The sequence below is a fragment of the Capnocytophaga sp. oral taxon 338 str. F0234 genome (assembly GCF_000192225.1).
In the GTDB taxonomy this organism is placed as follows: Bacteria; Bacteroidota; Bacteroidia; order Flavobacteriales; family Flavobacteriaceae; genus Capnocytophaga.
This window is the reverse complement of record NZ_GL872413.1, coordinates 834,385-890,358: the sequence shown is the minus strand read 5'-3', so window position 1 is coordinate 890,358 and position 55,974 is coordinate 834,385. Positions and strand designations below refer to the sequence as shown.

Here is a 55,974-nt window from a genome sequence, read left to right as displayed (position 1 = left end):
TCAAAAAAGTGAGTCGGATTTTTTGTATATGGAAAAAGTTGTTTTAACCTCCAAAATCGTCGAAGCGAATGTTTTCATCAGGCATACCAAAGTCTTGTCCCATTTTCTGAACAGCTTTGTTCATCATTGGAGGACCACAGAAATACAATTCAATATCTTCTGGAGCTTCGTGTTTGCTCAAATATTGTTCAATGACAGCATTGTGAACAAATCCTAAGAATCCATCCCCTTCAGGATCATTGATATCTTTCTTCACTTTCCAATTGTCTTCGGGTAATGGTTCAGAAAGCACAATAAAGAATCTAAAATTAGGAAATTCTCGTTCAAGCTCACGGAAATGTTCTACATAGAATAATTCTCGTTTGGAACGACCTCCATACCAATAAGTAACCTTCCTTTTAGTTTTTAAGGTTTTAAAAAGATGGTATAAGTGAGAACGCATAGGCGCCATCCCTGCTCCCCCACCTACATATAACATCTCAGCATTAGAATCATTAATAAAGAACTCACCATAAGGCCCTGAAATGGTTACCTTATCTCCTGGTTTGCGAGAGAAGATATAAGAGGAAGCTACCCCTGGATTTACATCCATCCAACCTCCTTTAGCTCTATCAAATGGAGGAGTGGCAATACGCACGTTCAACATTATACGGCGCCCTTCTGCTGGATAGGAAGCCATAGAATAAGCACGCTCTGCTGGATCTGGATTCTTCATCACCAGTGGCCACAACTTAAACTTATCCCATTCCATTCTGAACTTCTCAGGCTCTCCTGGATGTTCTTTAGGATGTGCAGTAATATCAATATCTGTATATTTTACCTCACAGGCAGGAATTTCAATTTGAATATATCCTCCTGGTCTGTAGTTCATATCCTCAGGGAGTTCTACCACGAATTCTTTAATAAATGATGCCACATTATAGTTGCTCACTACTGTTGCTTCCCATTTCTTGATACCAAACACTTGTTCTGGTACCCCTATTTTCATATCTTGTTTTACTTTTACTTGGCAAGCCAGGCGCATACCTTCTTTGAGTTCTTTCTTGGTAAAGTGAGGTGTTTCTGTAGGAAGAGCTTCTCCTCCTCCTTCATATACATGACATTTACATTGCAAACAGGATCCTTTACCACCACAAGCCGATGGTAAGAAAATCTTTTCATTACCTAGGGTAGATAGTAAAGATCCTCCTATGGGTACATCTATTTCTTTATCATTATTAATGGTAATCTTCACAGGTCCCGATGGGGTTAGTTTTTGTTTTACATAAAGTAAAATCGCCACTAACAATAAAATTATCACTAATAATCCTATTACTGTAACAGTAATAGTTGTTAATATTTCACTTACTAAAATCATTACTTAAATCTTTTGTGTTATTGGCTAATTTATCAGTTTTCACTTCTTGTTGAATAGTTGTTTCTTGTTTAGGTGCTTCTTTCTTTTTGCTATTATCTCCGGTAAGCATTCCTCCAAAACTCATAAAGCCTATTGCCATAAGTCCTGTGGTGATAAAGGTAATTCCTAAACCACGCAAAGGAGCAGGCACATGTGAATAGCGTATCTTTTCACGAATAGCTGCCAGGGCAAGGATAGCAATAGCCCACCCTAATCCTGAACTAAATCCATAAGCTACTGAAAGCCCAAAGGAATGAATAGTTTCTTCACGTGATTGCATAAAGAGTGATCCTCCTAAAATAGCACAGTTCACCGCTATCAGTGGCAAGAAAATACCCAATGAATTATATAACGATGGTGAGAATTTTTCCACAATAATCTCAACAAGCTGCACCATAGTAGCAACAGTAGCAATAAATAAGATATAAGTGAGGAAACTTAAATCATATTGCGCATATTCTTCACCTAACCAAGCCAAAGCACCTTCTTTGAGGATATATTGGTTTAACAAGTAATTCATTGGTACGGTAAGTGTTTGTACAAAAATCACAGCTGCCCCTAAGCCTATAGCAGTTGACACTTTTTTAGATACAGCCAAATAGGAACACATACCTAAAAAGGTAGCAAAAATCATATTCTCAACGAATATGGATTTAAAAATCAGTGTTAAATATTCTAACATTTTGTTCTCTTTTTAAATGATTAATGACTGTTCTCTATAAGGGCTTTGTTACGTGAACGCTGTACCCATACTACGATACCATAAGTTACCAATGCCATTGGAGCCAAGAGCATAAATCCATTATTTTCATACCCTAAAGCATACACACCCGTTTTCTTGATAGGGTCCCCTAATACTTGAAAACCAAGCAAAGTACCTGATCCCAAAAGTTCACGGAAGAAAGCTACAATAAGCAAAGCAATAGAATAACCTCCTGCATTACCCAAGGCATCTAAGAAAGATTTTCCCGGAGGGTTCCCTAAGGCAAAGGCTTCAAAGCGTCCCATCAGAATACAGTTAGTAATAATAAGCCCTACATATACTGACAACTGCTTGCTCAGGTCATATACAAAGGCTTTGAGCACAAAGTCCACCACAATTACCAAGGTTGCTGCTACGATGAGCTGAGCAATGATACGAATTTTAGGTGGTATCACATTTCTAAGCAAAGAAATGGTTACGTTCCCCATTACCAGCACAAAGGTAAAAGAAAGGCTCATTACAATAGCTGCTCTAAGTTGGGCTGTAATCGCTAAAGCTGAACAGATACCTAATACTTGTACTGTTACAGGGTTATTATCCCATAAGGGATCTTTTACTAGTTTGATATCTTTTTTTGTTAGTCCCATAGTCTTATTTGTTTAAACTCTTAATATAGGATACATAGGCGGAAATTCCATGCTGAATCATATTAGCAACTCCGTTTCCTGTAAGAGTAGCTCCTGCAATAGCATCCACCTTACCATCTTCTTTACGTTTGTTTTCAGGGTCTGCATTGGTTTTGGAGATCTTGATACTTTGGAAATTACCACTTGCATCTAAGAGATGTTCTCCAATGAAATCATCCATGAAGAAGCGTTCCTTAATATTAGCTCCTAACCCGGCAGTTTCTCCTTTATGGTCAAAGAAAACACCTTGTACAATTAAATCTTTATCCACTGCAATATACCCCCAAATAGCATCCCATAATCCACGACCATTTACAGGGATAATATAGATTGTTTTGCCATCTTTTTCTCCCACATACAAAGGTAAGCCTTCACGGTGACCATTAAAATTAATCAGATCATCTGCTCCTTTCACTTCCTTAGCGGTATTATCTGCAGGATTAATAAGGTATTGCTCTTTAATATATTTATCAAATTCAGCATTTGCTTCTTCTGTAGTTAAAAACACTACCTTTCCTTCCCCAAGGGATCCTTCATTATGATTTACCCCCATAGCATAAAGGATATTTTGTTTCTTTTCCAGTTTCTTATTCTCACTGATTTGATGACTCAGTGCGGAAGAAATTCCAGCGAGCAAAGCTCCTACGATTACCACCATGACAATGGCGAAAATCACTGTGTATGAATTACTTTCTGTTTTGATTGCCATAATTATGCGGTTTTAGTAGTTAGTTTTAAGCGTTTTTTTCGACGTGAAACATTGGCTTGTACTACAAAATGGTCAATAGTTGGCGCCAATACATTCATTAGTAAGATAGCAAGCATCACCCCTTCAGGATAAGCTGGGTTGAAACAACGAATAGCAATAGCCACAAATCCTGCTAAGAAACCATAAATATATTTTCCTGTATTGGTCTGTGCAGCAGTTACTGGGTCAGTAGCCATAAAAACCGCTCCAAAAGCCAAGCCTCCGATAAGCAAATGCTCATAAGCAGGCAGACTCCACAGAGCAAAGAATTGTGTACCTTCCACCGATGGTGCCAAACAATTAAAGATAGTCCCCATCACAAAGGCGCCTACGAACATACTCACTATCACTCTCCAAGAAGCAATCTTGGTATAGATGAGGAACAAAGCTCCTAAAAGTATCAATAAGGTAGAGGTTTCTCCTACAGAACCTGGAATAAATCCATAGAAAAGGTCTGAAACTTGATAAGTCTCTGGTTGCCCTTGTGCTAAACTTCCCAAGATAGTCTCCCCAGATACAGCATCTAACTTTGCTCCAGCAGCAATATCACTTGCTCTCTTAAGAGCTCCTTCCACCCATACTTTGTCTCCGGTCATTGAAGTAGGATAAGCAAAGAATAAGAAAGCACGAATGGTAAGGGCAGGGTTTAGAATATTCATTCCTGTACCTCCAAATACCTCTTTCCCTATAATCACTCCAAAAGCCACTGCTACAGCAAGCATCCAAAGGGGTATATCAATAGGTACAATCAATGGTACCAACATACCAGTTACCAAATATCCTTCTTCTACTTCATGCTTACGGATAGTAGCAAAGATAAATTCAATACCTAAACCCACTATATAGGAAACAATAACTAAAGGAAGTACCTTAATAGCTCCTATGGAAAAATTCGTCCAATTCCAAAAATCTCCACTGAAAAAGGACATTCCTGCTTGAGGTTCTAAGTCTCCAAAAGCTACTTGATGCTGGTATCCTGCATTAAAGATACCAAAGACCAAGCATGGAATCAGTGCCATAATCACGGTATTCATAGTCCGCTTTAGGTCATCAACTGCCTTAATATGAGTACCTCCATGGGTTACCTCATTAGGCGTATAAAGGAAAGTGTGAAGTGCATTAAAGGTTGTTTCCCACTTAGTGCCCTTATACTTCTCTTTTAATGTATGTAATTTACTTTTTAAACTCATTTTATTATGAATAAGTTAATTATTTCTTTTTTATTGATTTGCGAATTAGTTTTAAAGCCCAATCGTAATGACTTGACGTTGCCGAAACTAAGTAAGAGCCTAAGGAGGTACTACCCGTCCAGTGATACTTTTTTTTAGTAAAAAGTTCCTCATCAGTATGACTTTCTATAATACGAAAAACTTTACTATGTGAGTCTTTAAACATAGAAAACATTTCAGAAAACAGTACCTTTTGGCAACTTTTCCATATCTCTTGGTTTAATTTAGGAGTGTCTTTCATAGTGTAACCTTCTTTGGGTATTTTGGGTTTACCTCCTTTCATTCCTTCCTCATACCAGTTTAAGAACAATAAATGCCAATAATACAAATGTCCTATAACATCACGAATATTCCTATTCATAGTACCTTCGGGAAATGCTTTTTCTCGCTGCCTCTCAGGTAGTGCTTCTATCAAAGAAATCAACCTTTGGTAATTTTCTTTGGCTAAAGTTACTAGACTTCCTTTACTTGTTGGTCTTGCCATAAGTTAGGCTTTTGCTCTTAGCATGTCATAAACAGTCTTATCAATATGGAGATATTCTATAATCTTATGAATGTCAAACTCTATTTTATCCTTCTTACTTTCCTTACGCTTAGCATTGGAGACAGATAGATAGTACTCACTTCCCGATGCATATACAGTGAATGTACTATGATTTTCTCCTTCATCACCTCTTTGAATAGTTTCTGATAATTGTTCCCAATCACCTTGTTCAACTTTCTTTTTGAAATCTGCCTCATTTTCTATAAAAGAAAAGATAGGTAAGTTTTCTTCCTTGAACCATTCTTGTATTTGTTCATCAAAAGGGAGTCTGGCTCTTTTAGCTGATAAGACACTGAAAAACATGATAATAGCAAATTCTGCCACCCAAATTGCAGTAAGGAAGCCTCCACTAATAGTATTTCCTTTGATTCCCCAAGTACCATTTTCATTGATAAGCTTTATCAAATCCAAAAGAGCAGAGGGATGGGAAAGCAGATAAAGTAATTGTTCAAATTGAACATTACTTACCACAATTCCTATTTGTTTGTTCCCGTAAGATTCCGTTCCATTAATTGCTAAATCCGACCATACCACCCATTGCAAATAATAGGCAACAAGACCAGAGAGAATAGCCAACAGAATAGCCAATCCATAACTGCGAACTTTTCCTAAATTAATTATTAAATAACTTACTATAAAACAGATTCCAAAACCGAATCCTATAGTAATCAAGACATTTATATAAATTAATGGGATATACCATGTTGCATAAGCATATATAGCAGAAAGTATAGGAAATACTATCACACATGCTAATACAAAATAAAGAAAAGCCAGAGGAGAAAATTTCCCTGAAGGTTTGTAATAATTTGACATATAACTACATTTAACTGTTTGCTATCCTAATTCATCCATCATTAAATCAAGTCCATCTCTGATGATTTGCTGATGTGGTTGTTTGGACACACAAACAAACTCAGTCAAGGCAAAATCTTCAGGAGCTATCTCATAAGCTCCAAGATTTTCTAATTCATCCAAGTCCTTATACAGACAAGCTTTTAGCAACTGCATAGGATAGATATCCAAAGGAAACACTTCTTCATACATACCCGTTACTACAAAGGCACGCTGTTCACCATTGGTATTGGTGGTAAGATTATACTTTCTGTTAGGGTGAAGCCAAGAGAAAGTAAGCGCACGGGTAAGTGAAATCTTATTAGAAATAGGTTTCGCCCATCCTAACAAATCATAATCATTTCCTTCAGGAATAGCAGTAATTTGGTCATCATAGAATCCTAAATAGTCATTTTCACTTACTTGAGTACCCGTAAGTACATCACCACTGATAATACGTGTAGTTGCTATATCCTTCACTTGATTACCTACCACTGCACTAATTTGTGCTCCTGCAAGAGCTGTTACATATTCAGGAGCTTCAATACGAGCACCTGTAAGAGCCACGATACGAGTAAGATTCATCTTTCCTGTAAGGAAAAGTTCTCCAATAACTACCAAATCCTGTGGAGTTACTACCCATACTACTTCTCCTTTATTTATAGGACTGATATGAGCAATCTGAGTGCTCACATTTCCTGCAGGATGTGGACCAGAGACATTATGCAAAACAATGTCTTTAAGATCACGGAAAGGAGATAGTGAACTATCCTTGAAAACAGATACATGTACCTTACCTGTGGTGAGCTTAGATAAAGCTGTAAGAGCTACCTGTAATTCTTTTTCCTTTCCTTTGAGTACATAGTCATAATCAGGCGCAAGTGGATGGGTTTTGCAAGCCGATACAAAGATTGCCTTAGGCTTACTATCCACACTGGCAATTACGTCATAAGGACGTTGTTTGATAAATGGCCAGCAACCTGATTGTAACAAATGCTCTTTAATTTGTTGAGCAGAAAGCTGTTCTACTTCTTTCTTTCCGAAGTCATGAAAAGACTGAGTAGTGTCAGGAGTAATTCTGATTTCCAGAATTTTACGGCGTTCTCCACGGATAATTTCCGTGATAGTACCACTAACGGGAGAAGGGAACAATATCCTTTCATCTCTTTTGTCGTAGAAAACGGCGTCTCCGGCTTTGAGTGTTGCCCCCTCACGTACAATGAGCTTGGGGATTACGCGGTGGAATTCAGCAGGCTTTATACCGTATACCTTTGCCAGCGGAGTAGCTTTGGTAATTGTCTCGGCTTTTCCTTCCAACTGAATGTCCAATCCTTTTCGAATACGGATGTCGCTTGACATAGGATATAAATTAGTTAGTTTCTTAAAAAGTCGCGCAAAAGTATCATTTTTTTTTTAATTAATTATCAAAATTTTCTTTTTTAACAGCCTTATTCTATTATTTATATTCTTTATAAATAAAAATATTATTTGCCCTACTATGGAATACTTATCCTTGATGGAAGTATCTTTTTCTAACTGTTTTCTCTGGACTAAATAGTTAAAGAATATGTTTATTTACATATACCCTGCTGTTTTATGTTAAACACTGATAATTATATATTATTGAAATACAAGCCTTTGAAAATAAAAAAATAAAAATAGTATTTTTTTCTATGTTTTTTTCAAAAAAATGATATACCTTTGCGCCGTTAAAACTTAAAAAAACAGAATTAAAGATGAAAAAAATTCTTTTATCTGCAATAGCTGTATTTGCATTCAGCTTTGCTAACGCTCAAGAAGAAAGCGATTTTGGATTCTCTAAAGGAGATGTACTTGTAGAAGGAAATCTTAGCCTAACTTCTAAAAGTGTTCCTGATGGTAACAGCACCAAAACTACCACTTCTTATGGTTTTGCTCCTGTAGGGGGTTATTTTCTTTCTGATAATTTTGCCCTTGGATTGGGGTTGAACATTTCTTCAGATAAAGAAAATTCTCGAGAAGTAAACACCTTTGGTGTGGGGGTATTTGGACGTTACTACTTCCTTGAATTAGGACAACGCTTCAAAGTATATGGACAAGCAGGTCTTGGTTTTGATTCCATCAATGACAAAGTTGCTGATGCTAAATCCACTGAATTCGGTTTCCATGCTGGCTTAGGAATGAATTATTTTCTTACTAAGAGTTTTGCTATTAACTTTGGTTTAACTGATATCTTCTCTGTTGTAAATAACAAACCAAAAAATGGAGATGGTACTACCACTGTTAATTTCAATGTAAATAAGTTTAACAACTTCTTTACTACTCCTACTTTTGGACTTTCTTTCAGATTCTAATTATCTGACAGTTTAGAACAATATAAAAACCGCTCTATAGAGCGGTTTTTATATTTTAGGTAGTTATATTATTCCCTAACCTTCTAAAGCATTACAAATTCACATCTCTACCCTGATATTGGTTAAGATAATCCTAATAAGTGTCGCTTCCCTTAAGAGACATATATTATCTTAACTAATGAGGAATATAAGATTTTTTTAATGGATTTGCATCAGTGATCATTGACATTTGACCATTAATCATTGTCCTAATCCTTTTCTTAAGCGAATAGCAGTAAGAACTTTCTTGGTATAAAGGGGAAAATCTGCGCTGAGGATCCAACCAAAATAACCAGGCTCTTCTTCTAAAATTTCTTCTACCTTACGACCTTTATGCTTACCAAAGGTAAAAATCTCTTCTCCTTTATCATTATAAGCAATAAATCCTGCAAAATCAGCTATTTGTTTACGAGTAGTAAAATCACTTAGTTGTTTGACATCATTGGGTAGCGTATCAGAATAACAGTCCAATTGTGCTTTAAGGATTTCATAAGTAGCATCAGTATCAGCCTGTGCAGAATGAGCATTGTCCAGGGACTTCTTACAGTAGAACTTATAAGCTGCTGAAAGAGTACGCTGCTCCATCTTATGAAAAATAGTTTGTACATCTACCGTTACACGGTTCTTTAGATCAAAATCCACTCCTGCTCGTAGGAGTTCCTCTGCCAACAAAGGGATATCAAAGCGATCAGAATTATAACCCGCTAAATCAGAATCCTTAATAAGGTTATGTATTTGTTTTGCCAGTTCCTTGAAAGTGGGGGCCTGAGCAACCATCTTATCACTAATTCCATGAATGTCCGTGGAAGCTGCTGGGATAGGTATCGTAGGATTCACCAGCCATGTTTTACTTTCGCGGGAACCATTAGGGAACACTTTAAGAATAGAAATCTCCACAATGCGATCTTTGGAGACATCTGTCCCTGTAGTTTCTAAATCAAAGAAACAAATAGGACGAGTAAGGTTTAATTCCATGTATATGTTCAATTGAAAAAACAGCACAAAAGTAACGAAAAAAATCATATAATTGGGAGCAGTAAGAAATTTTATTTTTTATTTTCAAAATTCCTTTTAAATTCGTAATTTTGTATCCATATAATTACAAATTATAAACATGATGAATTATAAACGAATGTTACCCCTTGTGGCTCTTGGAACTATAGGAGTTCTCAAGGCACAGAATGCACCGTATTGGCAACAACATGTAGATTACAAGATGGACATCAACATGAATGTAAAGAACTACCAATACACAGGAAAACAAGAACTCACCTACACTAACAATTCTCCTGACACCTTGAAAGTAGTGTACTACCATGTATTCCTTAACGCTTTCCAACCTGGAAGTGAAATGGATGCTCGTTTGCAGACTATTCGTGACCCCGATCGCCGTATGGTCAACAACAAAGGTACCAAAGAGAAACCTCAGTATGAAAGTCGTATTTCCCTTCTTAAACCTGAAGAAATTGGATATGTACGCGTAAATGCTCTTTCTCAAGATGGTACTCCTGTAAAATACAAAACAGAAGGTACTATTGTAAAAGTGGATTTGAACAAGCCTATCCTTCCTCACTCCTCCACTGTACTTAAGATGGACTTTACAGGACAAGCTCCTGTGATGATTCGCCGAAGTGGGCGTAATAACCCTGACGGTGTGGCTCTCTCCATGACTCAATGGTATCCAAAATTAGCAGAATATGACTATCGTGGATGGGATACTACTGAGTATATTACTCGTGAATTCTATGGCGTCTGGGGTAATTTTGATGTAAAGATTACCATTGATAAGAACTATGTTGTAGGGGGCTCCGGCTATCTACAGAACAATAATGAAATCGGTTTCGGTTATGAAGATGCGGGTGTAAAAGTACCTAAAGTAAAAGGTAATACTCGTACTTGGCACTTCTATGCACCACAAGTACACGACTTCACTTGGGCTGCTGACCCTCAATTTGTTCATGATAAATTAGATGCTGGCAATGGACAAACTCTCCACTTCCTTTACAAAAAATATCCTGAAAATTGGAAGAAAATCCAACCTCAAATGCTCAAAACCTTCAACTTCTATAATAAGTTCGTAGGCAAATATCCTTGGCGTCAATACTCCTTTATTCAAGGAGGGGACGGAGGTATGGAATATGCTATGTGTACTCTTATTCAAGGCGGTGAAAACTATGATTCCCTATTAAGCACTGCCGTACATGAGTTTGGACATGCTTGGTTTCACCTTATCTTAGCCAGTGATGAGACTGCTTATCCTTGGATGGATGAAGGATTTTGCTCTTATATACAAGATCGTGCTCTCGGTATGTTAGGGGCTAAAGATCCTTTTGTAGGCTTTTACAAATCCTATAACAGATATGTAAAATCCAATTATGAAGAAACTCCTACCCACCAATCCGACCGTTTCAATACCAATTATGCTTACTCTATTACCGCCTATAGTAAGGGAGCTCTCTTTCTAAGACAATTAGAATATATTATTGGTGAAAAGAATGTAGAAAAAACGCTTCAATTATATTATAAGAAATTTGCTCTCAAGCATCCACAACCTCATGACTTTATTCGTTGTGCTGAAAAAGTTTCTGGTATGCAACTCCAATGGTACCTTAATGAATTCATGCAAACACCTCACCATGTAGACTATGCTGTAGAGAAAGTAGGAGCCAAAGGCAACAAAACAGAAATCACCCTCCGCCGTGTGGACAGGATGCCGCTACCTACTGATGTATTCGTAATAGATAAAAATAATAAAACCTATTACTACTACATCCCTCTCCGTATGCAGTTTGGAGAAAAAGAAAATCCTTATAACTATGAACGTAAAGTATTACCTTCTTGGGGTTGGGGACATCTTACTTACACCTTTGATGTAGATATACCTTTTGAAAATATTCAAAAAGTAGTTATTGACCCTAATAATATTACGACAGATATTAATACTGATAATAATACTTTCCAAAAATAGAAAGGGTATTAGTTTTTTATATTACAAAAGAAAAGCCGTTCCGAATGTGGAACGGTTTTTCGTATTTTTATAAGTACGAGGAGCTACAAGCTCTCGCTATCATAGGGGATCAGAACTTATACCCTACCCCTACTTGAATTACACGGTTATTACTATAGTTCTTAGAGTCTCCATCTTTTGTAAGATTTGCTAATCCCCAGTTGTAAGAGGCTTCAAAGAACAATCCGTTATTAGGCAAGTTGTATTCCACCCCTAAGCCAATACCATAATCAAAATGTCTGTAGGAATCCTTGTCTACTGTTTCTGTTTTACCATCTTCCTTTAATTGACTACTTAGGATATACCCCATATAAAAGCCTGCTTTAGGTCGGAATCCCTCAAAATCATACTTTATCCAAACAGGCAAGTTAAGGGTGTGTTGTATATATTTCCCGTCCCCTTCTTTAGCTTTAGCTCCTTGGTTGGAATAAGTGAGACCTGCATCCATAAGGACAACATCATTAAAGGCAAATTCTGCTAAACCACCTACATAGAAAGCAGGACGGATTTTAGTTTCAGCCTTCACATCATTCACTTTGGAAGCTATATCAGCAAGGTTAAGCCCTGCACGAGCTCCAAATTTTACTTGTGCACTGGCTCCTACTACAGTAAGAGCGGCAAATACTACGGTCATTAATACTTTTTTCATAAATATATAATTAAGTATGTTTCCCTACTCTATTAAAGGATTTTCGGGTTTTTCCTTTTTTATTCTTTTACTGAGGGCAAAAGTAAGTTTTTCCTCTGATAGTACAAAGAAAATTGAATTATTTTTACACTTTTCACTTTCAAAAACCATGTTAAGTCAATACCTATGATTAGAAATTAATCATCGGTCATTGCTATGGCTTTTGCCAAAAATAATCAGGGTCATTTGTGATATATTCTTCTTTTTCTTTTTGAATTGTAAAGCCTTTAGGCAAAAGAGCTACAAATGAAGTATCTGATTTTCTAAAACGACTTTCAGGGTTAAATTTGCTCTGTAGTGGACAAGAGAACCAATACAGGTTTTTTGCCATATAAACCTCCAGATACTCTTCTTTGGTTTGCTCTTCCTTGTTATTCCAATTAGCATCTTTGTTAAGTACTAAAGGCTTATTATGTATCAATCGGTCTCTTACCTCCGCAATACTTAAGAGATTTCCCTTTTCATCCTTTACATAGGCATTAAAAGTTGGGTCTATCCAAATCCATTTCTGCAACTGTTGAGAATAGACACTATTAATCACATGACAATCTGTATCATTGGGATTCTTAGGCATACAGGTTACATAACGAGATGGAATTCCCATTGCCAGATACATTTCATTGAGTGTAATAGCCAAATGCCTACAATTCACCCCTTTCTTTGTTGCTTTATGATAGTTGTAGATATCTATAGCATCAAACTCACAGAGCGCATAATTTCTACCATCATGTACAATGTTATTATGTACAAAATGGAGTAAATTGAAAATCTTGGAAAGCTCATCCCCTGTTCCCGCTACGGAATCCAACTTAAAATAATTTCTCACTTGCTCAAGGGAAGGATCATTAGCTGCTTGATAAGTAAAGCGTGGAAGCGTATTTGTTTGCTGTTTTTGATAAGCTCCTGCTTGTTGTAGTATCACAAGTTTATCAAAAGGTTTGAGTTTTTTCAATAATGCAATAAATTTCTTTTCCTTGCGAATATTAATAAAATCTTTATCTGTCTTTACATTTCTATAATCATCATAACCTAAAGCTACTGCTTTTTCAAGAGTTGCAATTGCTTCCTTTTTCTTGTTTTGTAAGGAGCGTACGCAAGCCAAATTATAATATATATTGGCTTTTATAGCCTCAATAAGGTTCTGGTTCTTTTTATACTTTGGGTCATTTTCAGTCAAGGATACTTCCTCCAATTTTTTCAAATTAGAAATAAAAATTCCCTCTTCTTCTTGATACTTTCCTTCCTTATGCAATTGCTGACACTTGCTATTGGCTTCTTCGAAATAATTGAAATAGTCCTCCAATGTATAGGAAGATTGAGCCTTTGTATACAAAGTAAAAAGACTCAAAATAAAGAATAAAAAATACTTTTTCATATCTATGTGTTTTTAGATTAATGCCCAAAATTACGATTTAAAAATGAAAAAGAAAAGAAAAAATCTTCTTATTTCCATAATAACAAATAACCAATAGTTAACTATTGGTTATTTGTTATTAATTATTGATCATTAATTAAAGGTATATCGGATGGTAATTCCTGTTCGAATAGTAGTCATTGGGTAGGAAGTAGATATAGCATATTTGGAGAAGGAATAATCAAAATAGAAGATTCCTGAGAGATTCTTGGAGAAAGCATAATCTGCCGTAAATCGAGCTAACCAAGAAGTTTGTCCATTAGTTACCTGATTATCATCTAATTCCATATTGCGAATTACAGTATAATCGCTGCGTAAGGCTATATCTGCCTTAAGGTTAAGGTCACTCTTGATAATCACATCACGCCCATTAAAGCGGGAAGCAAAGCTAATATCCTTAAAGCGATAACCTAATCCTAAGCGGTATTCTTTACGCATAAGTTCAGTGAGATAGTTATTATCTAAACTGATAGAAATAGTCCTATCTCTGCGAATTTCTCCCATCACACTGAATGAATTTTGCAACTCAGTATCAATACGAATAAGAGGAGAGAACTGTTCTACGAGGTTTACATTAGTAAAGAGTTTTTCATTTCGGAAATTGCCTCCTTGATCCAACTGAGTAGGGTTCTGGTAATATTCCAAATTAGTACGGAAATTGCTTAGTGCATAACTAGCTCGATAGCCATGAGTAAGAGAGAAACGACGGAAAATTTTTCTAAAACTTTCCAAGCGCATTAACCCAGAATAGCGAATAGTCCATGCTGGGATAGGAATATTCCTAAAGGCTCCTAAAGAAACTTTATTAGCACTCCGCCCTGTATAAGCTGCATAGAAGGCAGGCATCATTACCGCTTGGTTATTTTTTCCAAATCCTTTAGGGAATCCATCACTATCTATATTGGCAGGATTGGTGAGGTCTATTCCCTTTTGTTGTGCTAAACGATTGGCGATGGTAATCCTATTCTCTTTAAAAGTTTGGAATGCTTTAGAGCTATATTCATTAGACTTCATGAAAGAAGTCAAGATCATATTATCCGAAATCACAAAGCTACCTGTAGTATTTCCTATAAGTGGATTATAACCACCATTGATAGCATTAAAAGTTTCCGCAAAGTTATCAATGTATTCACGATCAGCCTTAAGGTCTATTTGCAAATCATTAGTAGGCTGCAAACCTGCTGTAATTCCTAAATTCTTATTGGTAGAACGAATAAACTGCTCATTAAAGTCAGCAAAATTAGTAAGCCACCCATGCCTACCTGCCTCATAACGGATATCATCTTGCCAACCAAAGGCAAAAGGTAAAGAAGGCTTAGAAGAACCGAAGAAACCTACTTGAGGTAAATATCCTGGTAACATAGTACCATTAGTTTCCGTATAACTAACTCCTATACGCTTTATCATAGTAACAAAACGTAAAAGATGGTCTTTGGCTGTCCACTTATCATTTTTACCTTTATTCTTCACTCCTAAAGAAGTATAGAAACGATCAAAAGTCATATTCGCCGCAAAATTGTGGGTGTTAGCATTCTGTACTTTATTAATCTGGTGTCCTGCTACCTGAGTAAGAGCGTCAGAACCACGTTGCCAATCAAAATCACCAGTATAAGAATAAGAAGCTTTCAAGAAAGACAAGTAAGGTAGCTTATCCAATGGTAGTTCATAATTCACTTTAAAAGCAGACATAAAGTGATTAGGAGTACCTGGATTCCAAAAATCATTCCATAGAGTGAGTTCTTTATTTACCTCTTGTCGCCCATTTTCCCACTGGTAATAATTACGAACAATATTACTATTGGTGACATCATAACTTATTTTAAGAGACTTAGTAAGGGAATAATTGAGCCCATATTGCCAATCAAACAGATAATTACGTTGTTGTAATTCAGGTAAAGGCACCTGATTATTAGGATTCACTCCTAAAGGATACACTTCACGGAAGCGTTGACGAGCAAAAGTACGCGTAATAGTAGGTCCTATATAAATATTATTAGGCAAGAGATTGAAATTCACCTCAGAAAGCCATTTAAGGTATTTATTAGTATTTATTTTCTCATTTCCTTTGAAAGGAAGTATCTGCTTTTGTTCAAAAGCATGTGCATATTGTATTCCTGTACGCACATTTTGCTCCCGTTGATTTTCTATTTCAAAATCATGGTGATCCATCTGATTATAAGCATAGTTAAAAGTAAAATTCTCTATACTATATATTTTGGCTTTTTGTTCTTCAGCTAAGTTTTTCTTAACTCCTATCAAGGAAATACCTTTACGCAGGGTATAATCTTCAGCCTGTCGCTTAATAAGGTCTTTTTGTTCTTGAGTTTGAGCAGCATTAATACGATCCTTCAATCGTATATCCTCATATTGCGGATCATATTCAGGAGTAGCTACTGTTGAGGAACGATTAAGCCCTACAGGAATTTGCATATTCCACTTTTTAGGAAAGAGCTTACCAGCATTGATATTCATCATAGCATCAAACTGACGTACTTCTTGACGGCTACGTTCATTAGGTTTTTGTTCTACAGTACCAAAACCTACAGTACTCATTTTCCCCGTAACAGAAATATCCATAAAGTCCGCAGCATTCAAATCCACAGCAGCTATTCCAGCCCAACCTCCTTTATTCTCCAGTTCAGCCAATCGTAATTCATTAAACCATAATTCTCCACATATACGATTAGAAGTTACATTCTTCACGCCTATCATAACGATTTGAATATTTCCTAAAGAAGGATTCCCCTTAATTGCATATCTATTTTGTCCCATCGTGTGAGGTGTTGTGGCAGGTGATGGAATATGATTAAGGTTAGCATCATAATAGGTAAGATTCGCTAAGTTTCCACTATTAATTCCTTTAGCCTTTATTTGGGTAAGTGCCTCCATAGGGATATCAAATCTGTTCTGAGAGGGCCAAATCACCTCTTCTAAATGAGCTCCTGCGGGAGTTACTTGTAAAGGAATCTCCACCTGATAGAAATTTTCAGACAAATCCGAACCTAAACGAATAAAAGCTACCATTTCCCCATCAGCAAGGGATTGATTTTTATAACGTTCCGCATGAACAAACATCTTTATGCGCTTATACTGTCGAAGGTCTGCATGAAAATTCTTATAAACCCCTCGTGCATCATTAGTATTAAGGTCACACACTGTATAGGAAAGAGATTGCTCATTTTGCCTCACAATAGTGTTATTTTGATTCACTTGTTCCCTATATACCCCAGGAGGCATACGATAAGGAATGGGTTGTCGGGATTCATTTTCAATAAGGCTTACTGAACCAATCTCAGTATGAGTACCTGTCCCTGGTGCGGAAAGATCATCCTTAAGAGATTTGGTATAGTGTCTCCAATCACCTCGTACTAAATCCAATGTACCAAAGCGTAATACTACATCAGATGAGAAGCCTGTAAGATACATGCGTATATGGGTTATTGAACGTAAATCTCCTCCTCCTCCGAATTCTCTTCTATTAGCATCTTTTACAGGTATTTTATACTGAATCCATCGCGCTAAAATAGGTTGTCCACTAGGAGTCTCTGCATATACTTCCCGTATATCACTTACATACCTATCTGTTCGTTGTACATTTCCCCGAATAGGCACTCGATATTCATAATAACTATTGACAGTGCTCATTGTATTATCCCTATTAATATCCTCTACATCTGGATTTAAAGATGCAGCTTGGCTATTTCCTGCCACAGGAGAGTTTCCTTGAGTACCATTATAATTATAATATCGGTTAAGAATACCTCCATTACGGGACAAATAATATTCATAATTATCCAAAGCAGGGTCATTGGGAAATTCAGAAACATTATTAGCATAGATAGAACGTTCCTCAGCATCAGTAAGTCCATCTAACCCAATATCCTGTAAAGTTCTATTTTCTGTATTGCTGTCAAAAGCATATAGTAATGATTGAGCCACTGGTGTTTTACCCCAAGAAGTTGTATAAGTAGAAGACTGAATAGAGAGTCCCGGCAAACCATTTTCATATTGCTTTCTTCCATCTTTAAGAATATCCTCAGAAATATTTCCAAGATCAAAAACTAACTCTCCTGTAGTGGAGGGAGAGAACTCTCCTGAGGAATAAGGGTCTAAGACCCAAAACTGTATATATTCAATATTATTCTCTTCAAAGTTAGTAGCTGTGATTCCACGCATAATACCTCCCCATTTTCCAGTAGGGGGGACACTGCTAATAGCTTGAGGATTATTATTATAAGATCCCTTAGCATTAGGGTAATAGGCTAGATCCAAAGTGTTCTGCACCAATAGATCCCCTTGAGCCAATTCTCTTTCTGGAAAAATCTCTTTTACATAAATACGTCGTGTACTATTCTTAGAAATTTCTCCATTATTTATATCATTGGGTTTATTATTGGTATAAAAGACCGGATCGATTGTATACCAAGCAAGTTTAGCTCGTCCATATCCGTTTTTTAGGTTATCTGGATCATCAGGAGTATTTCCATAGAGTGTTTGGGAAGGATAGGCTCCTTGTCCAAAGCGTAAAGGTGTACTGGCAAGAGACCATGAACGGAATCCTCGTATATCCACTGTAGTTTGTGCAGATTCAAAATCATCTAAATAAGCAGTTGCTTCTCCATCAAAATTAGTACTTTTAGGAGTACTTGGTCGCAGAAAAGCCATTTCTCCTCGTACTGAAAGGTTGGAAGGAACATCACTCTGCAGAGAAGGCACTTTGTTAAGCAAGCGAGTAAGAAAAGGAAGCTCCGTAGAATAGGTACCTCCAAAACCAAAAATAGTATTATTCACAGGCTCCTGTCCATAATTGGCTTTCTGAGTATAAGGACGCTCTCGCATATTAATCAAAGAGGCTCCTACTATGAATTTATCATTGAACTTATGTTCTACATTGACGCCCATAAAACGGCGACTTTGCCCTCCGAATATCAAATTATTTTCTACAGAGACCTGAATAGGCATATTTGAGTTCTCAATAGTCGGATCAATAATATGTACTGTTCCTTGCTGATAATTCACCGTATAATCTATCCCTTCCTGAAGGACTCGCCCTCCTACAGTAACACGCACTGAACCACGAGGGACATTGTATGCTCCTAAAGAGATTCCCCTACTTCCCTTGGACTTATAACGTCCTTTGAGGCTGAATTTATTTTTTTCAGCATCCTCTAAAGCTTTGGCTTTGATGTCAGTATAAAGAGAACGGAATACATATTTCTTTTGATTAGCATTCCATGCTGTAGAGGTCGGATGATAAGCAGTTGGATCATTATATCTATTTCCTCCTCCTAACTTATCATATAAGTATTTACCAAAAGGTTCTACCTTGGTAAAAATAATCTTTCCATATTCAGGGTCAATGGTAATTCCATCTACAAAGTCAAAGAAACCATCTCCTCCATTTTGTGGGTCATTATAAGCATTAAGACGGTCAAAATTAAAAAGTTGGAGTAATATCTTACGAGTCAGCTCCCGATTCCAAGTAGCCTCGTCCACAGGAGAAATATAATTCACTGGAGAAGGATCATTATAGAAGATATTCATTCGGAAGTTATCTGGATCAATTTGTACAGTATTAAGTGAATACACATTCTTCATCATCAGTTTCCAAATAGGGTCTCCTGTTACCAAACGATTACTTTTAAGCATCTTAAGTACCAAGCAATTATTAGTAATTTTATTTTGTCCTGCTATATAAGCGTTAGTGGTGGCAGAAATCCCATCATTAGCGAACTCTCCTACTTGATACACATTTCCTTCATAAGTATACTGATAAGCAACCGCTAATACTTCATCATTATTTAATCTTTGACTCAGGGAGATATACCCTAACTGCTTATGTACTTTATAATCGCGCCCTTCTTCTAACTTTTGAGCATTTTCCAAAATAGCATAATCAAATCCTTCATTTACTAAGGCTGACATAGTTCCAAATCCTGACCGGATAGTAGCTACATCTCGAATATTCTTTGTCAGAACAGATTGAGGGGAGTCCATACGTGTTGGATCATATTTATTCGCTTCATTAGTAGGACGATCTCCTATAGATCCTTGAAAGAAACCCACAGGTGCATTTGTAGAAATACGTGTATTTTCGGATTTTGCTTCTCCTAAATCCTGTAATGCTACAATATTGCGGATATTAGCTGTTCTGTTAGAACGGTTAGTAGCCCATACTTCTACTCTAACTATTTGCACTTTACTGCGAATATAAGGATAGTTCTCCAAAGCGCGGTCATATTGGTCACGGAAAAATTGAGAAAGGAAATAGTTACGATTTTCATCATAGTCTAGAGCACGAATCTCAAACTCCTGCATAGTTCCTCCTCCTTGGGCTGTAACAGTTTGTGATTGGGAACGCTGTTCTGAGAACACACCTGTTACTGTAGTACGACCAAACTGTAATTCTGTTTTAACACCAAAAAGGCTCTGTGCTCCAGTAATAAGGGAGCTATTAAGAGGTAAACTCACATTTCCTAATTCTACCTTACGGACTATATCATCTTCATTAGGAGTATATTCTAACTTAAAAACATTCTGGAAATCAAATGTTGCCTGCGTATCATACATTGCATTAATAGAGAGACGTGTTCCTACTTTCCCTTGTATTCCTAAACTGATGCGTTGATCAAAATCCAATCCATAAGAACTTCTGTATTCTGGGCTTATTGCAGGGTTATCATTTTTATTATAACGCATTCCCAAATCAAAAGCAACACTTCCTTGAGGAATAATATCAATCGTATTTCCTCCAAATATAGATTCAAAAAATTCTGATTTCACATAGAATTCAGGGAGCAAATCTCTTTGTGCATTAGTAGCTTTTCCTTTTTCTGAAGGACGCATAGCCGCTGTTTTTTCTTTAAAATAAAGCCCCATACGCTCCCGCATGACCAAGTCCTCATATTCTTTTGGAGTAAGGAACATGGGGGTAGAAATATCATAATCTCCCACCTTTTCACTGTAAATATATTTATTAAGTGCAGGACTATACTTATACTTACGCGAAATTCTATCAGAATCTTCTAATAACAAATGGCGCAAAGATTTGCTTGTTTTTATCGTATCTTTTGCTTTTCCCTGTACTTGTTCATTTTCCTGCCCCTTGACAATAAAAGTAGAGGAAAGTAAAAAAAAGAAAAATAATTTTGCAACTAATTTCCTATTCATTTTCGCCTATAATTGTTTTAATGCTTGTTTGATTAGTTCTTCTACAGAAACTTCCCCTGTGGCGTGGGAGAGAATCTTATTCACCACATTTTCAGCTATCTTTTGGGGATAACCTAATACCTCCAAAGCAGAGAGAGCTTCTTCCTTATAATGCTGCTGCTGACTTACTGTAGGAGCAATATTTCCTTCACTTGAAAGCTTTAGCATTTTTTCTCTTAAATCCAAAATAATGCGCTGAGCCGTTTTAGCACCTATCCCTTTGACAGATTGTATAGTTCGTACATCATTATTCACAATAGCACTCTGCAATTGAGCGGGGGATAGAGAAGAAAGCATGACTCTGGCAGTATTCGCACCTACTCCAGAAACAGAAATCAATAGAGAAAATATCTCCCTTTCAAATTTTTCAAAAAATCCAAAAAGCGTATGAGCATCTTCCTTTATCTGTAAATATGTATAAAGTTTTATCTGTTCCGAATCAGAAAGTTGAGAAAAAGTATTAAGAGAAATATTTACCCAATACCCTATTCCATTACAATCAATAATGACATAAGTGGGGGTTTTCTCTACCAAATGACCTTGCAACTGTGTTATCATAGATAGTCTCCTCTGCGTTTAATGGGCAATATTCGTAATTTTTCTTGGATTTGATAAGGTTTTTATAAAAAATATAACTTTGAACCTATTGTTTTATTTTCTTATTAATATTTATTTTATCTTTATTAACTTATTATGTACAAATAAAAATACTCATTGCTTTCATAAATATATGAAAACATGAGTATTTAAAAAGTATTTCGTCTGAGAAAAATCCACTAATCATTATGCATAAAATCATGCTTCTGTAATAGTTCCTCTTCTGTTTCTTTGTTATTTTCATCAGGGATACAACAATCCACAGGACATACTGCTGCACATTGTGGTTCCTCATGAAAGCCTAAACATTCCGTACACTTATCAGGAACAATATAATAATAATCATCACTTATAGGCTTCTGTACTTGCTCAGCATCCACATGCTTACCATTAGGAAGGATCACATTCCCCCTCAGTTTTGTTCCATCGCTATAGCGCCAATCATCAGCACCTTCATATATTGCATTGTTAGGGCATTCAGGTTCACAAGCCCCACAATTGATACAGTCATCTGTAATAATAATTGCCATTTTTTATTTTTTAGTAATAAATTAATGTCCTATTTTAAAAGACAAAGATACAACTTTTCTTCTGGCTAAAAAGAAAATATTCCTGTTTTTAGGGAAATCTCTCTTTAATTATAAAAAGTATAAATAAAAAACTGCTCTATGAAAAAACAAAGAGCAGCTTTTATTAAATATTCTCAAGTTATCTTCTATAAATCAATCATCTTAATAGCGGTAATAGCTGCCTCTATTCCCTTATTTCCGTATTTTCCTCCACTTCTATCCAAAGATTGTTGAAGGGTATTATCCGTAAGTACACAGAAAATTACTGGAATTTCCTGACTTGCGTTAAGATAAGCAATGCCACTTGTTACTCCCTGACACACAAAGTCAAAATGCCTTGTCTCCCCTTGTATCACACACCCTATAACAATAATAGCATCTACCTTAAGGGTAAGCATCCTTTTAGCTCCATTGATTAACTCAAAACTTCCAGGTACATTCCATTGAATAATATGTTGGGGAATCACACCACAATCCAGAAGAGTTTGTACAGCTCCCTCTCGCATATTCTCAGTAACCTGTCCGTTCCATTGTGAAGTAATAATCCCAATTGTTTTATTCTTTACATCAGGTAGCTGTTCCTTCTTATAGGAAGAAAGATTTTTATTCTCAGTAGCCATCCTAAAGATTCATTAGTGTTGTTACTCGGCTAATTTGTGTATCTATTGTACTTGCTTCCTCTGATTTTGGAAAATCATTTTTGATTCTTTCAAAATATTCCAATGCTTGTTTGTAATTTTTCTGTTCTACAGCCACTTGTGCTGCCTTATTTAAATATATAGGCGCTGTAAGTGAATTATCACTTTTATTAATTGCTTTTTTATAATAATCCGTAGCTTCATTTAGCTGTTTCAATTGTACAAAGGCATCTCCTATATTTCCTAATGCTAAAGCACTTAAAATGGGATCTTTAGAAGAAAATTTATCCAAATGAGAAACTGCCTCCTTATATTTGTTCAGTTGCATATAAGCCATCCCTGCAGAGTAATAGGCTACATTAGCGGCTTTACTGCTTGAATAATCCTTAATAATTTTAAGAAATCCTGCGTGCATCTTATCTCCTTCAAGAGAAAGTGTAAAAAGGGAATCCCTTACTGCTGTAGTAGGAGCATTAAGTGCCTCATCAAAAGTAGCAAGAGCAAAGGATAACTTTTCAGAAGCTTCCGTTTCCTTAGGAACACTTACAAATTGCCTATAAAGCATATATCCAAATCCAGCAAGCACCACAACGGCGAGTACCACGAATATCGAACGCTGATTCCTTTGTACCCATGCTTCAGTTTTTCCTGCTTTCTCATCTAAAGTTTGGAATACCTCAGCTGTCGTACTCTCACGTGATAACTTTTCGCTAGTCAAAGAGTTACGAGATTCTTCTTGTTGTTTTTCTTTCCTTGTTTGCCGTCCAGGACGGTAATTATTCTTCTTGTAAACTGACATATTTTTTGCTTTAAAAAGATTTTGCAAAAATAAAATTTTTATTTGTAATAAAGGGTGTTTTTCTCAATAATTTTTAATAATTTGCACAAGTTTTTACAAGCCCTTTTTCAGATGTTTCTAAAACAGCTTTATATACTGAATTTCAAGAATATAGAGAATAAAGAGTTCTCTTTTTCCCCTAAACTTAATTGTTTAGTAGGCAATAATGGAGTGGGAAAAACAAATTCTCTGGATGCTATTTACCACCTTAGCATGACCAAAAGCTACTTTAATACAACCACTTTATACAATATTCGTTTAGGAGAAGATTTTTATCTAATAGAAGGAAATTTTCAAAAGGAAGATCGTCAAGAACACATAGTATGTAGTGTTAAAAGAGGACAAAAAAAAATTCTAAAACGCAATGGAAAGGTTTATGAAAAATTATCTGAACATATAGGAGCTTTCCCTATAGTTATTGTATCTCCCTCAGACAGAGATCTTATTCATGAAGGGAGTGAAACACGTCGCAGATTTTTAGATAGCATGCTTTCACAAATTCAACCCCATTACCTTGAAGATCTATTACACTACAATAAAATTCTCTCTCAGCGTAATAGTTTATTAAAAATAATGGCTGAAAAACAATATTTTGATGATATTACTTTAGACATTTATGATGAACAACTAAGCCTATATGGGGAGAAAATATTCCAAGAGCGCTCTGCTTTCCTTACCTCATTCCTTCCTTATTTTCAAGAGCAATATAAAAGACTTTCCCAAGGAAGAGAAACCGTAGATATTCACTATGAAAGTTCTTTAAAAAAAGAAAAACTAAAGACACTCCTTAAAAGGAGTATAGAACAGGATCGAATAGTTCAATACACTACCGTAGGAATTCACAAGGATGATCTTATCTTTAGTATAAATAATCAGCCAGTCAAAAAATTTGGCAGTCAAGGACAACAAAAATCTTTTCTTATAGCCTTAAAATTAGCTCAATTTCACAGCATCTATAAACAAACTTCTGTTACTCCCATATTATTATTAGATGATATCTTTGATAAATTGGATGCTCAACGAGTAACCCAACTTATTCATCTTGTTACTGAGGCTCCTTTTGGTCAAGTATTTATAAGTGATACAGATAAAGATCGTACTGAGCGTATAGTTAAGGAAATCACACTTGATTACCAAGTTTTTACTTTATAAAAAATTTATTATTAAATATTTTTTGTGTAATAAAAAAATTCCTATATTTGCACCCTCAAACTGCATAGTAAAAATGAAAGATAATAAACGCGAATTTAGGGCGTATGATATTCATTTTGCAGGATTAAAAGATGGGAAACATCTCTTTGAATATCATATAGATAATCACTTTTTTAATTTGTTTGATTATCATGAATTCAATGATGTAAATCAAGAGGTCACCATTCACTTAGATAAAAAAAGTACGCTTTTGGAACTTAATTTTTTCAGTAAGGGTACTGTAAATGTAAACTGTGATATTACTGACGAACCTTTTGATTTGCCCACTGAGGGGCAATTACATTTAGTGATAAAGTTCGGAGAATCATATAATGATGATAATGAAGAGCTACTTATATTACCTCAAGGAGAACATACTGTGAATATTGCACAATATATCTATGAGATGATTATACTTTCTGTTCCTGCAAAACGAGTAAATCCTAATGCAAGAGATTTCTCTAAAGCCTTAGAGACTTTAGAATCTCTTAGTCCTAAAGAAACTGAAATTGCAGCAGATGATTCCCAGATAGATCCTCGCTGGGACGAATTAAGAAAATTGTTGAACAAATAAAAAGATAAGAAAATGGCACATCCCAAACGAAGACAATCCTCTACCCGAAGAGACAAAAGAAGAACTCATGATAAAGCTATAGTTCCTCAAATAGCAAAAGATCCTACTACAGGGGAGTTGCACCTATACCACAGAGCACATTGGTTTGAAGGTAAACTCTATTATCGTGGTCAGGTACTTATTGATGAGACTCCTAAAGAAAATGAAGCTAAAAAAGATAGCAAATAAAGATAATCTTCTTGAATAATTTCTCCTTCTATGTAAAAAAGAAGGAGTTTTTTTATGCATTTTCTAAAAATAAAGAGGCTACCCTTTTCGGATAGCCTCTTTTAAATATATTATTATCAATAAAACTTTAATTATTTATAAAGTACTTTTTTCACTGCTTTTATTACATCTTGAGCATTAGGTAACCATTCTTTCAATAATACAGGAGAATAAGGTGCTGGTGTATCTGCTGTGGTTAACCGTTGGATAGGAGCATCCAAATAATCAAAAATATGTTCTTGTACTTGATAAGTAATTTCGGAAGATACACAACCAAAAGGCCATGCTTCTTCTACAATTACTAAGCGATTCGTTTTCTTAACAGAATTAAAAATAGTTTCCCAATCCATTGGTCGTACAGTACGAATATCTACAATTTCACATTCTATTCCTTCTTTTGCTAATTCTTCAGCAGCTGCAAAAGCTTCTTTGATAATCTTACCAAAGGAAACAATAGTTACATCCTTACCTACTCGTTTGATATCAGCTACTCCAAGAGGAATCGTATATTCTTCTTCAGGCACTTCTCCTTTATCTCCATACATTTGCTCTGATTCCATAAAGATAACAGGGTCATCATCACGGATTGCTGACTTAAGTAATCCCTTAGCATCATAAGGAGTGGATGGAACTACTACTTTAAGACCTGGACAGTTTGCATACCAGTTTTCAAAAGCTTGTGAGTGAGTTGCTCCTAATTGTCCTGCAGAGGCAGAAGGACCTCTGAAAACAATAGGAATATTGATTTGTCCTCCGGACATTTGTCTAAGCTTTGCTGCATTACTAATAATTTGGTCTATAGCTACCAAAGAGAAGTTAAATGTCATATACTCAATGATAGGACGACAACCATTCATAGCAGATCCTACTCCAATACCTGAAAATCCACTTTCTGAAATTGGAGTATCAATAATTCGTTTAGGACCGAATTCATCCAACATACCCTTAGATGCTTTGTAAGCTCCATTGTATTCAGCTACTTCTTCTCCCATTAAATAAATAGAAGGGTCACGACGCATTTCTTCGCTCATAGCCTCACAAACAGCTTCTCTGAATTGTATTGTTCTCATTATACTTATTTTATATCGTATTTTTTATAAATCTTTCTATTCTATAAAGAACTGCTTAGCGTGTGCAAAGTTACACAAATTTTTACTTTATACAAAATCTGTAATTAATTTTGTGATAAAATTTATTTGTTCTTCATCTAATTCTGTATGCATAGGAAGAGAAATCACCTCTTTCACTAATTCATTAGTTGCAGGGAAATCTTGCTCCTTATAGCGGCTATCTGAATAAGCCTTTTGCTGATGCAAAGGAATTGGATAATAGATACCAAAAGGCACACTATGCTTAGATAAGTGTTCTGCCAATGCATCACGCTTTCCGTTAGTAATACGTATTGTATATTGGTGAAATACGTGAGAGGTATCACCCTGAGGAATCTCAGGAGTGATAATATGAGAGTTCACTTGTAGTTTTTCAGAGTATAGATGAGCAAAAGCTCTCCTCTTTTGATTATACGTATCCAAATAAGGTAATTTAGCACGAAGCACACAAGCTTGCAAAGAATCCAAACGAGAATTAACTCCTACCACATCATGGTGATAACGTATATACATACCATGATTGACCACTCCTCTTAGAATGTGAGCCAACTGGTCATCATTGGTAAAAATGGCTCCTCCATCACCATAACATCCCAAATTCTTAGAAGGGAAAAAACTGGTTGCTCCTACATGACCTATGGTACCTAATTTCTGTTTTTTTCCATTACTCCATGTAAAATCAGCTCCAATAGCTTGCGCATTATCCTCTATAACCAATAGATTATGTTCTTTAGCTATTTTCATGATTTCTTCCATATTAGCAGGACGGCCATATAAATGTACGGGAACAATAGCCTTTGTTTTAGGAGTAATTGCTTTTTTAATAGCTTCTACATTAATATTAAAAGTATCCTTATCTACATCTACCAAAACAGGAGTTAATCCTAAAAGAGCAATTACCTCTACAGTAGCAGCAAATGTGAAGTCTGCTGTTATCACCTCATCACCCTTTTTCAAACCTAATCCCATCATAGCTATTTGAAGAGCATCAGTTCCATTGGCACAAGGAATTACATGCTTTACCTGTAGATAATTCTCTAATTCTTTTTGGAAAGCATGTACCTGAGGTCCATTGATAAAAGCGGCTGTATCAAGTACTTCATTAAAAGATTGTTGTATCTGAGCTTTTAAAGGTGCATACTGACCTTGTAAATCTACCATTTGAATTCTTTTCATGGTCTCTCTTTTTTAATCGCCTGCAAAGATACAAAAGTTAGTGAAAAATGAAAAGTGAAAAACGAAAAATAATATAAACAACTTACTAACATCTTCTAAAAAGGAAGATTAAATTATTGTTAATTATTAATTTATAAGGTTATATATTATTTATTTTTGTACTCAAATAATTAATTCATCATACATTCTAATTAAAAATCCCAACTTGATATGTCAGTAATAACCCTATTAGAAAGGGCGCAACGTATCAACAATGCGATGCCCGCACGTATGGCTCAGCGTCCGCAAGTGAGCGAAACCGTAATCCCCGAAAAGGAATTTATCACTGTAAAGCAAGCGAAGGAAAAATTTAAAATTCCTATCTATCTGAATGACGACGACAAACTATTGCTCCTCAAAGGCGATGTACTGGTAAAAGGCAACATCACCCGCCAATGGACGGAAGACCTTATGGAAGGCTTACACTGGGAAGGCGATGCTTATGGTATCTTTATCGATGGAAATCTTACCGTTGCAGGTGATATTTTAGACGATAATTACTTGCATCTAAGGGTATCGGGCAACGTGATTTGCGATTATCTCTTCACCTATAACGGTGCTATCTTCATAATGAAAGACCTTTATACTACCTTTGGTCTGTATGGCGAGTATAATGATGGTATGCTTGATGTATTAGGCAATACCAATGCGCCGTATTTCGTAGAAGTTGGGCACTATATGCCCGACAAAAGTAAGGTTACTGAGTTTATATTCGTAGAAGCCGAAAACGAAACTGAACAAGAGGATTGCTATCTTCACGACCCTGAAACAGATTATTTGGAAGAGAGCTGGCAACTCCTCAGACCAGAAGTTTGGGAAGAAAATGAGCTTTTCTCTTATTTTTCTGCCAATCGTTTCTTTCAGTTGGTAAAAAACGGAGAAAATCCACTTATCAGCGTAGACACTTATAAAAAATAGACAATTAGAACAAATTTTGTAATTTTGTTGAATGCAAATAACAATGGAACTATATTGATCTTATTGATATCGTGCTGTAATAGTTAAAAATAAGTAAAGATTTCTCGATAATTATCGCTGAAAACTATAAAATAGTCTAAGACATAATGAACACCTTACTTTTTACTTGTGAAGAAATAGACCTCAACCCTCGTACATATTGGGGAGAACTTTTGCAAATAGCTTTTGTAAATAAGGGGCAATATTTTTCTATCAGCAGATTAGCTTATGAAGAAGAACTCTATTTTGAATGCAATGAGCAAACTCATTATATTTATGCTTTGTGCAAAGATGTAGTGTTTAATTTGAAAACCAGTGCCTTGCATATCCACATCACAAAGAAACTAAAAGGTAATTGTCCCTTCAGTACTATTATAGTACAATTACCTCCTTCTTCTGTTAATTTAGAAGAAGTGTTGCAACAACTAAAAAAAGAGGAATAGAAGGAAATAATTGTAAATTACGACATAGAATAAAGCGAGTTTTCCTCAGAACTTGTTGTTTTTCTAAGAAACTATTTAATCATTTTAAAGCCTTTTTCTTAGCATTCTTTTATATAATCTATGGACACCATATTTTTTAAAACACCATCAAAATAATTTGTTATGAACCTCTCTAACCTTCCCTATCGGACTACTTCTTATGACGAAATTGCCGATGAGCTACCTGAGTCGTCTCTCTACAAAGAGCATTACGACACTCATTGGCAAAATCGCGTTATCGTGATTGACGGCGACTGGATTCTGGACGAACCTTTGGATTTAGACGCTGTCGATGAGCTTTCTCCTTACTACAACCCCGATGACTACGATTCTCTGCCCCTTTTTATCCTCGTAAAAGGCAATATGGAGGCTACCAATATCTACAATGGCGAAACCTGTGGCTCTTGCGGATTAGTGGTTTTAGGCAATCTCACTGCCGAAAATATAGTAGTCGGCGGGCAAGAGATTTTCGTAGGCGCTGATTTGCGCGTTTCGGGATTCTATTGGGGCGATTACAATCATGGAAGCCTTACCGTAATGGGACATATCAGCATTTACGTGTTCTTGGAAACTGATTACAATCACAATAACAAGCGTTTTGAAGAAAGACGCAATGCCGATATTACCGAATACCTCACCGATGATGATTATGGAGGGCTTTTGTTAGGGGAAAAGCTCGTTTTGTACTTAAAACCCGAATTTTCTTTTGTGTTAGACGATATTTTAAAGATAGATTATATTCCTTGGAGCTGGAAATGCTGGATAAACGAAGAAAAATTATTTCCCGCTTTAGCCAAAGGTGAAACTATATTCGTAAGTCCTGAAGAAACACAAAAACGTCGCGATGAAATTAGTAAAAAACAAGTGCATCTGTTCCCTAATACCGATATTTCGATAGAGAATTTACTTCGTTTTACCTATCCGCCCCTCTTCTCGCTTGTATGTAAGCTCGATAAAAACAATCACCCGCGTTTTGAAATGTGGGACGACAATGATGTATTTTACCGCGTCCTTTACGACCCTGACGATAGCACTTATTCTCTTTATATCCAGAACGGTGAAGAGTATGGTGTGCTTGCCCAAGTGTATGAAGGCGAGTTGCACACCTCAATCAATACTTTTACTGATGAGGGAGTGATTGATATGACTGCGACATCACATCCCGCACATTTTGCGTTCTTAGAAAAAGAGTTTGCTTACTTTTGCAGGCGTTATGAAGAGCTCATCAACAGTCGCATCTACTATCTTTCAAAAGTGAACGAAGCAAACTTCAAGTCGCTTTTAGCTAATGAAAGACTTCAAGATTTCTACGCACAAAAAGAAAAGAATGCTGATGGCTATGTAACGCTTCAAAAAGACGATTTCATACTAAAAATAAGTAACGAAGAGGCAACCACTGCGAGAATTAGTCTCGGTGAGCACAGCAAATACAATGAGGACGGCTCTGTTGCTTATCTGTACTTTCATTATCAGTGGGACGCAGAAAGAAATTGTGTGCTACTCATCAACGAAGAGGAAGATGGCGAAGAATATGAAGCAAATTTTGGCAACACCCCACGATACTATCGCGCAATGATTTATTTCAGGAAGTTGCAACTATTATTTCCACCTGTGGAGGAGCAAAGCACTAATGTAATATAATTTCCCGAAGGAAGATTCTAATAATATCAACAAAGATTAAGAATACAAATAGCATTTAAAATTGAACTATTATGAAAGCATTTATTTTTTGGCTAATTCTTGGGATATTCTCAGTGTACGCACAGCAATATCAATTGGATAGTATAAACCATATAGGTTATAGGGTAGATTCGATCAGTAGTGCCTATCAAGTTACAGATTGGCAACGTTATAACGCTAACAAACATTTATTAGTAGTAGGCGATAACCACATTTTCCCCCATCGTTACGCTACCAAAACTGTTATTAAGAATGACAAAGAAGGCAATGAGATTTATAATGTTTTTTACCGCCAAGATTCTTTGAGCAAAAGGTGGATAGCAATCCAGAAAGATGAGACTAAGAAAAGGAAAAATAAACTCATCAGTATTACTTACCTCAATGAAAATGGCAAAAAGTTATCCCCCAGTAGCAAACGCATTAACAATATAAGAGGTCGTACCACCGAAACTGTGTATTACAAATATCTCAATAAGCGTTGGCTTAGAGATACTCGCAATACTTATACTGAGAATGAGAAGGGACGTACAGTGCTTTCTGTTGATGAAGTTTGGGATAGTGACATTCAGCAGTGGCAAGGCGACAAGAAAATTGTACGAAAGTTTGAGAATGATACGCTCCTTAAAGAAGAGATTACCTATTCTTTTGGGAATAATGAGTGGTATGAAGACGAAAAAACAGAATATATTGACCCTAATGAGAATGAAAGAACCTCTATACAGTATGTTTATAGAGAGGATGGGTGGCTACCTACGCAAAAAATCACTTATACAGAAGATAAGACAAACAGAATTTTCACTAATATAGTACAAGTTTGGGAAAAAGAGCAAAACAAATGGCAGAATCAGAGTAGACTCACTGATATATTGGGTGAAAACAACCAGAGTACCTCTATTACTTCAGAGAATTGGAATAAAAAGACCCAAACATACGAGATATACTACACTAATAAGTACCGCTACAACAAAAACAATGAGCTTATTGAGTATTTATTCATCAAACCAAACGAAGAAGAAGGGAGAAGCATTTTTGAGTATGACAGCGAGGGCAATCTGCTGAAAGAAACGAGATATAAACGCACTTCATCAGCGCAAGAATGGCAACCTACTGACCTTATTGAAAATACGCTATCCTCTATTTTATTTAAGGATATTTTAGATAAAGGATTTTTAAGCAATTCGGCGGGAAGAATAGGCAAAAAAGCCCTCAGTGAACAAAAACTCTACCGATATATAGATGGCAAATATTTACTTTACAGTCATAAAAAGTTTTATTATTCTAAAAGGTAATAAAAGAAAACCAATCCTATTTCACATACAAAAATCCCTTTTTTACTTCTTTCTCCCCTTTATAAAAATAAGTCAATATATAAAAATATGTCCCTGAAGGGAGTTTTTGTCCTTTTGCAATAATTCCTTTTGTATTTGCATACCCTCGAAATATCTCTCCATTTTCTTGATAATGGTCACTTTCATATACTTTTAATCCCATTTCATTAAAGATAAGTAATGAGACAGGCATATTGGCATCTGCATTTTCTACTTTAAAATAATTATTAGAACCATTCATTGTAGAAACTGCATTATAGATCTCTATTTCCTTCTTCTGAGGAATAGGTTTTGGATTAGGGATCACCTCTTTAGGAGTAATTGTAATAACTTGAGTATGAGTAGCAGTATTTCCACAAGCATCCTTGGCAAGCCATTGATAGATGACCTTACTTAGTTTGCCATTTATCTTTTCCTCTTCTTTAGAGGGAGTTACAGTCACTGTGCTACAAGTATCCGTAGCAGTAAGGGTGGTTTGCACAGGAATAGGTGTCCCCTCTTCTATACTTATATCTGTAGGGAGTGTCCCTACAAAAGTGGGTGCTACTGTATCCTCTATCTTAATTGATTGAACATAACTAATAGAAGATCCACAAGCATCCATAGCCGTATAAGTACGCTCTATAGTATATGTGTTCTCACAAAGTTCATCAAGCTTTCTATCCAAAGAGGAGACTCTTACAGGAGTACAGCCGCCTTCCGTAGAAGGAAGTTCTGCTTTGGGTAAAGGTTTCCCACAAGAAAGGGTTACTGATAGAGGAAGCGTACTTGTTACAAACTTCAAAGGAGAGATCACTTTGGGAGTAATTGTAATAACTTGAGTATGAGTAGCAGTATTTCCACAAGCATCCTTGGCAAGCCATTGATAGATGACCTTACTTAGTTTGCCATTTATCTTTTCCTCTTCTTTAGAAGGGGTTACAGTCACTGTGCTACAAGTATCCGTAGCAGTAAGGGTGGTTTGTGCAGGAATAGGTGTCCCCTCTTCTATACTTATATCTGTAGGGAGTGTCCCTACAAAAGTGGGTGCTACTGTATCCTCTACTTGGATTTGTTGTACATGAGTAAGTACAGTAAGATCACATATATCTTTCACCATGAAGGTACGCTTAATAATATAATTATTAGGACAACTCCCACCTATACGTTCATCCTTATAAGTAATAGAAGGATTACAGCCTCCTGTAACCGTAGGAAGATCTACTTTAGGAGCCGTACTGCAGGATATAGTAACATCTGAAGGAGTGGTAACAAATGACATTTCAGGAAGTGTCTCATCTTTTTCAAGAACAAAACCTCCTTTATCTTTAGGATTATTATCAGTTAGAGCAAAGGCAATACTATCCATCACTTCTATTTTAATAACCCCTGCAGGCACCTGAAATCCTGTATTCCCATAGGGGATTTTTCCTATATTAATATTAGGCAATGTAACCTCATAGTTTCCATTATTATCCACCCCTTCAGCTAAAACATACTTAAAAGTCTCTCCTAAATCATCGGAAAGAAGGATACGTACTTTTGTTCCTCTAAATATCTGGTTATCCACATTCCATGTAAGAGAGAGCTTTTTCCCTCCTTGATATTTTTTATCAACTGTATGAGTGGTAATCTTAAAAGGAATACCTTCTTTCACAAGCACTTGCGTTTCCACTAAGTCATACTGAACAATATAGTCCAAAGCCTGATCAGGCTTTGCATCACTTACTCCTATCCAAAAAGTAAATATCCCTGTTTTCTGATTTGATAGCCAACTATTGACAATTTCATTTCCTGTTTGCTTGTTATACTCTTTCTTAAAAGTTACAAGATTGGTGGTTGTTCGCTTAGGAATTATATATTGGGCTATAGAGGCTTGCTCTCCCTTTCGTACATCTCGCTGTTGCGCCATATAATATAACTGTCCACTATCTGGGTCAGTAGCTGGTACATAGAACTGAAAATAAGTATCTTTTGGAATTGTATACTGTTTTTTTATTTTTGTTTTGTCTATCTTAGGGGGAGCAGAAGTAAAGGATATTTTTCGCAAATGCGCCCCTGCATCTTCATTAAGAAACTTCCGAATACGCTCAACACTGGATAAAGAGAAAAAATCTCTTTCATTTCCATGGCTCATCACAGATTGACCTTTATCATATTCTGTTTTTTCACTAGCATAATCGTGGACAACTCCACTAAAAGTATGTATTCCACCAAAGAGATGTCCTATTTCATGAGCAATTACATTCGCAGTAGGAACAGCAACCGCATCTGCTTTGTGTTCTTGGTTATACACTCCTTTGATATAAGCAAGCCCTCTTACTCCTTTAGCAATAGAAGAGGTATAGGAAATACAAATACCCACATCATAGTTCTCCACTCCAATAAGGTCATTAATAGCTTTTGTAGAGAGTCCTATAACATAACTTGCATTCTTAGTGCGAGGAAAGATCTCCTTATCAGGATCAGTTACAATAAGCCGCTCATCTTTGACTAACTCAAAACGAACCCCAATATCCCGCATATACATTACATTTAGGAAATGCTCTGTATCTTGCCAAAACTGTTTTACTTTTTGGGAATTTTTATTAAAATACGAACTATTGAAAGCATTATAAGTAACATATATCGCCAAACGATATACCTTGAGTGTTTGAGTGTTAGAAATGGTTGGTTGCGCATTCACTCTAACTAACCCTAACATTATCAGTAATATATATAAAGTAGTTGTTCTCATAAAAATTGTTTCTTAATGTGCTGCAAAGATAATAAAAAATATCCTAAAAAAAAGGCTGAAATTTTCTCAAGAATTTCAACCTTTTTTAGCTAAAGAAACATACTATAATGAATCACATATTATTTGAATTTGTTCATACCCTTCTATTAGAACTACTACAACTCAAAAAAATCAATTATATATCTTATTTTATATTTTGTTCTGCCGCAAAATTAATACTTTACAAATAGTTTCAGCTAAAAATTCATAGTAAAAAATACCAATTTTTCTGCCATTTTGTCAGATGTACAGGTGCGGCATTATCTTTGCTGAGGGATAGACAAAATTTGAATACAAATGAAAGGACAAATAAATGTTTCCGTGGAAAATATTTTTCCACTTATCAAAAAATTCTTATATAGCGATCATGAGATTTTTCTCCGTGAACTTATTTCCAATGCCACTGATGCTACCTTAAAGTTCAAACATCTATGCCAAATAGGCGAAGCCAAAATCCCTTACGGGGATCCTATTATTGAGGTAAAAATAGATAAGGAAGGGAAAAAACTACATATCATAGACCAAGGAATTGGGATGACAGAGGAAGAAGTAGAAAAATACATTAACCAAATTGCTTTCTCTGGAGCCGAAGAATTCCTTAATAAATACAAAGATTCCGCTAAGGATACAGGTATCATTGGACATTTTGGATTAGGGTTCTACTCGGCTTTTATGGTAGCGGACAAAGTAGAAATCCTTACCCGTTCATACCAGGAGGATGCCCAAGCTATACGATGGGAATGTGATGGTTCACCTGCCTATAGTATTGAACCTATAGAAAAAAAGGATCATGGTACAGAAATCATCCTACACATTGCTGAAGATTCTGTTGAATTTTTAGAAGAAAGTAAAATACGCCAACTCCTTATTAAGTATAATAAGTTCATGCCTATCCCTATTAAGTTGGGTATGCGTAAGGAAGCTCTTCCACGTCCTGAGAATGCTCCAGAGGACTATAAAACAGAGTACAAAGAAGTAGATGACATTATTAATAATCCCACTCCTGCTTGGACTAAACAACCTTCTGAACTTACAGAAGAGGATTATAAGGCTTTCTATCATGAGTTATATCCTTCTCAGTATGAGGATCCTATGTTCAGCATTCACCTCAATGTGGATTATCCTTTCCACCTGACAGGAATTCTCTATTTTCCGAAACTTAGCAATGATCTACAATTTCAAAAAGATAGGATACAGCTCTACCAAAATCAGGTATTCGTAACCGATAATGTAGAGGGAATAGTTCCTGAATTTCTCACTCTCTTGCGTGGAGTTATTGATTCTCCCGATATCCCTTTAAATGTATCACGCTCTTACCTACAAGCCGATAGTAATGTAAAGAAAATTTCCAGCTATGTAACCCGTAAGGTTGCCGATAAGCTCCAATCTCTTTTTAAAGAAAACCGAGAAGATTTTGAAAAGAAATGGAATGATATCAAAATAGTCATAGAATATGGTATGCTTTCTGAAGAAAAATTCTTTGAGAAAGCACAGAAATTCGCTCTCTATCCTACTGTAGAGGGTAAATACTACACCTTTGAAGAACTCTTAGAAAAGATAAGACCTTTGCAAACTAATAAGGATGAGCAACTTATCATTCTTTATGCCAATAATAAGGAAGCTCAACACAGTTATATCGCAGATGCACAGGAAAAAGGCTACGAAGTACTGCTTTTAGATTCTCCTATTGCAGCACATCTTATACAAAAATTGGAAACTACCCAAGAGAAAATATCTTTTGCTCGTGTGGATGCAGACTCTATAGAGAACCTCATTAAAAAGGAAGATTCACAAATCTCTAAACTTTCTGAGGAAGAAACCGAAAAACTTAAAGACTTTGTTACTACAGCTATTGATAACACTGCCTATACAGTACAACCAGAAGCTTTGGAAAGTGATGCTACACCTTTCCGTATTACCCAGCCTGAATTTGTCCATCGTATGAAAGAAATGCAAGCTTTAGGAGGCGGCATGATGGGAGGTTTTGGGAACTTTCCTGAGATGTATAACTTAGTGGTTAATACCAATAGCCCTTTAGCAAGCCAGATTCTTGCCACTGAAGATGAAACTGCCCGTAAAGCCCTTATTAGTCAGTCCTTTGACCTGGCACGTCTCTCTCAAGGACTACTCAAAGGGGAAGCTCTTACTGAGTTTGTCAAACGTAGCTTTAGCTTACTGAAATAGTTGCTTTTTTACAAAATTTAAGAGGCTATCCAAAAGGATAGTCTTTTTTTCTAAAATAAAACAACTTTGTCTATAACCAATCTATAGAATCATTCAATTATTTTTTCTCCCTTTTTCTCTTAAGAAAACTCCACTGTAACCGTTGTTATGGCTTATATACCAAAGGAATAGAAAGTGTTGTTTGGTTTCCTACCTTATCTGCTACAGTAAGTTCAAAGAGATATTCTTCTTCTTCAGTAAAATATTTGTCCGCCAATGTGAAAAATAAAAGATTTTCTTTATGTTCATACTCCATTAGCACCCATTTACCATTGATTGTAGCGGTATATTTGCCTATTCCACTAAAATTATCAGTAACACTTACTTTAAGTTTGTCTAATTTAGCTATATTATTCTTAGCTTTAGAAAAGTTCAATGCCTTCACTGTAGGAGCTTGTTTATCTGTGGTGAGTACAAACTTACCCAATGTTTTTACTCGAGAGGTAAGAATATTCCCTTTACGATATGTATTTTGATAATATTTTTTTGCTTTCTTACCTCTCACAGAAGCAATACATACATAAGGAAGTTCCTCTGAGGTATATTTTGTAGCATTGAATACTACATTATACTGTTTTTGTAATGGTTGTATAGGCGCATTCACAGAGAGTGTATCACCTTTTTGCTGTACCTCAATAAAGGTATCATGAAAGAAAGTGTTCTCAGGAAAAAAAACAGAAGCTTGATCTGTTTTATACATATTATCTCTATTAGCCACTAAAGGTATCCCTTTATTTTCAAGGTTTCTTTCAGTAATAGCCTCCTTTTTACCTTCTATAGGAATAGTAATAGTAGCCTTATTATGATTGAAATCCTCCACTTCTATCTCTATCAAATAGGTAAAGCCTTCTTCAATATCTATCACTCCATTATCCTGAGCTAAAGAATAAATAGAAAGTTTATTATAAGGTTCTTTATAAAGGAGTTGTATGCGGGAGCCCACTTTAGTAAAGAGAGGATAATCAATAAAAGTGTTCAAATAAGGATCCTCTCCAGAGACTAATTCATCAAATGTATAAGAGAGTTTGGGAGACCCATTCACGGACATAGTTACCTTATATATTCCATAGGTGTTATAAGTACCTGTCATCTTATCAATAGCTTGAATCCCCAATCCTATCTTTCCTTGTGCATATATCTTAGCTGTATGATAAGCTGTTTTTTCTTTGGCTAAATAAAGTTCTTTTTTAGTTTGTTTTCCCTCGATAGCAGAGGTATCCTCAAGCGGATAGGCTATAACCTTAAAGACCAGTGGGGAAATATCATCATCACAAGGATAACCAAAGAGAAAAGGATTATAAGCATTTTGAGTATGTGTATCCCGAATTTCATAATGAACGTGAGGTCCTGCACTACCTCCTGTATTACCACTCAAGGCAATTAAATCTCCTTTTTTCACCACAAAATCCGTAGGCTTCGGTTGGAGTTCTATTTCATATTTCTCTGCCTTATATTGGTTCTCTTTGACATATTTTTCTATCTCTGGAGCAAATTTTTGTAAGTGAGCATATACTGTCGTATAGCCATTAGGATGATCTATATATATTACCTTCCCATAGCCATAAGTGCTTACACGAATACAAGAGATATAACCATCTGCCGTGGCATATACATTCTGTCCTTGTTTGCCATCTGTTTTAATATCCAAACCTGCATGAAAATGATTCCCTCTAAGTTCACAGAAATTCCCTGCATACGAAAGAGGTATATCTAAGGGAGAACCAAAATAATCTCTGGGGTATTCTTTTTGAGATTGTTGAGCAAAAAGAAAAGTAAAAGAAAAATATATTATAAGAAAGGAAATTCTTTTTATCATCTTTATACAAATAAACAAACGGGCAAAGTTACAGGTTTCTAAAATACTAATCAAACTTTTTAAAGATTAATTTTAGTTAAGATTTTTTTAAAATCATATAGAAGATAAATAATAGAAACATCCCTATATTTATGAAATCACTTGTAAAAAGTTCATACATCCATAATAGCCCTTCATATTTTCCTCTGAAAGCATAATAGAACAGGATTTGATATCCAATATGAAAGATAAATCCCATAGCCAAAGCTAAAGGAATAAAGAAATATTTTCTACGAATAAGGTATAAGCCTATAAGAAAAGGGATTGATAATAAGAATGCTTTTAAGTAAAAAAGAATATCCATGTGATCTAAAAATACTTTATTGCAAAGATACAATTATATACTTTTCCTTTATATACTATTTAAAAAATTTATAGTAATATGCCCTTTAATTACTTTTTTTATGGTAATTTTGCCTCAAATTATCAAGTTATGAAATTAAGTTGGGCTGCAGGAATCCTTATAGCTATCTTGGCTTTTGTAGGATTTATTATGTACTTCTTTGTCATTACTCTTATTGATAAAAAGTATGATCATGAACTGGTAACAGAGGATTATTATGCACAAGAATTGGAATACCAAAAAAATATAGATACAGAAAAACAGACCCTTGCTCAAAATATGCAGGTAGAAATCACCTATACCAAAGGTGCAAACAGAGGAATTCTCTTTGATTTTCCGGTATCCGTAACGGGCAAACCTGTAGTAGGAGTTATTTCCTTCTACCGTCCCTCTGATAAGAAGAAGGATTTCTCTCTTCCCATCACCTCTCTTGAGGAATGTTCCCTTATGGTTCCTGATACATTACTTTCACAAGGACGTTGGAATATCCGTGTAGAATATGCCTTTGAAGGGAAAAATTATCTCACTCATTTTGATAAAGTAGTTTACTAATGTTATACCTTGCCTTCCTTCTGGGGCTGGTGGGGAGCCTTCACTGTGTAGGTATGTGTGGTCCCATTGCCTTGTTACTCCCTTTGCAAAAAAAGCGAAAAGGATTTCGTTGGGTACAAATAGGAAGCTATTTTTTAGGAAAAACCTTATCTTATAGTGCTATGGGAGGGCTTTTCGGGCTCTTGGGTGAAGGTCTTTTTATTGCCCATTATCAACAGGAGTTTTCCATTTTTATGGGACTGCTTATGATATGTATGGGTGCTTTTTCATTGCTAAATATCTCCATAAAGTTACTAAGTAATCCCTTTTTGAAGGGATTCTCTCATCTGAAAAATGCTCTAGGCAAACAGTTAAGCAAAAAAACACTGAGTGCCTGTCTCTCTATAGGTTTTCTCAATGGATTCCTCCCTTGCGGACTGGTGTATACCGCTCTATTCAGTGCTCTTGCGCTGGCAAGTGTATGGGGAAGTATAACTTATATGTTCGTCTTTGGAATAGGTACTATCCCACTAATGCTCCTTATGTTGCTCTTGGGAAACTTTATTCCCATTCCCATTCGCAGGAAGCTTAATCAATGGCTGCCTATTATCATAATCCTTGTAGGAGTATTATTTGTATTACGTGGGTTAGGTTTAGGGATTCCTTACCTCTCTCCCGCCGATACCCATTTACTTCTACATTCTAAGGCTGACTGCTAACCCTAATATATAATGAAATATTTCTATCTATTATTCTTTATCTTTTTCACTTCTTGTGGTATTTTTCACAAAAGAATAGTCCCACCCAATGTCTCCATGTATCCTGCAGAGATTCCCTTAATACATAAGGAGAAAGATTCCCTATACTACTTCAAGGACAATTACCTTATTCGAAACAAACAAGGAATCTGGGAATTATACCTCTCAGGGAATCCCCTGCAATTAGGACTCAACTCAGGAGCTCTTACTCAAAGGCTCTATCACCGGCAAGATAGCTTATTTTTTAATAAGTTAACAGATTTTGTTCCATCTGAAAGACAGCAGCACTTCATCTACAAATTTCTTAAATGGTTCAATCGAGATATTGATAAGAATATCATCCCCGCCTATAGAGCAGAACTTTATGGACAATCTCGCTATTCGGATACGCTCTTTGACTATATTGCTCCCAAATATGAGCGTAGCCTTTATCTACATTCAGCTCATGATATTGGGCATGCCTTGCAGGATTTAATGTTAGTGGGATGCTCTTCTTTTGCAGTATGGGGAGAGCATACCCAAGGAGAAAAACTTCTTATTGGACGTAATTTTGACTTCTACCTATCAGACGATTTTGCTACTGAGAAAATTATCCGTTTTGTACGCCCTGATAAAGGTATTCCTTTTATGTCCTACGCTTGGGGCGGTATGATAGGAGTAATGTCCGGTATGAATCTGGAAGGACTTACCGTAACGATTAATGCCGGAAAATCCAATATTCCCCTTAAGGCTCGTACCCCCATCTCTCTCCTATGCAGAGAGATATTAGAGAATGCCTCCACCACTGAACAAGCTATTGCTATTGCTAGGAAACGGAAAGCATTTGTATCCGAAGCAATTATGGTTGGAAGTGCCAAAGAACACAAGGCAGTAATTATAGAAGTTTCCCCAAAGAAGTTTGGTGTATATGAAGCTACAAATGGCATGCTTCTCTGTACCAATCATTTTCAAAGTATCCCTTATGCAAAGGATAAAAAAAATCTTAAACAAATAAAGCAAACACACACTGCTTATCGCTATAAAAGGATGCAGGAATTAATAGCAGAGAACGACAAACTTACTCCTAAACAAATGGCAGCTATACTCAGAAATACAGAAGGGCTAGGGGGAAAAGCTATAGGATACGGCAACGAGAAAGCTCTGAATCAACTCTTGGCTTACCATAGTGTTATCTTCTCTCCTGAAGAGCGTATTGCATGGGTTTCTACGAATCCCTATCAGCTGGGAGAGTTTATTGCCTATGACCTCAAGGAAATTTTCAAAGGGAAAACATATCCCCTCCACTCGGTATATCCTCAATCAAACCAAAATATTCCCTCAGATACCTTCGTTAAAGAGAAAGCATATAAGAACTATGAGCAGTATCGGCAATTAGAGCAGCAGCTTACAAAGCAATTAAGGGAGAAAAAAACTGTACGTCCTGCCGATTACCTTCACTTGGTACCTCTTAATCCTAATTATTGGAAAGGATATTACCTGTTGGGAGAAGTATATTGGACAAACCATCAATATAAAGAAGCAAAAGAACAATATGAAATCGCCTTAACAAAGGAAATTCCTTATACAGTAGAGCGGGAACGTATAGGAAAACGACTCAAAACAATAACAAAGTTGCTTAGAAAAAAAGAGAATTATTAGAAGTATTCTATTTGTCGTTCAATAATAGTTTTAGGCTTGCCATCTTGGTATTCAAAACGTCCAATCCAGTTACCATTTCTATCATATTTGTAATGAAAAGTATTTTTTTGTGCAAAATTTCTATTAAGCAAGGAAAGTATCCGGTCATAATCCCCATGTCTATTATAACGATATTTAGCTTTGTTAAGAATATTTTCTCCCTTATTCACTATATGTTGGTCTTGTTCTAAAAGTCTACCCTTATGATCATAAGTAGAATTTATCTTAGCAGAAAAATCCTCTCGAAGAAAGTTACTTTCCAAAGGAAATCCTTGCTCATTATAGACAAAGAAAGCAGAATATTCCAGTTCTCCATTCTGGTTGTATGTTTCTTCCTTAGTAATGCTTCCCTCTCCATTACAGTTGAACAAAGTAAGTCCTACTTTCTCACGTTTGGGATTAAGGTGTAACTTATATTTTTTCACTCCTTGTGCATTATACACGTATTCATAACGAAGAGTTTCCGCATTTTTATCATCAAAATAGATTTCTAAGATAAGATTCCCTTGTGAATCAAAGGTTTTCTCTACATTCATCTCGGCTATAAGGGCTCCCTTTTCAGCCATTGTACCATTTTCTTTGACATGATAGCCTTTTATACGAAGGGTTTTTATTCCTTTATGGAGCCTTTCCCTACTCCAGTCGGTCTTATGTTGACCATAAAAAATAGAGACTATCCCCCAAAATAAGAGAATGTATAGAAATTTGCATGTATTCATTATTCAAAAAAACAAGTTATTCTTTTTCTCTGCGATTTTGTATCATTTTGATTCTTTTCAGCCTCACCATGACTTCTTCCCGGTGAAGTGCCCCCTTAGCAACCTTCCCTATTGTAAGTCCCTGCACTAAGATAGAGAAAAGCACCACAATATAAGTGATTTGTAGCAAAGTTTCCTTAAACCCTCCATGATCTTGGGGAATAGAAAGTACCAAGGCGATAGAAACTCCTCCCCGTACTCCACCCCATACCATAGTGATTAGAGAGCCCTGTGAATAAGTGCTTACCTTTCTAAGGATTGTCTTGGCAGGAATATAAATTGCCAGAGCACGTCCCAGAAGACAAACAATAATAGCTATTCCTCCTAAAAGAAGTTGTTCATTGAGGTTATCTATCAGAAGCATCTCAAAACCAATAAAGAGGAACAGAATAGCATTCATAATTTCATCTACAATCGCCCAGAACTTACTTAAATAATCCCTATTTTCTTCACTATTAGCCTTTTTCCCTACATTACCTATGAAAAGTCCTGCAATAACCATAGCCAGTGGAGAGGAGACATGAGAGTCCTTTGCTATGAGAAAACCACCCATAACCACCGCCAAAGTCACCAGAACACTTACATGGTAGTCATCTACCTTTTTCATCATCTCAGAGGCGACCCAACCTAAGAGAACCCCTAGAAAAACACCTCCACCTGCCTCTATCAAGAAGAGCTTAGTAATCGTATTAAAAGAAGGCTCAAAAGAAGTATCGGTAGCAAGTTTAAGCACTACTGCAAACATCACTACAGCAACTCCATCATTAAAGAGGGATTCACCTGTTATCTTAGCTTCAATACGTTTAGGTACATTTGCCTGCTTGAGAACACCTAAGACCACAATAGGATCAGTAGGTGAGATAAGAGCTCCAAAGAGTAGACAATAGATATACGGAATATGAATTCCTACTAAAGGTGCTATATAAAACAATAGTGCTGAAATAAAAAATGCTGAAAGTACAACACTTACAGTAGCATAAGTAAAAATAGGAAGTTTATATTCCTTTAAATCAGATATATTAATATGCAATGCCCCTGCAAAAAGTAGAAAATTAAGCATAGCACTCATCAGAATTTCTGTAAAATTAAAGCCTTCCAAAAGGGTTTCAAGTTTATGAGAAAGTCCTGTGAAAATAGTCTCCCCAAAAAGGCGTATCCCTACCGATACCATCATAGCAATAACCATAATTCCGATGGTCATTGGAAGTTTCACATATCTTACATTCACATAGGAGAACAAGGCTGCCAATACAATAATTACTGAGAAAGCATAGTATAATTCCATATCTTTTTTAATTTGGGCAAAAATACAAAAATTTTTTTATTCCTTATTAGCGAAAAATAGCTATTTTTGCACTTGATTTATATAAGAAGAAATGCTTAAGAAACTCTCACAAATTCTCATTTCCACACGACTTATGGCAGTACTTTTCTTAGCTTATGCAGCTGCCTTAGCCATAGGTACTTTTGTAGAAACTCTTTATAATACGGACACTGCCAAAATATGGATTTATAATGCTTGGTGGTTTGAACTTATTATGGCTCTCTTTGTGGTAAATTTCATCGGGAATATAGATAGATATCGCCTCTTAAAACGGGAAAATTGGGCAGTATTTGTCCTACATGCCTCTTGGGTATTTATCATTATAGGAGCAGGAATTACCCGATACCTCAGTGATGAAGGAAAATTAGCCTTACGTGAAGGAGAAGAAGCTGATTTCTATACCTCCGAACAGACCTATATCACCGCCCAAGTGGATGGTACCTTCGAAGGAAAACCTTTGCGTAAAGCCAAGCAAGAACCAGTTCTTTTCTCAGAATTCACTTCTAATTCCTATAGTTGGGACTCCGATTTCAAGGGGAAGGATTTTCATATAGAACTCACAAAATTTATTGCTAATGCTGAAGAAACCTTTGTAGAAGATTCCAATGGAGATGATTATCTCAAGATTGTAGAAAGCTCTGGTGATAGTCAGGGACATGAGCATTACCTTAAAGTAGGTACTACCTTATCCCTACATGGAATCCTGTTCTCCCTGAATAAACCTACCTTTGGAGCTATCAACTTACAGATTACTCCCGAAGGAAGCTATATCAGTAGCCCTTTTATAGGGAGTTATATGACTATGAGCGACCAGAAAGTATACGAAGTGGCTAAAGATAGCATGCAAGCCTTACAATACCGCTCCCTGTATAACTTAGCGGGTATGCGTTTTGTATTTCCTCAACCTCTGAAAAGGGGGAGAATGCAACTTACCTCTATTCCAGAAAAAAGAAGATCTCCTTCGGATGAGAGCGCTATTATCCTAAAAGTTACTTCATCAGGAGAGAGTAAAACTATTGGTGTCTTGGGTAGGCGAGATGTAATTAATCCGACTACTTCTGTAGAGGTTGGTGGACTTACCTTTCACTTTAACTATGGATCGGTACGCACTCCCCTACCCTTTAAGATTAAGTTAAATGATTTTATTGCCGAAAAATACCCAGGTACCGAGCGCAGTTACTCCTCTTTCAAGAGTAAAGTAACGGTAAGTAGTCCCGAAAAAACTTTTAAATATGATATTTATATGAATCATATTCTTAACTATAAAGGATATCGCTTCTTTCAAGCCAACTTCTATCCTGATGAAAAAGGAACTGTCCTTTCTGTCAATCATGACTATTGGGGGACCCTTCTAACTTATATCGGTTATACTCTCCTTTATATAGGTCTTATAGCTAGTATGTTCTTTGGGAGGACACGTTTTGTCCAGCTAAGCCAAAAGCTTAGAAAACTCCAAGAAAAGCGTAAAGGACTCATGACCCTCTTTCTCCTATTATTCTCCGTAGGAGTATATGCACAACATGACTCCTTTGAACTGACTTCCAAGCAAATAGATTCTCTTCTAAAAGCTAATACTGTAGATAGAGTTCATGCAGATAAGTTTGCCCACTTAGTCATTCAGGATGAAGATGGTCGTATGAAGCCCATCAATACCTTTGCCTCCGAACTGCTTAGGAAAGTAAGTAAAGCGGATTCCTTCCGTGGCTTGGATGCTAATCAGGTATTTCTTTCCATGCTCCTAAACCGCCAGCTATGGTACAATGTGGATTTCTTCTATATTAAAAAAGATAATGACAGCTTACACAAGATATTAGGGGTAGAAAAGGGACTTAAGCGTGTACGTGCTTTAGATTTCTTAGATAAGGATTATCAGAACAAATTAGAACCTTATCTCAGAGAGGCTTATGCCACCAATAACCCTAATCAATTCCAAAAGGAATTCAAGGAAGTAGATATGAAAATTCACCTTTTGGAGCGTGCCCTCTCAGGGAGTATGTTGCGTATTTTTCCTCTAAGAGATACACTGAATAACAAATGGATAGCTCCTTTGGATCTCTATGAAAATCCCTCTTATGTCAAAGATTCTCTAGAAGAGAACTTTATCAAAAATTCCTTCCGATGGTATCTCACCTCTCTAAAAGAAGCTACCCAAACAGGTAACTATACTCAAGCGGATCAAATACTAAAACTACTGAAGGAAAATCAAAAAGTAGTAGGACGGAATGTTATACCTTCAGAGGAGAAAATCAATGCAGAAATTCTTTATAACAAATATGATGTCTTCAAGAGCCTTTTTAGTTGGTACTTATATGTGGGTACCTTTATGTTCGTTATCTTGATTATTCGTATCTTTAAGGAACGAAAAACCTTGCGTATTCTTTCTAATATATGTACTGTTTTGCTTTTCTTCCTCTTCACTTTGCATACCATAGGACTTGCTTTTCGCTGGTACATTTCAGGGCATGCTCCATGGAGTGATGCTTATGAAAGCATGATTTATGTAGCTTGGGCGACAATGGGGATAGGGCTTTGTTTTGCTCGGCGCTCACCCTTGAGCCTTGCTTCTACTGCTTTTGTTACCTCCATGATTCTGATGATTGCCCATTGGAATTGGCTGGATCCCTCCATAGGTAACCTACAGCCTGTACTCAATAGCTATTGGCTTATGCTTCACGTTGCAGTAATTGTAGGTAGTTATGGACCCTTCACCTTAGGAATGATACTGGGAATTATGAATCTGTTCCTTATCATTTTCACAACCCAGAAGAACAAAGAAAAAATTAAACTTGTTATTGATGAGCTTACCATCGTCAATGAACTTTCCTTAACCGTAGGGCTTATTATGCTTACCATTGGAAACTTTTTAGGAGCTCAATGGGCAAATGAAAGCTGGGGACGTTATTGGGGTTGGGATCCTAAGGAAACATGGGCTTTAGTAAGTATCATGGTATATGCTTTTGTTATTCACATGCGTATTGTCCCCTCTTTGCGTGGGGTATGGGGGTTCAATTTTGCTAGCGTTGTGGCTTTTGCCAGTATCCTAATGACCTATTTTGGAGTAAACTTCTACCTCTCTGGACTGCATAGCTATGCCAGTGGAGAGAAGGTAATTACCCCTAACTTCGTATACTATGCTATAGCATTTGTACTTATTTTGGGGATAGTATCTTTTGTTAGGAAGAGAAAAATAACAATAGAAGCCACTACTTGAGAAAATAACCTGAAGATATATGTTCTTTAGAAAAATTTACTGAATAGAAAGAAATAATTCTCTATAGGAATTTTAAGGTACTACAAACGATTGATAAATTGACAATTATTTTGTATTTTTGCAGAGACAAAGTTTAAACTTTTATCTTATTAAATCTATGAAATATACACAAAAAAAACCAGCGATTGTTCTCTTGGAGGATGGCACTCTCTTCTATGGGAAAGCAGAGGGAAAGGTAGGAAGTGCTTTTGGCGAGATCTGTTTTAATACAGGGATGACTGGTTATCAGGAAATTTTCACTGACCCTTCATACTTTGGACAAATTATGGTAGCAGCTACTGTTCACATTGGTAACTATGGAACTCTTGAGGAGGAAAATGAATCCGATGGGGTAAAGATTGCCGGCTTAGTATGTCGTAATTTTAGTGAATTTGGCTCACGCTCTGCCTGCGAGTCCTTAGGTAATTTCTTAGAAAGACAAGGCTTATTCGTCATAAGTGAAGTAGATACACGTGCCTTGGTAGCCTACATACGTGACCACGGTAGTATGAATGCTGTACTCTCCACCGAAGTTGACAATATAGAGGAGCTCAAAGCCCAACTCAAGGGGCAACCTTCCATGAAAGGTTTAGCCTTAGCTCCTAAAGTTTCTACTAAGGAGCCTTATTTTGTAGGAGAAGAACATGCTAAATATCGGATTGCAGCATTGGATTTAGGAATTAAGCGCAATATATTGCGCAATTTAGCTGCTCGGGATGCTTATATCAAGGTCTTCCCCCATACTGCTACCTTTGAAGAGCTTACTTCTTTTGCTCCTGATGGTTACTTCCTCTCTAATGGTCCTGGCGATCCTGAACCTCTGACCGAAGTAATAGCTCTTACCCGACAACTGATTGAAAGTGGCAAGCCTATATTTGGAATTTGCTTAGGACACCAACTCATTGCGCTCTCTCAAGGGGTACCTACCTACAAAATGCGCAATGGACACAGGGGAATCAATCATCCTGTGAAAAACCTCCTTACGGGGAAAAGCGAGATTACCTCTCAAAATCATGGATTTGCTGTTAATAAGGAATTAGCGGAGAAAAACCCTAATATAGAAATCACCCATCTACATCTGAATGATGGTACTGTAGCGGGCATTCGCCTTAAGAACCATCCTGTATTCAGTGTACAGTATCACCCTGAAGCCGCTCCAGGTCCTCACGATGCCAGCTATCTCTTTGATTTATTCATCAATAATATAGAAACTTACAAAAATAGTAAGAAAATATAAGATTACTTAAGTTTCTTAAGAAATTCATTTAGTTGATTTAACCATTCAGAATAGTATTGGAACCTATCGTTCTCTCTTATCATCCTTTCTGAATAGTCTAGGGCATTCATTTCTTTTATTATTTTTTCAGGAGGAGTGTAACTTTTTATTAATCTATCCAATCTTTTTTCTATAGTATCATTTTTTAGGGAATCCTCTGGCTAAGAACAAAAATTACAGAGTAGTATATCCCCCACTAATTATAATTGTGAGATGTGCTACTTTTACATTTGTAACCCTTGTTTTTAGGAGAGAAAGGACTCTCATTATTCTCTTTCAGAGAGTTGTCTTTGCATATCCATAGTAAGGCGATAGCTCTCCTCCATAGGAACTACTTTTCGGCTAAGAGTCTCTATCTGTTTACCTTCTTTTGTCCAAAGGAAAGGAAAAAACGAAAATGCTTGATTCCCTCTGAGCTTAGTGACTTCCTCCCGCCATCCTTTCCAATAGAAAGGCTCATAGAACTGGTGTACATTTCCTTGTAAAGTCCAGTTAAAGAACTCTGAATAACCACAGTTCATAGGCTCCCAAGAAAGTGTATCTGGAGCTAAGTAAAATATTTTTCCCAAACCTTCTTGACCAAAAGCACCACCATTAATTGCAAATAACCCACCAAGAACATCATCTGCAACCAATAAAAATACAGGAGGTTCTCCATAATGTTCAAAAGTTTTTCCTTTATTCCACTCGAACATACCTCTATTTAATCTTTCAGAGCCGGAGCCTAAGATACGTATCCAGCCACTATCAATAAGAATTCCTCCTGTTTGATAAATAATAGCTCCCATGGGCGAACGTGTAGTTACCTGTGCATTAAGCAGTTCTTTTTCCGCACGCTTGGTATCCCGAGGGAGTACTTCATAGGGATTCGTAGCATTCTGTAACCACTCTTGCACCAAGTTCCAACCAGGCTCTTCTTTATTTATCAGTTCTCCTAATGTTCTCATTCTCTTAGTCTTATAAAAATATTACCTTACAAGGGTGGGTGTAAGGCAATATTCTATTGATATTAATATAATAATATTCTATTTTACATACTTTTGTGCTACTTCTTTGGCTACTTTGTCCAATACAGCTGTGATTTCATCATTAATTTTCCCAGCTTTAAGCTGCAATAGAGTTTCCTCATGAGTAGCTCGAAGGGTCTCCAAGAAATCTTTTTCAAATTCACGTACACATTCCACAGGCACTTGGCGAAGTAAGTTTTTAGACCCTACATAGATAATTGCTACTTGGTCTTCTACCTTATAAGGGTCATTGGACGACTGCTTGAGAATTTCTACATTACGCTTTCCTTTCTCAATCACATTACTGGTAGCGGCATCCAAGTCAGAGCCGAACTTAGCAAAAGCTGCCAATTCGCGGAACTGTGCTTGATCAAGTTTAAGAGTACCCGCAACCTTCTTCATGGATTTGATCTGAGCGGAACCTCCCACACGGGATACAGAGATCCCCACATTAATAGCTGGGCGTACTCCTGAGTTAAAGAGGTCAGATTCAAGGAATATCTGTCCGTCAGTAATAGAAATCACATTGGTTGGGATATAGGCAGAAACGTCCCCTGCTTGGGTTTCAATAATAGGAAGTGCTGTAAGGGAACCTCCTCCTTTGACAAGATGCTTAATGGATTCGGGGAGGTCATTCATATTACGTGCCACATTATCATCCTTAATCACCTTGGCTGCACGTTCCAAAAGGCGAGAGTGTAAGTAAAATACATCTCCAGGGTAGGCTTCTCGTCCAGGTGGACGACGAAGTAAGAGCGATACTTCACGATAAGCCATTGCTTGTTTGGAAAGGTCATCATAGATGATAAGGGCAGGGCGACCTGTATCGCGAAAATATTCCCCAATAGCAACTCCTGCAAAAGGAGCATACACCTGCATAGGAGCAGGGTCAGAAGCATTGGCTGCCAAAACAGTGGTATACGCAAGTGCTCCTGCATCCTCTAAAGTCTTAGCTATTCCTGCTACTGTAGAGGCTTTCTGTCCAATGGCTACATAGATACAATATACAGGATTGCCTGCATCATAGAATTCTTTTTGATTAAGGATGGTATCAATACATACTGTTGTTTTTCCTGTTTGTCGGTCACCAATGACAAGTTCACGTTGTCCTCGTCCAATAGGAATCATTGCATCAATAGCTTTAATTCCTGTCTGTAAAGGTTCATTCACCGGTTGGCGATAGATAACCCCAGGAGCCTTACGTTCAAAAGGCATTTCATAGAGTTCTCCTAAGATAGGTCCTTTTCCATCAATAGGTTCTCCTAAAGTATTGATAACTCGCCCAACGATTCCCTCTCCCACTTTGATAGAGGCAATAGTCTTGGTACGCTTTACTATATCTCCTTCCTTTATCTGTGTGGAAGAGCCTAAGAGTACTACCCCTACATGGTCTTCTTCAAGGTTAAGCACCATTCCTTCTTGTCCAGATTCGAAGTGGACAAGCTCTCCATTTTCTACCTTGGAAAGACCAAAAATACGAGCAATCCCATCTCCTACTTCTAACACCGTCCCTACCTCTTCCAAGGATACAGAAGCATCAAAGTTTGCTAATTGTTTTTTAAGAATCGCTGAAACCTCAGCCGCCTTTATTTGTGCCATTATTTCTATTTATGAATATTCTTCAGTTATGATTAATTATACTCTAACGTATCTTATAAAAGATAACGTGCAAAGATACAAAAAAAAATCATATAAAATATAAAATTAATCAATTGTTTCTTTACGCCAATTCAATCATAAAAAAGGGCAGTTGCAAAATTGCAACCACCCTTCACAATTATGAAAACATCTTTTTACTTATTGTTTTGCAAAAATAAGTTTTTGACCAATAAAGTCTCTATCTCCCATACCCATATCTTTCAAAGCCTTTTGGAAATTAGCTAAGTTAATATTTTTATAAGTCAATGGATATTGAAGGCGTTGAGGGAAATCCACTCCTGATACCAAAGAGGTAAATGTATAAGTGGTTACTACCTCATGTGTTTTAGCATTTGTTACATTCTCTAACAAAGGATTCACATCTCCATTCTTTATAAGAATATTTGGGTATCCTGTACGTCGGTATTCAGTCCAAGCCTCATTTGGATTCATATAAAGAGCAATGTACTTTTGAGTCATCACAGTTTCCTCTGTAGCGGCAGGAAGCCTATTTACAAAAGCAGTAATCTTAGTAGCATCTACTCCCCATTTTTCCATAGAAGCTCTTACTCCTTCTTTATACTTGGCATCATCCCAAGCACCTCCTAAAGCATAAGGAGCTTCAGAGAGCAAGAAACATACTTCTGAATATTCCATAAATACTTCTGCATAATTAGGATTAAGGATTTTGGAAGAAAAAAGAGAAACAAGCCTTCCTGAACTGAACTGAGAATCACTATAAGATTCATTTATTCCATAAGGCATGCCTGCATACTTGGTGAGATCATCTGTTTCTTGATAAGAACCTGCCTTTATCACACTCAAGGAAGTATTCTTAGGAGCACAATATTTCTGCAAACGAGGGTCTACTCCAAAACCTAAACTAGCTCCTCGGGTTCCCTTAAGTATCTCAACAAGCGTATTAGCAGGAGAATAGTCAGTTCTTCTATCTACGAAATAGTTCTTATAAATAGGAGAAGGATTGGTATCATTACTTTCATAAGGAAGTTCTACTGTATCTGCATTGGATTGCATTACAGGATATTTAGCAGGATTGGTTACTGTTATTTCCCGAATAGTTTCCAGAGCCTTATTCTTAAGTTCTGTATCCCTTACTCTTGAAAGATGCATGGCAATACGCAAGCGTAAGGAATTACCAAATCTTTTCAATTTTTCAGGAGTTCTGAAAAGATCATCTCCTGCAGTAAATACATTCTTAATAGCCTTACCATCGGCATCTGTAGTTTTAATTTGGTCTACAGCCTCCTTAAGATCCTCTAAGATATCCATATAAATATCCTTTTCAGATGCATATTCAGGAGAGATGTATTTCTCCAATTGTAAAGCCTGAAATTTAGGATTATCCTTTCCGTGCCAAGAGTAGTAAGGTACATTTCCATAAGTTTCTGCAAGCAGACTAAAGACATATCCCATCAAGATACGAGATGCCGCAATCTGATTATCATTATTTCCATAGAGAGCTGTTTTTACCTTTGTTGCAGGATCTGTATTAAGCTCTATAATTTCCTTATAGTCTCCTGCTACTTGATAGCAGAAGCGCCAGATATAGTCTCCTGAATAATCACTATAAAGGAATCGGCTTTCCTTAGTATAAGCGGTCTGTGCAGTATACTGCATCCAAGAGCGCATAAGCTTTCCGGAAGTAGTGGTATAGCGAGTGTAATCCATAAGCCTCTTATTAGAGCCATTGAATAAGGCATAAGAAAGAGAGGTTTTAGGCTTATTAGGGTTGGTATTGATTTCTTCGAAATCCTTCTCACAACTGGTGCTAAGCAGTAATCCTGCTCCAGATAATATAATAGATAATATTCGTTTCATCTTCGTTGTCTATTTTGTTATTATAATTTTAAACCTATACTCATACCAAAGGAACGAGTAGAAGGCAAGGAAGTTTCTCCAATACCTTTGTTAGAGGCAGCAATTTCAGGATCCATACCATCCCAGTCAAGACCTGTAGTCCAAAGGTTATTTCCAAAGAGAGAAATATTAAGACCTTTGATATGCTTCTTCTCTGCAAGTGGTACATCATAAGAGAGTGTTACACTTCTGAGTTTAAAGTAAGTAGCATCAAAAATATTCTGAGAGTCCACTCCTCGATAGAAGAGACTTCCATAGGTCTTAGGACTTATTCTTTTATCATTAGGTTGTCCTGCTTTAGGAGTTCCGGGAGCAAATACTCCAGGTACAGTAATTCCTTTTTGTCCGTCAGGTCCTCCAGCTAATTCTTCACGCATACCCTGGATAGTAGTTTCACGTAAAGTACCTGTGTACATACCAAGCATATAAGCATTAGCAAAATATTTTCCTCCTTTTTGAAAATCAAATAAGAAAGATAAAGTTACAGGACCATATTTGACAGAATTTTTAAGTCCCATAGTATAATCTGGGATGATAGAGCCTAAAGCCTTAGGTTCTGAAGTAAGGTATTTACCATTGGCATCGACCAATCTATTACCTTTCTTATCATATAAGAAGTCTCTACCAAAAAGCTGTCCGTAAGCCTCTCCTTCAATAGCATAAAGAGAAACTAATCCTGAACTATCATTGGTAATTTTGTAACGAGTGGTTCCTGGATAAAGTTTCAACAATTTGTTATTATTCTTAGCAAAGTTCCAACTTACATTCCAAGAGAATTTACCCATTTTCACAGGGGTTGCAGAAAGAGATACCTCTATCCCTTTGTTGGACATTTCTCCACTATTAACCATCTTATATATATATCCGTTAGCTCCATCCACAGGAAGCGGAATAATAAGGTTCTTAGAAAGAATATCATATACAGAAACATTGGCTGAGAGACGATCATTGAAGAAACGCAATTCCAAACCAGCTTCTTTGGTTTCCTTAATTTCAGGCACCAAATCAGGATTATTCTGTGTAATAGAATGTAGGTAATTAGGATTTCCATTAAAAGGTAACCCTATAGTAGGATAAGTAACCAACTGGTAAGGAGCGGTATCATTACCTGCCTGAGCCCAAGCTGCACGTATTTTACCATAAGAGAACCAAGAAGGTTTGCTTTTCCAAGCAGAGGTAAACACGAAAGAACCTGTTACAGAAGGATAGAACACAGGTTGAGATACTGTAGAAAAGTAATCCTTACGCCCTGTAGCTTCTACGAATACCATTCCTTTGTAACCAAAAGAAACCATTCCAAAGATACTATTGGTACGTCTCCAGTTACGGTAATTAGTAGAAGAAGGTTTTTCCACACTGTTTTCCAAGTTATAGAAATTAGGAAGGACTAATCCACCATTGGTTTTCCCCTTTACCCACTGATATCTTCCTTCACGACGTGCTAACCCTACAAAACCGGTCAAAGTAAAATCCTTACCAAGTTTTGGTGTGTAGTGCAAACGTGTTTCATAGTTGAAATCAGAATTGGTATAATTAGCTGTTTCATAAGAAGATTGTTCCTTAGAACCTACTGCTACTCTTTTTTCTGTATTCAAGTTATAGATATCTCCATAGATTTTTCCTACCCAATAGAGGTTATCTGTAAAATTATAAGTAAATCCTATATTTCCAAAGAAACGATGGCGCTTATCATTACTTGTATTTTCATACAGTGTCCAATAAGGGTTATCGGTATAACGAGGCGATCCATCAGCTGCTGATTTTCTATTCCATGTACGTTGGTTTCCGTTAGGATCTTTATAATAATTCTCTAAGTTTTTCACATCCAATTGACGTTGACTCCAAGCATAAAGCACCTTAGAGATAGGATTCTTCATTGTATAAGAGTTCTCTGGGTTATCACGAGAGGTAATAATATAGTTAAACCCTCCTTCACTTTTCAATTTCTTGGTTAAAGTAGAATTAAAACTGAAAGATACATTTGTTTTCTGAAGTTTAGTATTGGGAACAACTCCTGTTACTTCATTATTTCCTAAAGAGAAACGCAAGTTTGTACCTCCTACAGCACGGGATACAGAAACAGAGTTAGCTACATTAAGCCCTGTTCTAAAAAGCTTATCTACATCATTCTTAGGAGCTCTCCAAGGCACTTCCTTCAAGTAATGCTGAGGGAGGTATTCCTTATCAAAAGCGTACCAAGGAAGGTATGGTTGATTATCATATTTAGGACCCCAACTTTCATCACTTTCATAAGCGGGTACATTATAATCTCTCCCGTTCACAGTATAAGTACGGAAAGAAGGAGATCTACCTCCACCATACTCATTTTGTAACTTAGGAGCGATGTAATTTCTTTCAAAAGAAACAGAAGATTTTACATCAATAGCTGTCTTTCCTGCCTTACCGGATTTGGTAGTATAGATAAT

Annotated in this window: 42 protein-coding genes and 1 pseudogene (1 of these 43 only partly in view); 16 read left to right on the top strand and 27 right to left on the bottom strand. The window is 36.4% G+C overall.

Annotation, left to right across the window (positions count from 1 at the left end):
- Positions 1-43: 43 nt before the first annotated feature.
- The 8 genes from nqrF to HMPREF9071_RS04040 are packed head-to-tail and all read right to left on the bottom strand — an operon-like array spanning position 44 to position 7,499.
- Positions 44-1,357 carry an NADH:ubiquinone reductase (Na(+)-transporting) subunit F gene (gene nqrF, locus HMPREF9071_RS04075; protein WP_009745309.1) on the bottom strand — a complete coding sequence of 438 codons (1,314 nt, stop codon included), beginning with the start codon at positions 1,355-1,357 and terminating at the stop codon, positions 44-46.
- Positions 1,341-2,078, bottom strand: coding sequence for an NADH:ubiquinone reductase (Na(+)-transporting) subunit E (nqrE, locus tag HMPREF9071_RS04070; protein WP_009745308.1), 738 nt, complete (start codon positions 2,076-2,078; stop codon positions 1,341-1,343). The genes nqrF and nqrE overlap by 17 nt, the downstream gene beginning before the upstream one ends.
- 20 nt (positions 2,079-2,098) lie before the next feature.
- Positions 2,099-2,746, bottom strand: coding sequence for an NADH:ubiquinone reductase (Na(+)-transporting) subunit D (locus HMPREF9071_RS04065; protein ID WP_009745307.1), 648 nt, complete (start codon positions 2,744-2,746; stop codon positions 2,099-2,101).
- Positions 2,747-2,750: 4 nt separating this feature from the next.
- Complete coding sequence (locus HMPREF9071_RS04060) at positions 2,751-3,494, bottom strand: Na(+)-translocating NADH-quinone reductase subunit C (RefSeq protein WP_009745306.1); 744 nt, start codon at positions 3,492-3,494, stop codon at positions 2,751-2,753.
- Positions 3,495-3,496: 2 nt separating this feature from the next.
- Positions 3,497-4,723: an NADH:ubiquinone reductase (Na(+)-transporting) subunit B gene (locus HMPREF9071_RS04055; RefSeq protein WP_009745305.1), complete on the bottom strand. Its 1,227-nt coding sequence runs from the start codon at positions 4,721-4,723 to the stop codon at positions 3,497-3,499.
- A gap of 19 nt (positions 4,724-4,742) precedes the next feature.
- The gene (locus HMPREF9071_RS04050; RefSeq protein WP_009745304.1) at positions 4,743-5,246 is read right to left on the bottom strand and encodes a ClbS/DfsB family four-helix bundle protein; all 504 of its coding nucleotides are present in this window, start codon (positions 5,244-5,246) and stop codon (positions 4,743-4,745) included.
- Positions 5,247-5,249: 3 nt separating this feature from the next.
- The gene (locus HMPREF9071_RS04045) at positions 5,250-6,122 is read right to left on the bottom strand and encodes a hypothetical protein (protein ID WP_009745303.1); all 873 of its coding nucleotides are present in this window, start codon (positions 6,120-6,122) and stop codon (positions 5,250-5,252) included.
- A 21-nt stretch (positions 6,123-6,143) separates the two neighbouring features.
- A complete protein-coding gene (locus tag HMPREF9071_RS04040; protein ID WP_009745302.1) occupies positions 6,144-7,499 on the bottom strand; it encodes a Na(+)-translocating NADH-quinone reductase subunit A in 1,356 nt (451 codons plus the stop codon).
- Between the two features lie 377 nt (positions 7,500-7,876).
- Between HMPREF9071_RS04040 and HMPREF9071_RS04035 the strand changes: the two genes are divergently transcribed.
- Positions 7,877-8,473, top strand: coding sequence for an outer membrane beta-barrel protein (locus tag HMPREF9071_RS04035; RefSeq protein WP_009745301.1), 597 nt, complete (start codon positions 7,877-7,879; stop codon positions 8,471-8,473).
- A 240-nt stretch (positions 8,474-8,713) separates the two neighbouring features.
- On the opposite strand, the gene HMPREF9071_RS04030 is transcribed toward HMPREF9071_RS04035, so the two are convergent.
- Complete coding sequence (locus HMPREF9071_RS04030; RefSeq protein ID WP_040358003.1) at positions 8,714-9,487, bottom strand: 3'-5' exonuclease; 774 nt, start codon at positions 9,485-9,487, stop codon at positions 8,714-8,716.
- Positions 9,488-9,629: 142 nt separating this feature from the next.
- On the opposite strand from HMPREF9071_RS04030, the gene HMPREF9071_RS04025 reads away from it, so the two are divergent.
- Positions 9,630-11,480 carry a M1 family metallopeptidase gene (locus HMPREF9071_RS04025; protein WP_040358265.1) on the top strand — a complete coding sequence of 617 codons (1,851 nt, stop codon included), beginning with the start codon at positions 9,630-9,632 and terminating at the stop codon, positions 11,478-11,480.
- A gap of 109 nt (positions 11,481-11,589) precedes the next feature.
- Here the strand turns inward: HMPREF9071_RS04025 and HMPREF9071_RS04020 are convergent, their stop codons facing one another.
- From HMPREF9071_RS04020 to HMPREF9071_RS03990, 7 genes are all read right to left on the bottom strand, one after another.
- Positions 11,590-12,168: a porin family protein gene (locus HMPREF9071_RS04020; RefSeq protein WP_009745298.1), complete on the bottom strand. Its 579-nt coding sequence runs from the start codon at positions 12,166-12,168 to the stop codon at positions 11,590-11,592.
- A gap of 193 nt (positions 12,169-12,361) precedes the next feature.
- Complete coding sequence (locus HMPREF9071_RS04015) at positions 12,362-13,582, bottom strand: transglutaminase family protein (protein WP_009745296.1); 1,221 nt, start codon at positions 13,580-13,582, stop codon at positions 12,362-12,364.
- A gap of 132 nt (positions 13,583-13,714) precedes the next feature.
- A complete protein-coding gene (gene sprA, locus HMPREF9071_RS04010) occupies positions 13,715-20,791 on the bottom strand; it encodes a cell surface protein SprA (RefSeq protein WP_009745295.1) in 7,077 nt (2,358 codons plus the stop codon).
- Positions 20,792-20,797: 6 nt separating this feature from the next.
- On the bottom strand, positions 20,798-21,388 hold the full coding sequence (gene ruvA / locus HMPREF9071_RS04005; protein ID WP_009745294.1) for a Holliday junction branch migration protein RuvA: 591 nt from the start codon (positions 21,386-21,388) through the stop codon (positions 20,798-20,800).
- 218 nt (positions 21,389-21,606) lie between these two features.
- A complete protein-coding gene (locus HMPREF9071_RS04000) occupies positions 21,607-21,957 on the bottom strand; it encodes a 4Fe-4S dicluster domain-containing protein (protein ID WP_009745293.1) in 351 nt (116 codons plus the stop codon).
- Positions 21,958-22,142: 185 nt separating this feature from the next.
- Positions 22,143-22,616, bottom strand: coding sequence for a 6,7-dimethyl-8-ribityllumazine synthase (gene ribH / locus HMPREF9071_RS03995; RefSeq protein WP_009745292.1), 474 nt, complete (start codon positions 22,614-22,616; stop codon positions 22,143-22,145).
- A 1-nt stretch (position 22,617) separates the two neighbouring features.
- The gene (locus tag HMPREF9071_RS03990; protein ID WP_040358001.1) at positions 22,618-23,433 is read right to left on the bottom strand and encodes a tetratricopeptide repeat protein; all 816 of its coding nucleotides are present in this window, start codon (positions 23,431-23,433) and stop codon (positions 22,618-22,620) included.
- Positions 23,434-23,544: 111 nt separating this feature from the next.
- Between HMPREF9071_RS03990 and HMPREF9071_RS03985 the strand changes: the two genes are divergently transcribed.
- The 3 genes from HMPREF9071_RS03985 to rpmF all read left to right on the top strand — a co-directional run bounded on the left by HMPREF9071_RS03985 (position 23,545) and on the right by rpmF (position 25,465).
- A complete protein-coding gene (locus HMPREF9071_RS03985) occupies positions 23,545-24,624 on the top strand; it encodes a DNA replication/repair protein RecF (RefSeq protein ID WP_040358000.1) in 1,080 nt (359 codons plus the stop codon).
- A gap of 73 nt (positions 24,625-24,697) precedes the next feature.
- Positions 24,698-25,237 (top strand): DUF177 domain-containing protein, encoded by a 540-nt coding sequence (locus HMPREF9071_RS03980; protein ID WP_040357999.1) that lies wholly within the window; start codon positions 24,698-24,700, stop codon positions 25,235-25,237.
- A gap of 12 nt (positions 25,238-25,249) precedes the next feature.
- On the top strand, positions 25,250-25,465 hold the full coding sequence (gene rpmF, locus HMPREF9071_RS03975; RefSeq protein ID WP_009745288.1) for a 50S ribosomal protein L32: 216 nt from the start codon (positions 25,250-25,252) through the stop codon (positions 25,463-25,465).
- A gap of 131 nt (positions 25,466-25,596) precedes the next feature.
- On the opposite strand, the gene HMPREF9071_RS03970 is transcribed toward rpmF, so the two are convergent.
- Together HMPREF9071_RS03970 and HMPREF9071_RS03965 are read right to left on the bottom strand one after the other, a co-directional pair.
- Positions 25,597-26,574 carry a pyruvate dehydrogenase complex E1 component subunit beta gene (locus HMPREF9071_RS03970; protein WP_009745287.1) on the bottom strand — a complete coding sequence of 326 codons (978 nt, stop codon included), beginning with the start codon at positions 26,572-26,574 and terminating at the stop codon, positions 25,597-25,599.
- Positions 26,575-26,661: 87 nt separating this feature from the next.
- Entirely contained in the window at positions 26,662-27,789 is a 1,128-nt protein-coding gene (locus HMPREF9071_RS03965) for a DegT/DnrJ/EryC1/StrS aminotransferase family protein (protein ID WP_009745286.1), read from the bottom strand.
- A 210-nt stretch (positions 27,790-27,999) separates the two neighbouring features.
- Here HMPREF9071_RS03965 and HMPREF9071_RS03960 point away from each other — a divergent pair, with 210 nt between their 5' ends.
- The 5 genes and pseudogenes from HMPREF9071_RS03960 to HMPREF9071_RS03945 all read left to right on the top strand — a co-directional run bounded on the left by HMPREF9071_RS03960 (position 28,000) and on the right by HMPREF9071_RS03945 (position 32,236).
- A complete protein-coding gene (locus HMPREF9071_RS03960) occupies positions 28,000-28,746 on the top strand; it encodes a hypothetical protein (RefSeq protein ID WP_009745285.1) in 747 nt (248 codons plus the stop codon).
- A 146-nt stretch (positions 28,747-28,892) separates the two neighbouring features.
- Positions 28,893-29,228 (top strand): hypothetical protein, encoded by a 336-nt coding sequence (locus HMPREF9071_RS03955; protein ID WP_009745284.1) that lies wholly within the window; start codon positions 28,893-28,895, stop codon positions 29,226-29,228.
- Positions 29,222-29,368 (top strand): annotated as a pseudogene (locus HMPREF9071_RS11940) (IS1 family transposase); the annotation flags it as partial. The gene HMPREF9071_RS03955 and the pseudogene HMPREF9071_RS11940, both read left to right, overlap by 7 nt.
- Positions 29,369-29,390: 22 nt before the next feature.
- The gene (locus tag HMPREF9071_RS03950; RefSeq protein WP_009745283.1) at positions 29,391-30,908 is read left to right on the top strand and encodes a hypothetical protein; all 1,518 of its coding nucleotides are present in this window, start codon (positions 29,391-29,393) and stop codon (positions 30,906-30,908) included.
- 71 nt (positions 30,909-30,979) lie between these two features.
- Positions 30,980-32,236: a hypothetical protein gene (locus tag HMPREF9071_RS03945; protein WP_009745282.1), complete on the top strand. Its 1,257-nt coding sequence runs from the start codon at positions 30,980-30,982 to the stop codon at positions 32,234-32,236.
- Between the two features lie 16 nt (positions 32,237-32,252).
- Here HMPREF9071_RS03945 and HMPREF9071_RS03940 read toward each other — a convergent pair whose 3' ends face one another.
- Complete coding sequence (locus HMPREF9071_RS03940) at positions 32,253-34,991, bottom strand: reprolysin-like metallopeptidase (RefSeq protein ID WP_253908253.1); 2,739 nt, start codon at positions 34,989-34,991, stop codon at positions 32,253-32,255.
- A gap of 336 nt (positions 34,992-35,327) precedes the next feature.
- On the opposite strand from HMPREF9071_RS03940, the gene htpG reads away from it, so the two are divergent.
- Positions 35,328-37,214: a molecular chaperone HtpG gene (gene htpG, locus HMPREF9071_RS03935; protein ID WP_009745280.1), complete on the top strand. Its 1,887-nt coding sequence runs from the start codon at positions 35,328-35,330 to the stop codon at positions 37,212-37,214.
- A 145-nt stretch (positions 37,215-37,359) separates the two neighbouring features.
- On the opposite strand, the gene HMPREF9071_RS03930 is transcribed toward htpG, so the two are convergent.
- Both HMPREF9071_RS03930 and HMPREF9071_RS03925 read right to left on the bottom strand, forming a co-directional pair.
- A complete protein-coding gene (locus HMPREF9071_RS03930) occupies positions 37,360-39,069 on the bottom strand; it encodes a M23 family metallopeptidase (RefSeq protein WP_040357995.1) in 1,710 nt (569 codons plus the stop codon).
- Positions 39,070-39,145: 76 nt separating this feature from the next.
- Positions 39,146-39,412 (bottom strand): hypothetical protein, encoded by a 267-nt coding sequence (locus HMPREF9071_RS03925; RefSeq protein ID WP_009745278.1) that lies wholly within the window; start codon positions 39,410-39,412, stop codon positions 39,146-39,148.
- A 129-nt stretch (positions 39,413-39,541) separates the two neighbouring features.
- Here HMPREF9071_RS03925 and HMPREF9071_RS03920 point away from each other — a divergent pair, with 129 nt between their 5' ends.
- The 3 genes from HMPREF9071_RS03920 to HMPREF9071_RS03910 are packed head-to-tail and all read left to right on the top strand — an operon-like array spanning position 39,542 to position 42,378.
- On the top strand, positions 39,542-40,003 hold the full coding sequence (locus HMPREF9071_RS03920) for a FixH family protein (protein ID WP_040358260.1): 462 nt from the start codon (positions 39,542-39,544) through the stop codon (positions 40,001-40,003).
- Positions 40,003-40,701: a sulfite exporter TauE/SafE family protein gene (locus HMPREF9071_RS03915; RefSeq protein WP_009745276.1), complete on the top strand. Its 699-nt coding sequence runs from the start codon at positions 40,003-40,005 to the stop codon at positions 40,699-40,701. The genes HMPREF9071_RS03920 and HMPREF9071_RS03915 overlap by 1 nt, the downstream gene beginning before the upstream one ends.
- Before the next feature lie 12 nt (positions 40,702-40,713).
- A complete protein-coding gene (locus tag HMPREF9071_RS03910) occupies positions 40,714-42,378 on the top strand; it encodes an acyl-CoA--6-aminopenicillanic acid acyl-transferase (protein ID WP_009745275.1) in 1,665 nt (554 codons plus the stop codon).
- On the opposite strand, the gene HMPREF9071_RS03905 is transcribed toward HMPREF9071_RS03910, so the two are convergent.
- The gene (locus tag HMPREF9071_RS03905) at positions 42,375-43,136 is read right to left on the bottom strand and encodes a hypothetical protein (protein WP_009745274.1); all 762 of its coding nucleotides are present in this window, start codon (positions 43,134-43,136) and stop codon (positions 42,375-42,377) included. The genes HMPREF9071_RS03910 and HMPREF9071_RS03905 overlap by 4 nt on opposite strands.
- A 16-nt stretch (positions 43,137-43,152) precedes the next feature.
- Complete coding sequence (locus HMPREF9071_RS03900; RefSeq protein ID WP_009745273.1) at positions 43,153-44,460, bottom strand: sodium:proton antiporter; 1,308 nt, start codon at positions 44,458-44,460, stop codon at positions 43,153-43,155.
- Between the two features lie 91 nt (positions 44,461-44,551).
- Between HMPREF9071_RS03900 and ccsA the strand changes: the two genes are divergently transcribed.
- Positions 44,552-47,710: a cytochrome c biogenesis protein gene (gene ccsA / locus HMPREF9071_RS03895; RefSeq protein WP_009745272.1), complete on the top strand. Its 3,159-nt coding sequence runs from the start codon at positions 44,552-44,554 to the stop codon at positions 47,708-47,710.
- 157 nt (positions 47,711-47,867) lie between these two features.
- On the top strand, positions 47,868-48,986 hold the full coding sequence (gene carA, locus HMPREF9071_RS03890) for a glutamine-hydrolyzing carbamoyl-phosphate synthase small subunit (protein WP_009745271.1): 1,119 nt from the start codon (positions 47,868-47,870) through the stop codon (positions 48,984-48,986).
- 305 nt (positions 48,987-49,291) lie between these two features.
- On the opposite strand, the gene HMPREF9071_RS03885 is transcribed toward carA, so the two are convergent.
- The 4 genes from HMPREF9071_RS03885 to HMPREF9071_RS03870 all read right to left on the bottom strand — a co-directional run.
- Positions 49,292-49,972, bottom strand: a complete 681-nt coding sequence (locus tag HMPREF9071_RS03885; RefSeq protein WP_009745270.1) for a DUF2625 domain-containing protein — start codon at positions 49,970-49,972, stop codon at positions 49,292-49,294.
- Between the two features lie 78 nt (positions 49,973-50,050).
- The gene (gene atpA, locus HMPREF9071_RS03880) at positions 50,051-51,631 is read right to left on the bottom strand and encodes a F0F1 ATP synthase subunit alpha (protein WP_009745269.1); all 1,581 of its coding nucleotides are present in this window, start codon (positions 51,629-51,631) and stop codon (positions 50,051-50,053) included.
- Between the two features lie 198 nt (positions 51,632-51,829).
- On the bottom strand, positions 51,830-53,509 hold the full coding sequence (locus HMPREF9071_RS03875; protein WP_009745268.1) for a SusD/RagB family nutrient-binding outer membrane lipoprotein: 1,680 nt from the start codon (positions 53,507-53,509) through the stop codon (positions 51,830-51,832).
- Positions 53,510-53,529: 20 nt separating this feature from the next.
- On the bottom strand, positions 53,530-55,974 hold the 3' portion of the coding sequence (locus HMPREF9071_RS03870; protein WP_040357993.1) for a SusC/RagA family TonB-linked outer membrane protein. It continues 651 nt past the right edge of the window; 2,445 of the gene's 3,096 nt are visible here — the last part of the coding sequence; the start codon falls outside the window, past its right edge; it ends in the stop codon at positions 53,530-53,532.

Excerpts from the sequence above, each read along its gene's own strand:
- nqrF (WP_009745309.1), bottom strand. The coding sequence starts at position 1,357 with ATGATTTTAGTAAGTGAAATATTAACAACTATTACTGTTACAGTAATA.
- nqrE (WP_009745308.1), bottom strand. The coding sequence starts at position 2,078 with ATGTTAGAATATTTAACACTGATTTTTAAATCCATATTCGTTGAGAAT.
- HMPREF9071_RS04065 (WP_009745307.1), bottom strand. The coding sequence starts at position 2,746 with ATGGGACTAACAAAAAAAGATATCAAACTAGTAAAAGATCCCTTATGG.
- HMPREF9071_RS04060 (WP_009745306.1), bottom strand. The coding sequence starts at position 3,494 with ATGGCAATCAAAACAGAAAGTAATTCATACACAGTGATTTTCGCCATT.
- HMPREF9071_RS04055 (WP_009745305.1), bottom strand. The coding sequence starts at position 4,723 with ATGAGTTTAAAAAGTAAATTACATACATTAAAAGAGAAGTATAAGGGC.
- HMPREF9071_RS04050 (WP_009745304.1), bottom strand. The coding sequence starts at position 5,246 with ATGGCAAGACCAACAAGTAAAGGAAGTCTAGTAACTTTAGCCAAAGAA.
- HMPREF9071_RS04045 (WP_009745303.1), bottom strand. The coding sequence starts at position 6,122 with ATGTCAAATTATTACAAACCTTCAGGGAAATTTTCTCCTCTGGCTTTT.
- HMPREF9071_RS04040 (WP_009745302.1), bottom strand. The coding sequence starts at position 7,499 with ATGTCAAGCGACATCCGTATTCGAAAAGGATTGGACATTCAGTTGGAA.
- HMPREF9071_RS04035 (WP_009745301.1), top strand. The coding sequence starts at position 7,877 with ATGAAAAAAATTCTTTTATCTGCAATAGCTGTATTTGCATTCAGCTTT.
- HMPREF9071_RS04030 (WP_040358003.1), bottom strand. The coding sequence starts at position 9,487 with ATGGAATTAAACCTTACTCGTCCTATTTGTTTCTTTGATTTAGAAACT.
- HMPREF9071_RS04025 (WP_040358265.1), top strand. The coding sequence starts at position 9,630 with ATGAATTATAAACGAATGTTACCCCTTGTGGCTCTTGGAACTATAGGA.
- HMPREF9071_RS04020 (WP_009745298.1), bottom strand. The coding sequence starts at position 12,168 with ATGAAAAAAGTATTAATGACCGTAGTATTTGCCGCTCTTACTGTAGTA.
- HMPREF9071_RS04015 (WP_009745296.1), bottom strand. The coding sequence starts at position 13,582 with ATGAAAAAGTATTTTTTATTCTTTATTTTGAGTCTTTTTACTTTGTAT.
- sprA (WP_009745295.1), bottom strand. The coding sequence starts at position 20,791 with ATGAATAGGAAATTAGTTGCAAAATTATTTTTCTTTTTTTTACTTTCC.
- ruvA (WP_009745294.1), bottom strand. The coding sequence starts at position 21,388 with ATGATAACACAGTTGCAAGGTCATTTGGTAGAGAAAACCCCCACTTAT.
- HMPREF9071_RS04000 (WP_009745293.1), bottom strand. The coding sequence starts at position 21,957 with ATGGCAATTATTATTACAGATGACTGTATCAATTGTGGGGCTTGTGAA.
- ribH (WP_009745292.1), bottom strand. The coding sequence starts at position 22,616 with ATGGCTACTGAGAATAAAAATCTTTCTTCCTATAAGAAGGAACAGCTA.
- HMPREF9071_RS03990 (WP_040358001.1), bottom strand. The coding sequence starts at position 23,433 with ATGTCAGTTTACAAGAAGAATAATTACCGTCCTGGACGGCAAACAAGG.
- HMPREF9071_RS03985 (WP_040358000.1), top strand. The coding sequence starts at position 23,545 with ATGTTTCTAAAACAGCTTTATATACTGAATTTCAAGAATATAGAGAAT.
- HMPREF9071_RS03980 (WP_040357999.1), top strand. The coding sequence starts at position 24,698 with ATGAAAGATAATAAACGCGAATTTAGGGCGTATGATATTCATTTTGCA.
- rpmF (WP_009745288.1), top strand. The coding sequence starts at position 25,250 with ATGGCACATCCCAAACGAAGACAATCCTCTACCCGAAGAGACAAAAGA.
- HMPREF9071_RS03970 (WP_009745287.1), bottom strand. The coding sequence starts at position 26,574 with ATGAGAACAATACAATTCAGAGAAGCTGTTTGTGAGGCTATGAGCGAA.
- HMPREF9071_RS03965 (WP_009745286.1), bottom strand. The coding sequence starts at position 27,789 with ATGAAAAGAATTCAAATGGTAGATTTACAAGGTCAGTATGCACCTTTA.
- HMPREF9071_RS03960 (WP_009745285.1), top strand. The coding sequence starts at position 28,000 with ATGTCAGTAATAACCCTATTAGAAAGGGCGCAACGTATCAACAATGCG.
- HMPREF9071_RS03955 (WP_009745284.1), top strand. The coding sequence starts at position 28,893 with ATGAACACCTTACTTTTTACTTGTGAAGAAATAGACCTCAACCCTCGT.
- HMPREF9071_RS03950 (WP_009745283.1), top strand. The coding sequence starts at position 29,391 with ATGAACCTCTCTAACCTTCCCTATCGGACTACTTCTTATGACGAAATT.
- HMPREF9071_RS03945 (WP_009745282.1), top strand. The coding sequence starts at position 30,980 with ATGAAAGCATTTATTTTTTGGCTAATTCTTGGGATATTCTCAGTGTAC.
- HMPREF9071_RS03940 (WP_253908253.1), bottom strand. The coding sequence starts at position 34,991 with ATGAGAACAACTACTTTATATATATTACTGATAATGTTAGGGTTAGTT.
- htpG (WP_009745280.1), top strand. The coding sequence starts at position 35,328 with ATGAAAGGACAAATAAATGTTTCCGTGGAAAATATTTTTCCACTTATC.
- HMPREF9071_RS03930 (WP_040357995.1), bottom strand. The coding sequence starts at position 39,069 with ATGATAAAAAGAATTTCCTTTCTTATAATATATTTTTCTTTTACTTTT.
- HMPREF9071_RS03925 (WP_009745278.1), bottom strand. The coding sequence starts at position 39,412 with ATGGATATTCTTTTTTACTTAAAAGCATTCTTATTATCAATCCCTTTT.
- HMPREF9071_RS03920 (WP_040358260.1), top strand. The coding sequence starts at position 39,542 with ATGAAATTAAGTTGGGCTGCAGGAATCCTTATAGCTATCTTGGCTTTT.
- HMPREF9071_RS03915 (WP_009745276.1), top strand. The coding sequence starts at position 40,003 with ATGTTATACCTTGCCTTCCTTCTGGGGCTGGTGGGGAGCCTTCACTGT.
- HMPREF9071_RS03910 (WP_009745275.1), top strand. The coding sequence starts at position 40,714 with ATGAAATATTTCTATCTATTATTCTTTATCTTTTTCACTTCTTGTGGT.
- HMPREF9071_RS03905 (WP_009745274.1), bottom strand. The coding sequence starts at position 43,136 with ATGAATACATGCAAATTTCTATACATTCTCTTATTTTGGGGGATAGTC.
- HMPREF9071_RS03900 (WP_009745273.1), bottom strand. The coding sequence starts at position 44,460 with ATGGAATTATACTATGCTTTCTCAGTAATTATTGTATTGGCAGCCTTG.
- ccsA (WP_009745272.1), top strand. The coding sequence starts at position 44,552 with ATGCTTAAGAAACTCTCACAAATTCTCATTTCCACACGACTTATGGCA.
- carA (WP_009745271.1), top strand. The coding sequence starts at position 47,868 with ATGAAATATACACAAAAAAAACCAGCGATTGTTCTCTTGGAGGATGGC.
- HMPREF9071_RS03885 (WP_009745270.1), bottom strand. The coding sequence starts at position 49,972 with ATGAGAACATTAGGAGAACTGATAAATAAAGAAGAGCCTGGTTGGAAC.
- atpA (WP_009745269.1), bottom strand. The coding sequence starts at position 51,631 with ATGGCACAAATAAAGGCGGCTGAGGTTTCAGCGATTCTTAAAAAACAA.
- HMPREF9071_RS03875 (WP_009745268.1), bottom strand. The coding sequence starts at position 53,509 with ATGAAACGAATATTATCTATTATATTATCTGGAGCAGGATTACTGCTT.